Below are 56,477 nucleotides of genomic sequence, written 5' to 3' on the forward strand. Positions count from 1 at the left end.
CCACGTTGCACAACATGGATGAAGTGGCGCGCCTGGGTCTGATGATTGGCGACACGGTGATCATCCGCCGCGCCGGCGACGTGATCCCCCAGGTGGTCTCGGTGGTCACCGAGCGCCGCCCCGAGCATGCCCGTGCGGTGCAGATCCCCGAGCGTTGCCCGGTGTGCGGCTCCCACGTGGAGCGCACGCAGCTGGTCAAGCGCAGCAAGGGCAAGGAAACCGTCAGCGAGGGCGCGGTGTACCGTTGCGTCGGCCGCCTGGCCTGTGGTGCGCAGCTCAAGCAGGCGATTATCCATTTCGTCTCGCGCCGGGCCATGGACATCGACGGCCTGGGCGACAAAACCATCGAGCAACTGGTGGATGAAAAACTCATCGGCTCGCCTGCCGATCTCTACAAGCTCACGTACGAGCAGATCATCGACCTGGAAGGCTTCGCCGATATTTCCAGCAAGAAGCTGATCACCGCGATTGAAAACAGCCGCACGCCAACTCTGGCGCGCTTTATCTACGCCCTGGGCATTCCCGATGTGGGCGAGGAGACCGCCAAGGTGCTGGCGCGCTCCCTGGCCTCGCTGGAGCGGGTGCAGCAGGCCTTGCCGCAGGTGCTGACGTACTTGCCGGACGTGGGCCTGGAAGTGGCGCACGAGATCCATAGTTTCTTCGAGGACGGCCATAACCGGCAGGTCATCGGCGCGCTGCTGTCGCCGGATGAATGCGGCCTGCAGTTGCAGGATCAGGGCGACCTGAGCGCCGAGTTTGCCGCCAGCACCACCCTGGGCGGCTTGCTCGACAAGCTGCACGTGCCGTCCGTCGGTCCGGGCGCGGCGCAGAAGCTCGCCGACAAGTTCGGCAGCCTCGAAGGGGTGATCCAGGCCGACTGGCTCGACATGCGTCAGGCACTGCCCGAGAAGCAAGCCAAGGCGGTGCGCGAGTACTTCGATAACCCGGAAAATGCCCGCCATGCTCTGGCCATCGAGCAGCAGCTCAAGGACTTTGGCATGCACTGGGAGAGCGAGAAAAAGGTCGTCGAAGGCTTGCCCGAAGCCGGGCACACCTGGGTCCTCACCGGCTCTCTGGAACTGATGAGCCGTGAGGTGGCCAAGGAGAAGCTTGAAAGCCTGGGCGCCAAGGTGGCCGGTTCCGTGTCTGCGAAAACCCATTGCGTGGTGGCCGGGCCGGGGGCGGGGTCGAAGCTGGCCAAGGCCAGCGAGCTGCAGCTCAAAGTGATGGATGAGGCAGCCTTTATAGAGTTCCTGGGCAGTCACGGCAAAGCCTGACGCTGCGCGGGGGAACGATCCCGCGCGCAAGGTGATCTAGTCTCTGTCTTCCCGTGAGAGATCGCCATGTTCCGCTACTTCGAGCAACTCAGTTCGCGCATTGCCGCCCCGTTCATGGCCGGATCCTCGCGTAACAGCAAGGTCTGGCAATGCCGCTGCGGCCAGTCGCTGTTCTTTCGCAACAGCCAGTGCCTGGCCTGCTCGGCCCTGCTGGGCTACCACCCGCAGCAGAGCCGTTTGTCGTCGCTGCAACCAGGCCCGGTGGTCGACACCTGGCAGATGGATGACAACCTCGACGCCGGCACCTTTCGCCGTTGCGCCAACCTCGACACACCGGCGGCGTGCAACTGGTTGATCCCGGCCCACAGCACCGACGCGCTGTGCGTGGCTTGCAGCCTGAACCGCACCATTCCCGACCTGTCGATTGCAGAAAATCACCAACGCTGGGGCAAGGTTGAGACGGCCAAGCGTCGGCTCGTCGCGCAATTGATCAGCCTGGGCCTGCAAGTGGTGCCCAAAAGCGTGGATGAGGAAGCGGGCCTGGCGTTCGACTTCGTCGGTGTCGACCTTGAAGGCAATGCGCCCACCACCGGGCATGCCAACGGCCTGATCACCCTCGACATCAAGGAAGCCGACGACGCCCATCGCGAGAAGGTCCGCGTGCAGATGCATGAACCCTACCGCACCTTGCTCGGGCATTTTCGCCATGAGGTCGGCCATTACTATTGGGATCGCCTGATCGCCAGCAGCCACTGGTTGCAGCCGTATCGCGACCTGTTCGGCGACGAACGCGCCAGTTATGCCGATGCACTCGATCAGCACTACCAGCACGGCCCACGTGCCGACTGGCAGCAGACTTGCGTCAGTGCCTACGCCACCATGCACCCGTGGGAAGACTGGGCGGAAACCTGGGCCCACTACCTGCACATGATGGACGCCGTCGACACCGCGCTGGGTTTTGGCATGAGTGCCCGTGAAATGGACCTGGATTACCAGCCGTTTCCCCTCACGACCCTCTACGACCCCGAGCACCCGGGCGGTCCGGCGTTCCTGTCGTTCGTCAACGCCTGGATCGAACTGGCCGGCATGCTCAATGAACTGTCCCGCAGCATGGGCCAGCCGGATTTCTATCCCTTCGTGCTGCCGCCTGCGGTGATCGCCAAGCTGCACTTCATTCACCTGGTGATTCAGGAAGAGGGCGGCCGGGCTGATGAGGTCTTGCTGGCAAAATGAAAAGAGCGCCAGGGGTGAGGCGCAAGACTGTGGCAAGTGCTTGAACCACTGGATGTTTTTAATCCGGTACCAACGGTTGTAACTTCCGATGAGATCGGTACAATGGCCCCGCTTGCCGAGAGGCAGGCGTCGTTATGGTGACCCCATCGGTCCCCCCGCAACGATTACCCGTGAACCTGGTCAGAGCCGGAAGGCAGCAGCCACAGCGGGAACATTGTGTGCCGGGGTGTGGCTGGTGGGGTTGCCTCCATAACGTTCCCCCTCCTGATTCAACTCAAAAATCTTTTATTCAGCCCTCTGCCCATTTTTCATGGCGCGGACGACTCCGGCTGGACAACGTTCAGCGGCCTGCTAATTTCAATCATGCAAATGACCTCAGTGCTGGAGTAGTGAAGAAGTGAAGGCGCTCATTTCCTGAAGACTTAGGATGATTGCCATGACCACTTCTCCAGATTTATCCGGTTCTATCGGTGCTTCAGTCGGCACCCTCGGTAAAGCCAGTAATGTGCCTGCCGATGTTCGATACATCCAACAGCTGTTCAATATGATCGCCTCATCATCCGTTTCGCCCCTGGTAGTGGACGGCAAGTCGGGCCCGCTGTTGAATCAGCGCATCGTCGACTTTCAGAAAAATCGCCTCAATGTCGCCAGCCCCGACGGCGTCATCGACCCGGGCGGCAGGACGTTTAAAGGGTTGATCGAAGCTGCCCGCTCGGGCGGACAACCCGCTGCGGCGGTTCCGTCGCCAGTCCAGGCCGCGTCAGACAAGCAGCCGTTGGTTACCCAGGCCACCTGCGACGGTAACGTGACCCTCAGCGATGCCGACTTCAAGCAGGCTGCGCTCGCGTTGGGCAACGGTATCGAGGTGAATATCATCAAGGCGTTCGCCATTGTGGAGTCGGGCGGGCGTTCCGGGTTCGGGCCGGAAAAATTCCCGGTGCTCGCCTACGAGCGGCATATCTTCCACAAGTACACTCAGAAAAAGTACGACAGTACCCACCCCAATCTCTCGGCGCCCTATATGGCAAAGGCCGACACACAATGGCGAATCAATAACAAGGATCAGGCCACCGCCTGGCAAACCTTGCGCGCGGCCTACAGCCTGGACCAGAAAGCGGCATTGATGTCCGCGTCGTATGGCATGTTTCAGATCATGGGGTTCAATTTTGCCGCGTGTGGTTTCAAGGATGTGTTCGATTTTGTTGCTGCGATGAAGCTTAACGCCGGCCAGCAATTGAACGCGTTTGTCGGTTTCTGCAGCAAGAACGCGGCGTTGGTCAAAGCCATGAAGACCCGGGATTATGTGGGGATGGCCCGTAACTACAACGGTCCGCAATACGGCGATTACGACCAGCGAATCAAAAAGGCTTATGAAAAGCTGCAAGCCGGTCAGTAGCGTCCAGCGTAGGCTGTTTCTTGTCAGGAAACAGCCTATGGACAACCCCCAATCACCTTGTTAGCGTCCGCCAGCTTCTTGTTCATGGCATGGCAAATGTGCGCAATTGATAGTGAATTGGGGAAAAACAGGATGATCCGTTTTCTGGTGGTGGGTGTGTTGTCGTTATGCGCCATGGGCCCTGCCTTGGCGGGTCCGGTGCAGGTGCATTCGGGTAGATACGAAGGTTTGATGCTGGCCGTGACGCCGCAGCATGAGATTGAGGGCTATTACGCCGAGCAAATGGGCGAGGGCGTGACGCGCAGTTGCGCGTTCTACCTGCAAGGCAAGGCTGAAGCGCTGACTACCTGGCTCGATGCCGTCTACCCCGGGAGCGTGGCGCCGTCAGCCGAGGGTGTGACGCTGACTGTGGAGCAGGGCCGTCAGCATCCCGGTTGCATGAATGTGTTGATGCCCGAGATTGCCACCGGTCTGGACTTGAGTGAGACTGCCGATACGAAGTGGATCGGTCTGGTGACCGTGTCGGCCGACAAGGCCTACCTGCTTGAAGCGCCGGGCGCTGCGGCCGCCAAACGGCCTTATATCGTCAAGCATGATGTGGTGGGTGTGCTGGCCTTCAAGGATGGCTGGGCTCAGGTTGAGTTCACCAATGCCAGGGATCGCACGTACACCGGCTGGATCAGCCAGGATCAGTACGCCCGGTTAACCCTACCCAAAAGCTGATCCTGCTTGTGGTCGCGGGCCGTTGTAGCGAGCGGGGCAAGCCCGCTCGCCACAAGTGTGATCCCGCATTTGTGTCAACCAATGATCGTGCTGGTCAGCATCGCCGCCATCAGTCCGCAGGGGCATTGGCGGCGGGGCGTCCGGTGTACAGCTGAATAATGCTGTCTATTTCTCCGGATTTCTTCATGTGCTGCAACGTGCGCAGAATCTGTTGCACTGGCACGTCCGGGGCATTGCGCACCATGCACCTGAGGTCTTGCTCTTCAATCGTTGCTACCTTATGCAAGCGTTGCCCAACCGGGACTTTCTGATTGAAGCGATCCACGATCCATTCATTCATCACCGCATAGTGGAAGCGTCCGGCCACCAGCTTTTGCAACACTTGTTCCTCACTGCGGGCATCGTCGCGGCTGAGCTGGCCGCTGGCAAACAGCAGGTCGAGCAGGGGGTAGCGGTAGTTGAGCACCGTGCCGATCGGCTGCGCGGCCAGTTCGTCCACCTTGACCGGCAGGCTGCTGACGCTGACCAGCACATCTCGCTGCACCATCAGTGGCACGCTCCAGCTGTAGTTGCCTGACAGGTCGTTGACCCAGGCCTGGGCCACGTGACAGCGCACATCAATGTCGCCATGGGCCATGGCCGCGGCAATCCGCACCCGCGACAGCACATGAAAACTGACCGGGCGACCCACTTGGGTGGCCAAGCTCGACATGAGGTCATACAAAATTCCCTGGGTGGGCACGCCGCCGTCCACTTGTACCATCGGCATCGCCAAGCTGTCGGAAACCGAGAAACGCAGCGGCGCAGGGGCCGCCAGGGTGGCCGTGGCTATCATCCATAAAGCGCCCAGAACTACGCGCATATACCCTCCATGTTAAGGCCTTCGAGAGGCTGTTGAGCACAGCTTAGTCAGATTAGGCGAGCGTGCCGGATGCAATTTCCCCCTTGCTCCGCTAGCATTACCGGCTTCCGCTTCCCAGTTGCGACGGTTTTCGATGAGTTATCAGGTTCTTGCACGTAAATGGCGCCCGCGCTCGTTCCGCGAAATGGTCGGCCAGACCCATGTGCTCAAGGCTCTGATCAATGCCTTGGACAGCCAGCGGCTGCACCATGCCTACCTGTTCACCGGTACGCGGGGGGTGGGCAAGACCACTATCGCGCGCATCATCGCCAAATGCCTGAACTGTGAAACCGGTATCACTTCGACGCCCTGCGGCACCTGCTCGGTGTGCAAGGAAATCGACGAAGGGCGCTTCGTCGACCTGATCGAGATCGACGCCGCCAGCCGCACCAAGGTCGAAGACACCCGCGAACTGCTCGACAACGTGCAGTACGCCCCCAGCCGTGGCCGCTTCAAGGTCTACCTGATCGACGAAGTGCACATGCTGTCCAGCCATTCCTTCAACGCGCTGTTGAAAACCCTGGAAGAGCCGCCGCCCTACGTCAAATTCATCCTCGCCACCACCGACCCGCAGAAACTTCCTGCGACTATTTTGTCGCGCTGCCTGCAGTTCTCCCTGAAAAACATGACCCCGGAGCGCGTGGTCGAGCATCTGACCCATGTGCTGGGCGTGGAGAACGTGCCGTTCGAGGACGACGCACTGTGGCTGCTTGGCCGCGCCGCCGATGGCTCGATGCGCGACGCGATGAGCCTCACCGACCAGGCCATCGCCTTCGGTGAAGGCAAGGTCATGGCCGCCGATGTACGCGCCATGCTCGGCACCCTCGACCATGGCCAAGTGTTCGACGTGCTGCACGCGCTGATCGAGGGCGACGCCAAGGCGTTGCTCGAAGCCGTGCGCCACTTGTCGGAGCAGGGCCCGGACTGGAACGGCGTGCTCTCGGAAATACTCAATGTGCTGCACCGTGTCGCCATCGCCCAGGCGCTGCCTGAAGGCGTCGACAACGGCCATGGCGACCGCGACCGCGTGCTCGCCCTGGCCCAGGCGCTGCCGGCCGAAGATGTGCAGTTCTATTACCAGATGGGCCTGATCGGCCGTCGTGACCTGCCGCTGGCGCCGGATCCGCGCGGTGGCTTCGAGATGGTGCTGCTGCGCATGCTGGCCTTTCGGCCCGCCGATACGGCCGACGCGCCGAGGCAGCCGCTAAAGCCAGTGGGGATCAGCCAGGCCACAGTTGATTCCGCCAAACCCGTGGCGGTTGCAGCGCTAGTGACTGCACCTGTTGTGCCAGCACCGGAGCCGGCACCGGTCGTGGTCGAGCCTGAGCCTGAGCCCGCGGCGGTCGTCGATCTGCCCTGGAACGAGCCGGTTGCCGCCGAGCCCGAGCCCGAACAGCAGCCCGCCGTGGAGCCCGTGCTGGAAACCACCGGCGAGCAGCCCGAGCTGACGCCGATGCCCACGCCGACCCCCGACAGCGTGGTGCCGGATGCCCCCGAGTGGGTGTCTGCGCCAGTGCCCGAGCCGACCGTTGCGCAGGTTGAGGCCGCCGTTCCGGCTATCGACCTCGACGACGAACCGCCGCTCGACGAAGATTACATCGAGCCCGATATGGATTCGGCCTACAGCTACCTGGACGAACTGGCCAGCGAACACATTGCCGAACCGGCACCGGAGCCCGAAGCGGAACCCGCCGCAGCCCCGGCCACCGGGCTGGCGTTGCAATGGCTGGAGTTGTTCCCGAAACTGCCGATTTCCGGCATGACCGGCAGCATCGCCGCCAATTGCACCCTGATCGCCATCGACGGCGACCACTGGCTGCTGCACCTGGACCCGGCCCACAGCGCCCTGTTCAACGCGACCCAGCAGCGCCGGCTCAACGATGCGCTCAACCAGTACCACGGGCGCACGCTGACCATCGCCATCGAGCTGATCAAGCCCGAGCAGGAAACCCCGGCCCAGGCCGCGACCCGTCGGCGCATCAACCGCCAGCGCGATGCGGAACACTCGATCCAGGCCGATCCGCTCATCCAGCAGATGATGCAGCAGTTCGGTGCGGTGGTGCGTCACGATACTATTGAACCTGTCGAGGCTCCGGTGACCCAAGCGTCATGACACCGGGCTGTTAACTGAATGATCCACGTACTTTTGAGGTGATTCCCATGATGAAAGGTGGCATGGCCGGCCTGATGAAGCAGGCGCAGCAAATGCAGGAAAAGATGGCCAAGATGCAGGAAGAACTGGCCAATGCCGAAGTCACCGGCAAGGCGGGTGGCGATATGGTCAGCGTGGTGATGACCGGTCGTCACGACATCAAGCGCGTGAGCATCGACCCAAGCGTGCTGCCGGGCGTGGGCGAAGATGACCTGGAAATGCTCGAAGCGCTGTTTGCCTCGGCCGTCAACGACGCCGTGCGCAAGATCGAAGCCAACAGCCAGGACAAAATGTCCGGCATGACCGCCGGCATGCAGATGCCGCCGGGGATGAAGCTGCCGTTCTGATCGGTCAGCTTTGGCTGTACTTCAAATGCCAGGCCTTGCGCCTGGCATTTTTGTTTATGCCGATCCGATCGAACCCCGGCACCACGCGTGCGGTCTGCACCCTATACCGATGATTTCGATAAGGAGCACCCCGATGTCTCAAGAACCGACTCTCAACCAGCGCATCGTCCTGGTTTCGCGCCCCCAGGGCGCCCCGACGCCGGAAAACTTCCGCCTGGAGCGGGTGACCCTGCCGGAGCTGGCTGACGGCCAGGTGTTGCTCAAGACGCTGTACCTGTCCCTCGACCCCTACATGCGTGGTCGCATGAGTGACGCGCCGTCCTACGCGGCGCCGGTGGAAATCGACGAGGTGATGACCGGCGGCGCTGTCAGCCGTGTCGAGCAATCGCGCAATCCAAAATTCGAAGTGGGCGACCTGGTGGTCGGTTCCACGGGCTGGCAGAGCCACAGCATTTCCGATGGTCGTAACCTGATGCCGGTGCCCAACGGCCTGGCCAGTCCTTCGATGGCGCTGGGTGTGCTGGGCATGCCGGGCATGACCGCCTACATGGGCCTGATGGATATCGGCCAGCCCAAGGCCGGGGAAACCCTGGTGGTGGCGGCGGCCTCTGGCGCGGTGGGCTCGGTGGTGGGGCAGGTGGCCAAGCTCAAGGGGCTGCGCGTGGTCGGCATCGCCGGCGGTGCAGACAAGTGCCGTTACGTGGTGGACGAGCTGGGCTTTGACGCCTGCGTCGACCACAAGAGCGAGAACTTCGCCAGCGAATTGGCCGCAGCCTGCTCCAACGGCGTGGATATTTATTACGAAAACGTCGGCGGCAAGGTGTTCGATGCGGTGCTGCCGTTGCTCAATCCCAAGGCGCGCATTCCCCTGTGTGGTCTGATTGCCGGCTACAACGCCAACGAAACCCCTACTGGCCCTGATCGCATGCCGGCGCTGCAACGCACCCTGCTGACCAAGCGCGCGCGTATCCAGGGCTTTATCGTGTTCGACGACTATGGCGATCGCCAGCCGGAATTCCTCAGCGCCATGGCGCCGTGGGTGCGCGAGGGCAAGATCAAGTTCCGCGAGGACGTGGTCGACGGCCTGGAACAGGCACCCGAGGCGTTTATCGGTTTGCTCGAAGGGCGCAACTTCGGCAAGTTGGTGGTACGCGTCGCCCAGGATTGAGCATTTGACGCTAATCCGAGGCGCGGGTATAAACCGCGTCTCGTTGTTTTGTCGGACCCTTCGCCCATGAGCTTCAGCCCCCTGATTCGCCAACTGATCGATGGCCTGCGCACTTTGCCGGGCGTCGGCCAGAAAACCGCCCAGCGCATGGCGCTGCAACTGCTGGAGCGTGATCGCAGCGGTGGTATCCGTCTGGCCCAGGCCCTGAGTCAGGCCATGGAAGGCGTAGGCCATTGCCGTCAGTGCCGCACCCTTACCGAAGAAGAACTCTGCCCGCAATGCGCCGACCCGCGCCGCGACGACACTTTGTTGTGCGTGGTGGAAGGGCCCATGGACGTGTACGCGGTGGAGCAGACCGGCTATCGCGGTCGTTACTTCGTGCTCAAGGGCCATCTGTCGCCGCTGGACGGCCTGGGACCGGAGGCCATCGGCATTCCACAACTGGTGACGCGCATCCAGGAGCAGGGCACGTTTACCGAAGTGATCCTGGCCACCAACCCGACTGTGGAAGGCGAGGCCACTGCCCATTACATCGCGCAGCTGCTGACCAACAAAGGTCTGATCACCTCGCGCATCGCCCACGGCGTACCGCTGGGTGGCGAGTTGGAGCTGGTGGACGGCGGCACCCTGGCCCACTCGTTCGCCGGCCGCAAGCCCATCGCGCTCTAAAACACAACACACTGCAACGCTAGCGCTGTCGCGCAGCAAACCGGAGACTCTGTGGCGAGCGGGCTTGCCCCGCGTTGGGGTGCGAAGCGCCCCCACTCCAGAAAAACGCGGAGTACCTGATACGGCTCAGCGCCTGGTTTGGGGGCTGCTGCGCAGCCCAACGCAGGACAAGCCTGCTCGCCACAGGGAATCTGCGCTTGATTGAACGGCATTGGGGCAAGCCCGCTCCCACATGTTGTGTTGTGAAATGCCTACCTTTCAGTCAACGCAAACTGCGTCAGGCAGAACGTGGGAATCCCCATCGCTTCCAAACGCTGCGACCCACCCAGCTCCGGCAGATCAATGATCGCCGCCGCTTCAAAGATCTGCGCACCCATGCGTCGCACCAGGTTCGCCGCTGCAATCAGGGTGCCGCCAGTGGCGATCAGGTCATCGAACATCAGCACCGAGTCGCCTTCGCACAGGCTGTCGGCGTGCACTTCCAGAAAGGCCTCGCCGTATTCGGTCTGGTAACCCTCGGCCAGCACGTCGGCCGGCAGTTTGCCCTGCTTGCGGAACAGGATCAGCGGCTTGTTCAACTGGTAGGCGATGATCGAGCCGATCAGAAAACCGCGCGCGTCCATCGCGCCGATGTGCGTGAACTCGGCCTCGACGTAGCGCTGGGCAAAGGTATCGGCCACCAGGCGCAAGGCGCGGGGCGATTGGAACAGTGGCGTGATGTCACGGAAAATCACCCCAGGCTTGGGGAAGTCGATGACAGGGCGGATCAGGGATTTGATGTCGAACGAATCGAGGATCATCGTCGAGGGTCCTGGGAGGAAAACGGACGCGAAGTATACCTGCGGCGTCGCCGGTGCGCTTGGCCGCAGGTGTCTGGATCAGCCCTCCAGGGAGCCACCGGCCAGCGCGCACAGCTGGATCGGGTCGAGGATATGTACTTCCTTGCCCTCGGCTGCCAGCAATTGACTCTGTTGAAAACGCGTGAATACCCGTGACACGGTTTCCACCGCCAGGCCCAGGTAGTTGCCGATTTCATTGCGCGACATGCTCAGGCGGAACTGGTTGGCCGAGAACCCGCGGGCGCGAAAGCGCGCCGAGAGGTTGACCAGAAAGGTGGCGATGCGTTCGTCGGCGGTTTTCTTCGACAGCAGCAACATCATCTGTTGATCGTCACGAATCTCGCGGCTCATCACGCGCATCAACTGGCGGCGCAGTTGCGGCAGTTGCAGGGCCAGTTCATCCAGGCGCTCAAAGGGGATTTCGCACACTGAAGTCGTCTCCATCGCCTGGGCGGACACCGGGTGCATCTCGGTGTCCATGCCCGACAGCCCGACCAGTTCGCTGGGCAGGTGAAAGCCGGTGATCTGTTCTTCGCCGCTGCCGCTCAGGCTGAAGGTCTTCAACGCACCCGAGCGCACTGCATAGACGGAATCGAACCGGTCGCTCTGGCGAAACAGAAACTCGCCCTTCTTCAGCGGGCGCCCGCGTTTAACGATCTCGTCCAGCGCATCCATGTCTTCCAGATTCAACGAAAGTGGCAGGCAGAGGGGGGCCAGGCTGCAATCCTTGCAGTGAGCCTGGCTGTGAGCGCGCAGTTTGACTGGCTCAGGCATTTCTTAAGTCCTTGTGGGAAATCACACATAAGTCGTAAGGGTAACGCACCGAGGGTGGGTGAGGCCAGCGCGCACAAAACAGCGCCGGCGCTATAAAGGTTCATGTATCCATGCCGATACAAAGGCCTATCTCATTCAATCAGGACCCGGATCATGTCTTCCATCGGTGGCCTCAATCCTTCCAGTGTGAACATTCCGACGGTGCCGGACCTCAGAAAAAACGCTGCGGCAGAAGACGCCCGCAACGACGAAAAACCAGCGAGTGAAACCGAGGTGAAGGAGGGCGTCAGCGTATCGATCTCCAGTGCCGGCTTTCGTGCTGCCAAAACCGACTCGAACAAGGACATTGATAACAGCAGTCAGACCGACCCGGTCAAACAGCTGCTGAAAATGATCCGCGAGCTGAAAAAGCAGATCGCCGATAAGCAGGCCGAAATCGCTGCCGCCCAGTCCGACAATTCGCTGACCCCCGAGGCGCGTCAGGCGCGGGTCGCCAACCTGCAGGCGAGCATCGCCACGTTGCAGGCCAGCCTGACCATGGTGCAGATGCAGTTGGGCAAGGCCATGAAGGACCAGCCGGCTGATGCGCAGATGGAAGCCATGAGTCTGGCGTCCAAGTAACGCGTCAGATCACCCGCGAAAACCGTTGCCGGTTCTGCTGCCCAAGGTACGCATCGAACAGCATGCACAGCGAGCGCACCAGCAGGCGCCCGGCCGGCAATACCCGAATGCCCCTGGCGTCGAGCTCGATCAGACCGTCGCGGGTCATCGTCTGCAACTGCGGCCACAGCGCGGCGAAATAGTCGCGAAAGTCGAGGTTGAACGCCTGCTCGATGCGCTCGAAGTCCAGCTGAAAATGGCAGATCAGTTGCTGGATCACTGCCCGCCGCAGCCGGTCATCCGCGGTGCACAGCAGCCCACGGCTGGTCGCCAGTTGCGCACCCGCCAGCGCGTTCTGGTAGGCGCCGAGGTCGCTGGTGTTCTGGCAGTACAGGTCGCCGATCTGACTGATTGCCGACACCCCCAGCCCAATCAAATCGCAGTGCCCATGGGTGGTGTAGCCCTGGAAATTACGTTGCAGGGTGCCGTCTTCCTGGGCAATGGCCAGCTCGTCATCCGGCAGCGCGAAATGGTCCATGCCGATGTAGCGGTAGCCGGCCTGGGTCAACTGTTCGATGGTGGTCTGCAGCATCAGCAGTTTGGTGGCCGGGGTGGGCAGGTGGTCGCTGTTGATCCGCCGCTGGGGCATGAAGCGCTCCGGCAGGTGCGCGTAGTTGAACACCGACACGCGGTCCGGTTGCAGTCGGATGACTTCCTCCACCGTGTTGGCAAAGCCGAGCGGCGACTGGCTGGGTAAGCCGTAGATCAGGTCGATGTTGATCGAGTGAAACTGCAGGGTGCGCGCGGCGTCGATCACGGCGCGGGTTTCTTCCAGGCTTTGCAGGCGATTGACCGCGCGCTGCACGTGCGGGTCGAGGTCCTGCAGACCGATGCTCACCCGGTTGAGCCCCAGCTCGCGCAGCAGGCCCATGGTCGCCCAATCCGCTTCGCGCGGATCGATCTCGATGCCGTAGTCGCCCGAGTCGTCATCGCGCAGATTGAAGTGCTCGCGCAGGCTGCCCATCACCTGGCGCAGTTCGTTGTGGCTGAGAAAGGTCGGGGTGCCGCCGCCCAGATGCAGTTGCTCCACCACCTGCTTCGGACCGAGGTGGCAGGCCACCTTCTCGATCTCCTGCATCAGGCGTTGCAGATAGACCTGCGCGCGGCCTCGGTCTTTGGTGATTACCTTGTTGCAGGCGCAGTAGTAGCAGATGTTGGCGCAGAACGGCACGTGCACGTAAAGCGACAGCGGCCGCGCGGCCTGGCGGCTGTCGCGCAGCGCGTGCAGCAGCTCGAAGGCGCCGACCTGGCTGTCCATTTGCACGGCGGTGGGGTAGGACGTGTAGCGCGGCCCGGCGAGGTCGTAGCGGTGAATCAGATCGGTGTCCCAACGAATGGCGTCGAGCATGCGGGCGCTCCCCCGGATAGGCTGATGGGCCGAGTCTAGGGGCACGGCGGGACGGCCATGTTGATTTGCATCAACGGGGAGTGGCGCTGTGCCACAGGCAGATCAATGCCCCATCAGCCAGTGCTGGTGCGGGCCCGGCAGGGTCCAGACACCGAACAGTATCACCAGCACGCCACCGGCCACGCGCAGGCTACGCCGGCGCAATAATGCGGTGACCCGCTCCGCCGCCAGTCCTGTCGCCAGCAGCACCGGCCAGGTGCCCACGCCGAACGCCAGCATCAGCCATGCGCTGTGGGCCGCATTGCCCTGGCTCGCGGCCCACAGCAGGGTGCTGTAGACCAGCCCGCACGGTAACCAGCCCCACAGGGCGCCGAGCAGCAAGGCACGCGGCAGGCTCGACACCGGCAGCAAGCGGTTGGCCAGTGGCTGGATATATCGCCACAGGCCGCGCCCGAGGCTTTCGAGGCGGGTGAGGCCGCTCCACCAGCCGGCCAGGTACAGGCCCATACACACCAGCAACATGCCGGCCAGTACGCGCATGAACATCGCCGCCGGACTGTTGGCCACCGCCCAGCCAGCCAGGCCGATGAGCAGTCCCGCACAGGCATAGCTGAGGATGCGCCCCAGGTTGTATGCCAGCAGCAGGCGAAAACGGCGGTTGCGTTGCGCGCTGGGAATCGCCAGCGTCAGCGCGCCCATCAGCCCGCCGCACATGCCCAGGCAGTGGCCGCCACCGAGCAGGCCGAGGATCAGCGCGGAGATCAGCATCGGCGCCAGGTCAAGCACGGGGCGAGTCCGTGGGCGATTGCTGCGGTGCATCGGCCTCGTCGGTGGCGGCCAGGTGGTTCGGGTCGTGGTCGTCGAACAGCACGCTGTGGGCCGCACCGTCGAGGTCGTCGTACTGGCCGCTATCCACCGCCCAGAAGAAGATGTAGATCGCCACGCCCACTAACAGCAGCGCCGCCGGAATCATCACGTAAAGAGCTGGCATTGCTACTCCAGGCCCGCGCGGCTCAGGCCGGCAACGGGCGGTTTGGCTAAGGGGGCGAGCGCCGCGCGCGGCCGGCGCGTCAGGCGCAAGGCGTTGAGCACCACGGTCAACGAACTCACGGACATGCCGATTGCCGCCCAGATGGGTGTGATCCAACCCAGCGCGGCGAACGGCAGCATCAGGCCATTGTACAGACCGGCCCACAGCAGGTTTTCAATGATCACCCGGCGGGTCCGCCGCGCCAGGCTGAACGCCTGCACCAGAGCGTCCAGGCGATTGTTCAGCAGTACCGCGTCGGCGCTGGTTTTCGCCAGGTCCGTGGCCGAGCCCATGGCCACGCTGATATCGGCGGCGGCCAGCACGGGCACATCGTTGACGCCGTCGCCGAGCATCAGCACCTTGCGACCTTGTGCGTGCAGGCGTTGCAGCACCTGCAGTTTGTCATCCGGGTGCAGGCCGCCGTGGGCTTCGTCGATGCCCAATGCTGCGGCGACGCTGGCGACCATCGGCGAGCTGTCCCCCGACAGCAGCAGCGTGCGCCAGCCTCGTGCCTTGCACGCCGCGAGCAGGGCCGGCGCATCGCTGCGCAGGCGGTCATCGAGCCCGAACCAGGCGAGCGCGCCGCTGCGGTCACCCAACAGCAGCCATTGCCCGCTGTGTTCCGGCGCGGCGGGCGGCGGGCACCCGCTGAGTTCACAGACGTAGGCAGGCTGGCCGATGCGCAGCAGGCGTTCGCCGACGTGACCTTCCAGCCCCAGGCCCGCAGCGTTGCGCACGTCAGCGGCGGGTAGCGGCGCGCGGCCGAACGCGCGGGCAATCGGGTGTTCGGAGCGGTTTTCCAGGGCGGCGGCGAGGCCCAGGCACTGGTCGCTGTTCAGTTTGCCCAGAGGCCGGATGGCGTTGAGGGTCAGACGTCCTTCGGTAAGGGTGCCGGTCTTGTCGAAAATCACCGTGTCGATCTGATTCAGGCCTTCGAGCACATGGCCGCGTGTCAGCAGCAGGCCGAGGCTGTGCAGGGTGCCGGTGGCGGTGGTGAGCGCCGTCGGCGTGGCCAGCGACAAGGCGCACGGGCAGGTCGCCACCAACATCGCCAGCACGATCCAGAACGCCCGTGACGGGTCCAGTTGCCACCACAGCAGACCGATCACGGCGGCGGCTATCAATGAACCCAGCAGGAACCACTGCGCGGCGCGGTCGGCCAGCTGCGCCAGCCGCGGCTTTTCGGCCTGGGCGCGTTCCAGCAGACGCACGATGGCGGACAGTTGCGTGTCGTGGCCCAGGGCGCGCACGTGCACGGTCAGCGCGCCGTCGACGTTGAGCGTGCCGGCCGTCACGCTGTCGCCGACGTGCCGGGGTTGTGGCAGGTACTCGCCGGTGAGCAGGGACTCATCGATGCTCGACTGGCCCTCGAGGATCACGCCGTCAGCCGGCAGCACCGCACCGGGGTGCACCAGCACGCGGTCGCTCAGGGCCAGCTCGGTCAACAGGACACGCTCGCTCTGGCCGTCGCTCTTGAGGCGCAGGCACGAAGCGGGCAGCAGGTTGACCAGGTGCGCGGTGGCAGCGGCCGTGCGCTGCCGGGCGCGACGTTCCAGGTAGCGCCCGGTCAGCAGGAACAGCGCGAACATGCCTACTGCGTCGAAGTACAACTCGCCCGTGCCGGTGATGGCGGTCCAGATGCCGGCCAGGTACGCGCCGCCAATCGCCAGGGACACCGACACGTCCATGGTCAGGTGGCGCGTGCGCAGATCCCGCATCGCGCCCTTGAAGAACGGCGCGCAGCTGTAGAACACGATGGGCGTGGTGAGGAACATCGCGACCCAGCGCAGGATCACGTGCAACTCTGGGCTCAGGTCGACGTTGAACTGTGGCCAGGTCGCCATGGTGGCCATCATTGCCTGAAACCACAGCAGGCCGGCGACGCCGAGCCGGCGCAGGGTCAGGCGGTTTTCCCCGGCCAGTTGCTCGGCGGCGCGGTCGGCCTGGTAGGGGTGGGCGGCGTAGCCGATATGACGCAACTCGCTGAGCACGCGGCTCAGTGGCAGTTGCCCGTCGGCCCAACGCAGGTGCAGCCGGTGGTTGGACAGGTTCAGCCGCGCCTCGACCACGCCGGGCAGACGGCGCAGGTGTGTTTCGATCAGCCAGCCGCAGGCCGCGCAACTGATGCCTTCGATCAGCAGAGTGGTTTCGGCGAGGTCGCCGTCGCGGCGCAAGAAGGGTTTTTGTACGTCGGCGCGGTCGTACAGCGCCAGCTCGTCCAGCAATTGCACCGGCAGGGTGTCGGGGTTGGCCGAGGTTTCGCTGCGGTGCTGGTAATAATGTTGCAGTCCGCCGGCCACGATGGCTTCGGCCACGGCCTGGCAGCCCAGGCAGCAGAGCTCGCGGCGCTCGCCAAGGATCATCGCGGTGAAGCGGCTGCCGCTTGGAACGGGCAGCGCGCAGTGGTAGCAGGGGCTTGTCATGGTTGGCATCTGGGGTGGCTGGAAGGTGACTGCACATCAGTTATTTCAGGCAACCACATCCCTGTGGCGAGCGGGCAAGCCCTAATGGCGTTCAGTTAAGCGCAGATTCCCTGTGGCGAGCAGGCTTGTCCTGCGTTGGGCTGCGCAGCAGCCCCAAAACCAGGCGCGCCGTATCAGGTACACCGCGTTTTGCTGGATTGGGGGCGCTTCGCACCCTAACGCGGTGCAAGCCCGCTCGCCACGATAATTGCGCCCCCGTATTTTGATCGAGGCGTGCGTTTTTATTGCTTCAGCTCCTCGGCGCCCTGCAGCGGTTCGTCACCCAGCAGCAGGTCCTTGTCGTGGCTGATGTCTTCCTCTTCGAACAGGCGCCAGGTCTGGCTGCCTTCCACCCCCAGCAGTTCGACGAAGCGCCGGCCTTCGACCCTGTCGGTGACCTGGCCGATGTAGCGGCCCGGCTCGCTGTCGCTGCGGGTCAGGTCGATCCTGCGATCCTTTTGCGGCTGGGTCGGGGAAATCAGGTTGAGTTGCAGGGTGTCCGGGTTGCTGTGGCCGGAGAGGCGCAGCTCAACTTCCCCGGTGAGGTCGTCCAGGTGCAGCTTGCCGCGCAGTTGCAGGGTCTGGGCCAGGCGCTCACGGTCCAGGGCGCGGTTGATGCCCTTGCCGGCCTCGTAGTAATTGTCGTTGACCAGGTTGTCCGGGTTGTTCACCGCGATGGTCACCATGGACAGGGTCAGCGTCACCGAACAGGCCAGGATCGCGATGATGATCCAGGGCCAGAGGTGCGTGTACCAGGGGCTTGCGGCAGTGGCTGGGGGCATTGTTCGGATCTCTGGTTATCGAACGTGCGGGCCGATGAAGCGGCTGCCGGCTTCAATCCGGATGCTGGCATCATCGGCATCCGTGAGGATGAATGTCACTTCGTTGGCGCTCGACGGCAGTTGCTGCGGCGCGCTCGACAGTTCCACCGGCAGGCTGACGGTATCACCGGCAGCCACCCTGATTTCGCGCCGGCCTTGCAGCTTGAGGTCGGGCAGGCCGGTGGCGCTGAGCAGGTAGAGGTGGTCGCGCTGGTCCTTGTTCATGATCTTCAGGCTGTAGACGTTTGCGATGCGGCCTTCGGCGTCTTCGCGGAACAGCACACGGTCCTTGCTCACATCCAGGCTCACCAGCGGACGCAGGAAAAATGCGGCCACCAGCAGGCTGATCATCGTCAGCAATACCCCTGCGTAACCGATCAGGCGCGGGCGCAGCTTATGGGTTTTCTGCCCGGACAGGTTGTGTTCGGTGGTGTAGCTGATCAGGCCGCGCGGGTACTCCATTTTGTCCATGACGCTGTCGCACGCGTCGATACAGGCGGCGCAGCCGATGCACTCGATTTGCAGGCCGTCGCGGATGTCGATGCCGGTGGGGCACACCTGTACGCACAGCGTGCAGTCGATGCAGTCGCCCAGGCCCTGAGCCTTGTGGTCGCTGTCTTTTTTGCGCGGGCCACGCACTTCGCCACGGCGCGGGTCGTAGGAGACGATCAGGGTGTCCTTGTCGAACATCACGCTCTGAAAACGCGCATACGGGCACATGTAAATGCACACCTGCTCGCGCAACCAGCCGGCGTTGGCATAGGTGGCGAGGGTGAAGAAACCGATCCAGAAATACGCCCAGCCATCGGCCTGGCCAGTGAAGAACTCCACGATCAGTTCACGGATCGGCGAGAAGTAACCGACGAAGGTCAGGCCAGTGACCAGGCCGATCAACAGCCACAACGTGTGCTTGGTCAACTTGCGCAGACATTTGCCGGCGCTCATCGGCGCCTGGTCCAGTTTGATACGCTGGTTGCGGTCGCCCTCGGTGAGCTTTTCGCACCACATGAACACCCACGTCCACACGCTTTGCGGGCAGGTATAGCCGCACCACACTCGCCCGGCGTACACGGTAATGAAGAACAGGCCAAACGCCGCGACGATCAGGATGCCCGACAGCAGGATGAAGTCCTGGGGCCAGTAGGTGGCGCCAAAAATGAAGAACTTGCGCTCCGGCAGGTTCCACCACACCGCCTGATGGCCACCCCAGTCGAGCCAGACAGTGCCGAAATACAGCAGGAGCAATGCGCCGCCACCCAGCATGCGCACAGTGCGAAACAGGCCGGTGAACGCGCGCGTGTAGATCTTCTCTCGTGACGCGTAGAGATCAACGGTTTTCTCGGGCGGGGTGACATCATGTACCGGTATCTGGTTGCTCATCATGGCATCGGCCGGTCATTGGTCCCATGGATTGATCAGTGGAACGCCGCTGGATTGGAAGTCACTGATGTTACGGGTGACCACCGTGAGTCCATGTACCAGCGCAGTCGCGGCAATCAATGCATCACGTTCGTTGGCCTGGTCGGGCACATGCAGGTTGGCGCAACGCAATGCCACGGCTGCGTCAACGGGGAGGATTCTGGCATCGAATGCCGGCATCACGTGACGCTTTAGCCAGCTACGCAACACCTTGCCCTGCGCCGGGTCTCGTCGCTCCATGCGCAGTACGCCGGTTTCCAGCTCTTTTAATGTGATCGCCGAGATGAACATGCGCGTTGCGATAATGCTTTTGGCCCAGGCGACCACGTTCGCGTCTGCCCGGGGTTTACGAAGTTCGGAGATGACGTTGGTGTCGAGCAAATACATCAAGAGAGGTCCACAGGTCGATGAGTGATCACGGCGCGCCTGGTGTCGAGGTCGATATCGGCCGCTTCCGGCATCACCAACAGGTCAACGATATCGGCGTTGAGACCTGTCAGTTTCTGGTAGTCCTCAATGCTTAGCAGCACATGAGCAGGCTTGCCGCGATCGGTGATGAAAACCGGACCCTGGCGGGCTGCTTTTTTGGCACCACTTGTGTCCTGGTTGAATTCGCGGCTGGAAATCGTCGTGATAGTCATGGGGCGTTCCCCTTTCTTGAATTTGATGTAGGTACGTTACTACTTTGGCTTTGTGGTGAACAAGCCTGAGGCTATGAACGGTCTACATCCAGGGCAGAAAAAACGAAGTCTTCGTTCAGCGCTCACGGTGCGGGGGCTTCGACGGGTTTGACGTGCTCCTCAGTTTTCTCATCGCCATGGGACAAGCTGTACACATACGCCGCCAGCACATGCACCTTGTCATTGCCCTGCAGTTGTTCCTGCGCGGGCATCTGGCCCTGGCGGCCATGGCGGATGGTTTGCTGCAACTGGGCGAAGCTTGATCCGTAGATGAATGCACCCGGGTGCGTCAGGTCCGGCGCGCCCATGGCGGGATTGCCTTTGCCGGCCGGGCCGTGGCAGGCCGTGCAGGTGGCGGCGAACAGTTTTGCGCCATTGGCCACGTCGGCCTTGGCGTTTTCGGGCAGGGTGCGGCCGTCGAGGTTGCTCAACACAAAACCTGCCACGTCGGCCACGCCTTGCTCGCCGATGACGGCGGCCCAGCCCGGCATCACCGCTTGGCGGCCTTTCAGGATGGACGCCTTGATGGCGTCAGGCGTGCCGCCCCAGCGCCAGTCGGCGTCGGTCAGGTTGGGGAAGCCATAGGCGCCCTTGGCATCGGAGCCGTGGCACACCGAACAGTTGGAGGCGAACAGGCGAGCGCCCATCTTCAAGGCCTTCGGGTCACGGGCCACGTCCTCGATCGGCATCGCGGCGAAGGTGGCGAAGATCGGTCCGAACTTCGCCTGCGACTGGGCCATTTCCTTTTCCCATTCATGCACGGAGCTCCAGCCGGTCTTGCCGTTGGCGAAGGGCGTCTGCCGGTCGTTGTCGAGGTAGGCGTAGCCCGGCAGCAGGCCCTGCCAATTGCCCAGGCCCGGGTACAGCGCCAGGTAACCGAGGGCGAAGACAAGGGTGCCGATGAACAGCATGAACCACCATTTGGGCAGCGGGTTGTCATATTCCTCGATGCCGTCGAACGAGTGGCCGACGGTCTCGTCGGTCTGCTCGCTGCGCTGGCCCTTGCGGGTCGACAGCAGCAGCCAGGTGATAGCGAACAGGGTGCCCAGGCTGAGCACGCTGACGTACAGGCTCCAGAACGTACTCATTGCTTGTCATCCCTGATGGTTTGCTCGACGTGCCGGAGCGCCTGCGGGTCATCCGCGAAGGGCAGCAGGGTGGCCTCGTCAAACTCAGCCTTGCGCCGTGGGCTGAACACCCACAACGCCAGGCCGATGAAGGCCACCATCACCACCAGGGTGCCCAGGCCACGAATCATTCCGATATCCATGCGATCACCGCTTGCTCTTGATGAGGGTGCCCAGGCCCTGCAGGTAGGCCACCAGTGCGTCCATTTCGGTCTTGCCCTTCACGGCGGCGGCTGCGCCGGCGATGTCCTGGTCGGTGTAGGGCACGCCCAGGGTGCGCAGTACTTGCATCTTCTTCGCCGTGTCCTTGCCGTCGAGGGTGTTTTCGACGAGGAACGGGTACGCCGGCATTTTCGACTCCGGCACCAGATTGCGCGGGTTGTACAGGTGCGCGCGGTGCCAGTCATCAGAGTAACGCCCGCCGATCCGCGCCAGGTCCGGCCCGGTGCGCTTGGAACCCCACAGGAACGGGTGATCCCACACGCTTTCGCCGGCCACCGAGTAGTGGCCGTAGCGCTCGGTTTCGGCGCGCAACGGACGAATCATCTGTGAGTGACAGCCCACGCAACCGTTGGCGATGTACACGTCACGGCCTTCCAGTTCCAGTGCGCTGCGCGGTTTCATGCCTTCGATGGGCTTGGTGGTCACGTCCTGGAAAAACAGCGGGACGATCTGGGTCAGCCCGCCGATGCTCACTGCGATGACCATGAAGAAGGCCAGCAGGCCGATGTTCTTCTCGACGACTTCATGTTTCATCAGTGCGCTCCCGCAACGGCGATGGTGGCGGCGGCTTCGGCTTGTACCGGGTCGCAGGCGCGCACGGTGCGCCAGACGTTGTAGGCCATCAGCAGCATGCCGCTGGCAAAGATCGCCCCGCCCACGGCCCGCACGACATAGCCCGAATGGCTGGCCTGCAGCGTTTGCACGAAGGAGAAGGTGAGCGTGCCGTCATCGTTGATCGCCCGCCACATCAGGCCCTGGGTGATGCCGTTGACCCACATCGAGGCGATGTAGAGCACGGTGCCGATGGTGGCCAGCCAGAAGTGGCTGTTGATCAGCGCGATGCTGTGCATCTGCGTGCGGCCGTAGAGTCTGGGGATCATGTGGTACAGCGCGCCGATGGAAATCATCGCCACCCAGCCCAGGGCTCCGGCGTGGACATGGCCGATGGTCCAGTCGGTGTAGTGGGACAGCGCGTTGACGGTCTTGATCGCCATCATCGGCCCCTCGAACGTCGACATGCCGTAGAACGCCAGCGACACCACCAGAAAACGCAGGATCGGGTCGGTGCGCAGCTTATGCCAGGCGCCGGACAGGGTCATCATGCCGTTGATCATGCCGCCCCAGCTGGGGACCAGCAGAATGATCGACATCACCATGCCCAGGGACTGCGCCCAGTCGGGCAATGCGGTGTAGTGCAAGTGGTGGGGGCCGGCCCAGATGTACAGGGTGATCAGCGCCCAGAAATGCACGATGGACAGGCGATAGGAATAGATGGGGCGTTCGGCCTGCTTGGGCACGAAGTAGTACATCATCCCGAGGAAACCGGTGGTGAGGAAAAAGCCGACGGCGTTGTGCCCGTACCACCACTGGATCATCGCGTCCGTCGCGCCGGCATAGGCCGAGTAGGACTTGAACAGGCTGACCGGCAACGACGCGTGGTTGACGATGTGCAGCATCCCTGTCACCAGGATGAACGCGCCGTAGAACCAGTTGGCGACATAGATGTGCCGGGTCTTGCGCTTGACGATGGTGCCGAAGAATACCGCCGCGTAGGCCGCCCATACGATCGCCAGCAAAATGGCGATCGGCCATTCCAGTTCGGCGTATTCCTTGGTGGTGGTGTAGCCCAGCGGCAGGCTGACGATGGCGCCGATGATCACGGCTTGCCAGCCCCAGAAGGTGAACGCGGCGAGGCTGTCGCTGATCAGGCGCGCCTGGCAGGTTCGCTGTACCACGTAGTAGGAGGTGGAAAACAACGCACAGCCACCAAAAGCGAAGATCACCAGATTGGTGTGCAACGGGCGCAGGCGACCGAAGGTGGTCCAGGGCAGATCGAAGTTCAATTGCGGCCAGACCAGTTGCAAGGCGATGAACACGCCGAGCCCCATGCCGAGGATGCCCCAGACCACCGTCATGATGGCGAACTGACGGACGACCTTGTAGTTATAAGCAGTCGGGCGAGTGGCTGTGCTCATTCCGGGGTTCCACGATTTAGTATTTTTATGGACAAAACGGCCGCAGTATGGAGAAAGCGAGAGGCCATTGCAACGCATGTGATCACCGCCTTCAACCAGGTTGAACGCCAGATTCTGCGGCTTTTCCGTGCTGAGTGTAGGGGTAATATCCGAAATTGAAAGCTGATCAAGTGGACAGGAATATTTTCAGGCCTGTTCTGCACGCAAACCTGGCGTTGCAGGCGCTGTGTGGTGGGGCCTGCATGGGGTGATGGACGGTCTTGCTGTAAGGTTCACGAGCGACAGACTGACTCAATAGCGAGGCGAGCGTGGGCAAACGGCACAAGGCAAGTATTGACGGTAATCAGTGGGCACAACGTGTGCAGGAGCGCGGCTGGTTGTGGGATGCCGCCGCTCACGGCGCGTCAGGGGATGCGGTCACCTTGATCCTGGCCCATGGCGCCGGCGCGCCGATGGACTCCGGGTTTATGAACGACATGGCTGCACGCCTTGCCGGGCATGGCGTTAACGTAGTGCGCTTTGAGTTTCCCTACATGGCCCAGCGTCGACTGGACGGCGGCAAACGCCCGCCGAACCCCGCGCCGAAACTGCTTGAGGCCTGGCGTGAGGTGTATGCCGAGGTGCGATGCCATGTCGCTGGCAAACTGGCGATTGGCGGCAAGTCCATGGGCGGGCGCATGGCCAGTTTGCTGGCCGATGAGTTGGCGGCCGACGGGCTGGTGTGTCTGGGGTATCCGTTTTACGCGGTGGGCAAACCGGAAAAACCCCGGGTCGAGCATTTGGCGGCGTTGAAGACACCTGCCTTGATCGTGCAGGGCGAGCGCGATGCGCTGGGCAATCGCACGGCAGTGGAGGGGTATGCGTTGTCGCCGGCCATCGAGGTGATGTGGCTGGTGGCGGGGGACCATGACTTGAAGCCGCTGAAGGCGTCGGGGTTCAGTCATGAGCAGCATCTGGAGGCTGCGGCGGTGAGGATTGCTGAGTTTCTCGGAGGCTGTTAGGGCTCTCATCGGGAGCAAGCCCCTCTCACCTCTACGGTGTTCAACCATAAAAACGTGTGAACACCGTAAAGGTGGTCGGGGGATTGCTCCCGATAGCGATTACCGGTTGAAACGCTCCACCAGCGAATACTGGGAATTGGCCGTATGGGTCAGCTCTTCGCTCAACTGCGCCGAGTTCATCGCCTGCTCCGAGGTCTGGTCCGCCAGTAACGCAATGGTGCTGATATTGCGGCTGATCTCCTCGGCTACCGAGCTTTGCTCTTCGGTCGCGGCGGCGATCTGGGTGGTCATGTCGGTGATGTGCGCCACCGCTTCGCTGATGCCCACCAGTGCCTGGTCCGCTTCCGTCACCCGTGTCACGCCTTCTTCGGCCTGACGACGCCCGGCGTCCATGGTCTGCACGGCGGCGTTGGCGGTCTGTTGCAGCTTGGCGATCAAGGCATGGATCTGCCCGGTGGACTCGGTGGTGCGCTGCGCCAGTTGGCGTACTTCGTCCGCTACCACGGCAAAGCCTCGGCCCATCTCACCGGCACGCGCCGCTTCGATGGCGGCGTTCAGTGCCAGCAGGTTGGTCTGGTCGGCAATGCCCTTGATCACGTCGACCACGCCGCCGATTTCATCGCTGTCCTTGGCCAACTGGGTCACGGTCACGCCGGTTTCGCCCACCGCCACCGACAAGCGCTGAATCGCCTCGCGGGTTTCCCCGGCGATGTCGCGACCGCGACCGGTCAGGCGATTGGCTTCCTGGGTCGCGTCCGCCGTGCGCTGCACGTGGCTGGCGACTTCCTGGGTGGTCGCCGCCATCTGGTTGACCGCCGTGGCCACCTGCTCGGTTTCCACGCGCTGGCGTTCCAGGCCGCTGGAGCTGTTGTGCGCGTAGGTGTTGGATTGCAGCGCCTGGGCATTCAAATGTTCGGCCGTGTCCTGCAGGCGCGTGAGGCAGGTTTTAAGACGGGCTTCCTGGCTGAGAATCGACATTTCCAGACGCGCCTGGGCGCCACGGCTGTCGGTGTACATCTGCGCGATCAACGGGTCGGAGGTGGTCTGCTCGGCCAGGCGCAGCAAGCGCTTGAGGCCGCGCTGCTGCCAGCGCAGGCCCAGCAGGCCCAACGGCACCGACAACACTGCCGCCAAGGCAAAGCCCCAGTGGGAATTGAGCGATACACCGATCATGAAACTCAACTGGCTCACCAGGATGAACGGCAGCCAGTCCTGTAGCACTGGCAGCCATTTATCGCGCCGGGGAATCGCCGACTTGCCCTGGTTGATGCGTTGATAGAGCGCTTCGGCCCGGCGGATCTGCTCAGCGGTGGGCTTGACGCGCACCGACTCGTAGCCGATCACCTGGCTGCCATCGAAGACCGGCGTCACATAGGCGTTGACCCAATAGTGATCACCGCTCTTGCAGCGGTTCTTGACGATGCCCATCCATGGCAGGCCTTGTTTGAGCGTGGTCCACATGTGCGCGAAGACGGCCGCCGGAACGTCCGGGTGACGCACCAGGTTGTGCGGTGCGCGCATCAGTTCATCGTGGCTGAACCCACTGATCTCGACGAAAGCGTCGTTGCAGTAGGTGATAACCCCTTTGGCATCTGTGGTGGAGATCAACCGTTGCTGGGCAGGGAAGGTACGTTCGCGCTGGGTAACGGGCTGGTTATTACGCATGGCAGTTCAATCCGTGAGGCTTTCGCGTGTTATCGGCCGTATTCGAGGTTTATTTAGATTATTTTTGCAACAATCCGCTGTGGCCGCAGCACCAGCCACAACGCCCCGCCAATCAACACGCCGCCATACACATGGGCCATCGACAACGGCTCATCCAGCAGCAGCGCGCCCCACAGCACGCCGAATGGCGGGATTAAAAAGGTTGTGGTCATCGACTTCACCGGGCCGATGGCGGTCAGCAGGCGAAAATACAGGACGTAGGCAAACGCCGTGCACACCAGCCCCAATCCCAGCAGCGATGTCCACACTTGCCAGCCGCCCCAGCTCGCCGGGGGATGGCTGATGGTGCTGTAGGCGAACAGCGGCAACAGAAACAGGGTGGCGCCGAGCATGCTGCCCAATGCGGACAGACGGCTGTCCAGCCCGCCTTGCCGATCCAGCCAGCGCCGCGCCAGAAACCCGGCAAACCCGTAGCAGGTGGTCGCCAGCAGACACGCCAGCGCACCCGTCAGCAGTGGCAGGTCAAACACCACCGGCCCGGCACGGGTCAGCACACCGACGCCGAACAGGCCCAGGCACACCCCGGCGAATTTCGAGCGGGTCAGGCGTTCGCTGAAAAACACACCGCCGATCAACACGCCCATCAGCGGCGTGGTGGCGTTGAAGATCGCCGAGTAACCCGCCGGCAGTACCTGGGCGGCCACCGAGTACATCGTGGCGGGAATCCCGGAGTTGATCACGCCCAGCAGCAGTACGGTTTTGAATTTGCCCTGGAAATCCCAGCGCACGCGCATCAGCGTGAGCATCACCAGCAAGCCGGCGGCGGCGATCGACACACGGAAAAACGCGGTCGGCACACTGCCAATTTCTGGCGCGATGATGCGCATGAACAGAAAGCTCGCGCCCCAGATGGCAGCCAGGCCCAGCAAGTACAGGGTGTCGACAGGTCTCACGGGAAATTCCTACTTCACTAAGGCGGCGAGTGTTGCCCAGTGGGCGGCCTGACACAATCGCTTTAAACGAAGAACCGCACCACCGGCGTTTGAAGTCTTCTCCTGAACCTCGTTGAGTCGCTAAGCTCAGGGCTTCCCGATGCCCGTTCGAGGTTCTCCCATGTCTGCCCTCGCCATTGCCCGCACCCTGCTTGACGGCTTCGACGATTACCGTGAGCACTTTCGCCGGATCACCGATGGCGCCCGTGAGCGTTTCGAAAAGGCCCAGTGGCAGCAGGGGCAGGCGGCGTCGGCGGCGCGGATCAACCTGTATGAAGAGAAAGTTGCCGAAGTGACGGCGCGCCTTCGGGCAAGCGTCGACAGCAACCAGTTGCTGCAGAGCAGCAACTGGCCACAAGTGAAGAGCGCCTACATCGGCCTGATCGACCTGCGCGTTGACGATGAGCTGGCCGAGACCTGGTACAACTCGATCTTCTGCGGCTTGTTCAGCCATGACCTGATCAGCGACGCCTGCATGTTCATCCACACCACGCGGCCGCGTCAGCGCCAGGCGAGGGCGGCGCAAACCCGCCTCTATACGCCGGCCGGCAACCTGTCGGACCTGCTGACGCAGGTCTTCGCCGACTTCTGCTTCAGCGAGCCCTACGCCGACCTGCCCGGCGATATGCGCCGTCTCCAGGCGCAATTGCGTGAGAGCCTGCCGGACTGGGTCTGCAAAGACCCGGACCTGAACGTCGAGCTGTTTTCATCGGTGCTTTACCGCAACAAGGGTGCGTATCTGGTGGGGCGCCTCTACACGCACGACGAACAATGGCCGCTGGTGATCCCGCTGCTGCACCGCGAAGGGCGTGGTATCCAGATCGATGCGCTGATCACTGACGAAGCGCAGGTGTCGATCATCTTCTCGTTCACCCGCTCCTACTTCATGGTCGATGTGCCGGTGCCGGCCGACTTCATCGCCTTCCTGCGGCGCATCCTGCCGGGCAAGCACATCGCCGAGCTGTACACCTCCATCGGTTTCTACAAGCATGGCAAGTCGGAGTTCTACCGCGCGCTGATCAACCATCTGGCGAGTACCGATGATCGCTTCATCATGGCCCCCGGTGTGCGTGGCATGGTGATGAGCGTGTTCACGCTGCCGGGCTTCAATACCGTGTTCAAGATCATCAAGGATCGTTTCTCGCCGTCGAAGAACGTCAACCGCGCCACGGTGATCGAGAAGTACCGCCTGGTCAAAAGCGTCGACCGCGTCGGGCGCATGGCCGACACCCAGGAGTTCGCCGATTTCCGCTTCCCGCTGAGCAAGTTCGACCCCGACTGCCTGACCGAACTACTGGAGGTGGCCGCCGGTACCGTCGTGGTGCAAGGCGACACGGTACTGATTCGCCACTGCTGGACCGAGCGGCGCATGACCCCGCTCAACCTCTACCTGGAACGCGCCAACCCTGCCCAGGTGCGCGAAGCGCTGGACGACTACGGCCTGGCGATCAAGCAACTGGCGGCGGCGAATATCTTCCCCGGCGACATGCTGCTCAAGAATTTCGGCGTCACCCGCCACGGTCGCGTGGTGTTCTACGATTACGACGAAATCTGTTTTCTCAGCGAAGCCAACTTCCGCCACATTCCCGCGCCACGTACTCCGGAAGACGAAATGGCCTCCGAGCCCTGGTATTCCATCGGCGCGCTGGACGTGTTCCCGGAAGAATTCCCGCCGTTCCTGTTTGCCGATGCCGGCCAGCGCAAGCTGTTCGATGAGCTGCATGGCGAGTTGTACGATGCCGACTACTGGAAAGGGCTGCAGCAGGCTATTGGCGAGGGCAAGGTTATCGATGTGTTTCCCTATCGGCGCAGGGGAATTGACGCTGAATAGGGCTGTAACAGCCGAAATAGGGGATGATTGGCAATTATTTTTGTGGTCTGTGACAATGCCCGACTACTCATCACACGACAGCTCGGATGGTCGAGGTATCAATGAAAATCGAATCGATTCGGCTAAAAAATTTCAAAGTTTTCCGTGACGTACATTTAAAAGATATTCCGCCGTTCTTGATTGTTGTTGGCGCGAATGGTGCTGGCAAGACATCGCTTTTTGACGTTTTTGGATTTTTACACGATTGTCTGAAGGGGAATGTCAGGCAAGCATTGGACAGTCGTGGACGTTTTCGCGAAGTACTCAGTCGAGACAGTGACGGAGATACCATTCTGATAGAGATCCAGTATCGAATGCCTATTGCGGGTGTTAATCGTCTGGTTACTTACTCGCTTGAAATCGGCGATCGGAATAATATTCCTTACGTCAAGCGTGAGATTCTTCGTTATAAGCGTGGGCGTTATGGTAGTCCGTATCGCTTTCTTGATTTTGAAAATGGTCAGGGCTTTGCAATAACTAACGAAGAAGATTTTCAGCGCTCGGATGAAGAATTGGATCGCGAGTATCAATCGGTTGCATCAGATACTTTAGCCATCAAGGGACTGGGGCAGTTTGAGAAATTCAAAGCCGCTAATGCATTCAGGCAATTGATTGAGCAGTGGCACGTTTCCGACTTTCATATTAGCTCTGCTCGTGGCAGAAAAGAACCCTCTGGGGATTCCGAACATTTATCGGAATCTGGAGACAATCTTCCGTTGGTCGCGCGATATATGTACGAGCAGCATCCAGAGCAGTTCAAGAAAATACTTGAGACGATGTCCAGGCGAGTCCCTGGCGTAAAGACAATTGAACCGCTATTGACGGCCGATGGCTACTTGACGCTAAGGTTTCAGGACGGCGCGTTCAAGACCCCATTTTTGGACCGTTATGTCTCGGACGGTACCATCAAGATGTTCGCATACATGGTGCTGCTTCATGATCCAGTGCCTCACCCGCTGCTATGTGTCGAAGAACCGGAAAATCAGCTTTATCCAACCTTGATGCAGGAATTGGCTGAAGAGTTTCGAGGTTACGCCTTGCGCGGCGGTCAGGTTCTGGTTTCAACGCATTCTCCGGATTTTTTAAATGCGGCTGACCTGGACGAAGTATGTTGGCTCGTAAAAAAGGAGGGTGGGACACAAGTGCGCAGAGCGAAAGATGATCCTCAAATATGCGCTTATATGGCAGAGGGTGATCAGCTTGGTTATTTATGGAAGCAGGGATTTTTCGACGGAGCAGACCCTCAATGAGAAGAGAGTTGGTTGTTCTGCTGGAAGAACGCTCTGCCAAGGTTATGTTGGAAACATTTCTTCCCCGAGTGTTGGATGAAAAAATAGAATTTAGATTGATTGCCTTCGAAGGTAAACAAGACCTCGAGAAGCGCATGACCATGAGAATAAAAGGGTATGTGAATGAATACGCCCGTTTTCTTGTCATGCGAGATCAGGATAGCGATCCCAATTGTATTAATTTAAAAGCTCGATTGATCGAGAAATGCAATGCTTCGGGCCGTGGGGACGCAAGTTTGGTGCGTGTGGCATGTCGTGAGCTTGAAACTTTTTATCTGGCCTATCTTAGAGCGGTCGAAATGGCCTTGGGTCTTAAGGGACTCAGTAATAAACAGCATGTCGCAAAATTTAGAAGTCCAGATTATTTAACGTCGCCCAGCCATGAGCTGAAAGTTTTAAGCAAGCAAACGTACGAGAAAATAGGAAGTTCTCGTGAGATAGGACGCTACCTTGATATTGATAACGCACGCTCTGATAGCTTTCGGAATCTTGTGCAAGGTATCAAACGTTTAGAGGGTGAACTTCTTGCTCTTTGAGGATCAAAACATCCCCAGTATTGTAAGTTGCATTGCCCGACCCGCCACTTTCAAATGAAGACTTTTACGTACCTGATGACTGACCAAGCGCCCGCTATCGACCAACTGCTGAAAAACCTCGACCACGCCATGCTCGCCGACCGCCACCGCTTGCGGCGCCAGTTGCTTGAGCTGCGCAAGAAGCCCGATGAGGAAAAGCTGGCGCAATGGGTCACGCGGATGCAGGCGTCCTGCGCCCAGGTGACCGCGCGGCGCGCCAGCCTGCCGGTGATTCGCTACGACGACAGCCTGCCGATTGCCGCCAAGCGCGATGAAATCAAGGCCGCGCTGAACAAGCATCAAGTGCTGATCATTGCCGGCGAGACCGGTTCGGGCAAAACCACCCAGTTGCCGAAAATCTGCCTGGAAATCGGTCGCGGCCAGTACGGCCTGATCGGCCACACCCAGCCGCGCCGGATCGCCGCCCGCAGCGTGGCCAGTCGGGTCGCCGAAGAGCTTGCCACGCCATTGGGCGCGTTGGTCGGTTATCAGGTGCGCTTCGAGGACCAGAGCGATTCCAATACCCTGATCAAGCTGATGACCGACGGCATCCTGCTGGCGGAAACCCAGAACGACCGCTATCTGGAACGCTACGACACGATCATCGTCGACGAAGCCCACGAACGCAGCCTGAACATCGATTTTCTGCTCGGTTACCTGAAAACCCTGCTGCCGCGCCGTCCGGACCTGAAAGTCATCATCACCTCGGCGACCATCGACCTGGAGCGCTTTTCCAGGCACTTCGACGATGCGCCGATTGTTGAAGTTTCCGGCCGTACCTTCCCGGTGGACACCTGGTACCGGCCGCTCACCCTGGAGCAGGACGAGGAGGGCAACCGCGTCGAGGATGACCTGACCGTCGACCAGGCGATCCTCGCCGCCCTCGATGAAGTCGCCGCCTATGAGCGCAGCGAACGGCGCAGTCCCGGCGATGTGCTGGTGTTTTTGCCCGGCGAGCGCGAGATTCGCGACGCCGCCGAAATGCTGCGCAAGGCCCAGCTCAAGCACACCGAAATCCTGCCGCTGTACGCGCGCCTGTCGCCGGCCGAACAGCAGCGTATTTTCCAGTCCCACCCGGGGCGGCGCGTGGTGCTGGCGACCAACGTCGCGGAAACCTCGCTGACCGTGCCGGGCATTCGCTACGTGATCGACAGCGGCACCGCGCGCATCAGCCGCTACAGCTACCGCGCCAAGGTGCAGCGCCTGCCGATCGAGGCGATTTCCCAGGCCAGCGCCAATCAGCGTAAAGGCCGTTGTGGCCGGGTCGAGCCGGGTATCTGCATCCGCTTGTACAGCGAAGAGGACTTTATCGGCCGCCCGGAATTTACCGACCCGGAGATTCTGCGCACCAACCTTGCCGCCGTGATCCTGCAGATGCTGCACCTGCGCCTGGGCGAGATCACCGATTTCCCGTTTATCGAGCCGCCGGACGGCAAGGCCATCAGCGACGGTTTCAACCTGCTGCAAGAGCTGTCGGCGGTGGACCGCAACAGCCAGCTCACGCCGCTGGGCCGCCAGCTGGCGCGTCTGCCGGTGGACCCGCGCATGGGCCGCATGCTGCTGGAAGCGGCCAAGCTCGGCAGCTTGCAGGAAGTGCTGATCGTGGCCAGCGCCATGTCGATCCAGGACCCGCGCGAGCGCCCGCCGGAGCGCCAGCAGGCCGCCGACCAGGCCCACGCCCAGTGGAAAGACCCGGACTCTGACTTCGCCGGGCTGGTCAATCTGTGGCGCGGCTTTGAAGAGCAGCGCCAGGCGCTGACTGCCAGCCCGTTGCGCAACTGGTGCCGCAAGCACTTCCTCAACTACCTGCGCCTGCGCGAATGGCGCGATTCCCATCGCCAGTTGAGCCTGATCTGCCGCGACCTGCAATTGACCCTCAACAAAGAACCGGCCGATTACCCGAAACTGCACAAGGCGGTGCTGGTGGGCCTGCTCAGCCAGATCGGACAGAAGACCGAAGACGGCGATTACCTCGGTGCGCGCCAGCGGCGCTTCTGGATTCATCCGTCATCGGGCATCGGCAAAAAACGCCCGCAATGGCTGATGACCGCCGAGCTGGTGGAGACCACCAAGCTGTATGCGCGCATGGTGGCCAAGATCGACGCCGATTGGATCGAGCCGCTGGCCGGGCACCTGATCAAGAAAAACCACTTCGAGCCGCACTGGGAGAAGAAGCGCGGCCAAGTGGTGGCGTTTGAGCAGATCACCCTGTTCGGGCTGATCGTGGTCGGGCGCCGGCCGGTGCATTACGGGCCGATTGATCCGGTGGTGTCGCGCGAGCTGTTTATCCGCGAAGGTTTGGTGCGCGGCGAGATTCAGTCCCGCGCCAAGTGCCTCACGGCCAACCAGCAACTGCTCGAGCAACTCGACGAACTGGAAGCCAAGGCGCGCCGGCGTGACATTCTGGCCGATGAAGAAACCCTGTACGCGTTCTACGATGCGCGGCTGCCGGCGGAGATCCATCAGACCGCCACTTTCGACAGCTGGTACAAAATCAACAGCCAGAAAGACCCGCAATTGCTGATCATGCGCGAAGAGGACGTGCTGGCCCGCGAGGCCAGTGAAGTCACCGCTGCGCATTACCCGGACACCCTGCACCTGGGCGACCTGGCCCTGGCGTTGAGTTATCACTTCGAACCCAACCACCCACGCGATGGTGTGACCCTGCGCGTGCCGGCGCCGCTGTTGCCGGCCTTGCCGCCGGAGCGCCTGGAGTGGCTGGTGCCGGGGGTGATCGAGGCCAAGTGCATTGCCCTGGTGCGCAACCTGCCCAAGGCGCTGCGCAAGAACTTTGTGCCGGTGCCGGATTTCGTCAAGGCCGCGTTGCAACGCATCGAATTCGGCCAGGGCTCGCTGCCCCAGGCGCTGGGGCGCGAACTGCTGCGCATGACCGGTGCGCGGGTCAGCGATGAAGCCTGGGCCGAGGCGGCGCAGCAGGTGGACAGCCACCTGAGGATGAACCTGGAAGTGGTCGACGGCCAGGGCAAGTTCCTCGGCGAAGGCCGCGACCTGGCCGAGCTGACCGCGCGTTTCGCCGAAGCCAGCCAGGCCGCATTGGCCGTGCCGCAAACCGCAAAAAGTCAGGAGCCGGTGCAGGCCAAGGCCTTTGCGGCGGTGGCCGAGAAGACCCAGCAGCAGATCGCCGGCCTGTCGATGACGGTATATCCGGCGCTGGTGGAGGAAAACGGCACGGTCAAGGAGGGGCGTTTCTCGACGGCCGCCGAAGCCGAGTTCCAGCATCGCCGCGCGTTGCAGCGTCTGTTGCTGCAACAACTGGCCGAACCGGCGAAGTTCCTGCGCGGCAAGCTGCCCGGCCTGACCGAGCTTGGCCTGATGTATCGCGACCTGGGGCGCATCGATGCGCTGGTGGAAGACATTCTGCTGACCAGCCTCGACAGCTGCGTGCTCGAAGGCCAAGCCAGCCTGCCGCGCGACGGTGCCGGGCTGGCAGCCTTGGCCGAGCGCACGCGTGGCGGTTGGACCGAACACGCCGAACGCCTGGCGCGCCTGACCCTGGAGGTGCTCAAGCTCTGGCATGGTCTGCAGAAGCGCTTCAAAGGCAAGATCGACCTGACCCAGGCCGTGGCGCTGAACGATATCAAGCAGCAGTTGAGCCACCTGGTCTACCCAGGGTTCGTGCGGGAAACCCCGGCGCAATGGCTCAAGGAACTGCCGCGCTACCTCAAGGCCATCGAGCAACGCCTGGAGAAACTGCCGGGCCAGGTACAAAAGGATCGGGTGTGGAGCACCGAGCTGGGAGGTGTCTGGACCCAGTATGAGAATCGTCTGAAAAAGCACGCCCAGGAAGGCAAGCGCGACCCGCAGCTGGCACTCTACCGCTGGTGGCTGGAGGAATACCGGGTGTCGTTGTTTGCCCAGCAGTTGGGGACCAAAGTACCGATCTCCGACAAGCGCCTGAGCAAGCAGTGGAGCCAGGTAGAGCCCTGATCCGCCGAGTGCACATGACCCTCCGTGGCGAGCGGGCTTGCCCTGATGCCGTTCAGTTAAGCGCAGATTCCCTGTGGCGAGCAGGCTTGTCCTGCGTTGGGCTGCGCAGCAGCCCCAAAGCCAGGCGCTGAGCCGTATCAGGTACACCGCGTGTTGCTGGATTGGGGCGCTTCGCACCCCAACGCGGGGCAAGCCCGCTCGCCACAACAAGCCAGCTCCCTCAGCAAGCCCGCTCGCCAGTTTGTTGCGCGACAGCGCCAAGGCGGAGCTTCCCGCATTTAAAACGGCGCTTGTCTGAGATGTGGCGCCAAATTCCCGGGTTTGTGGCAAACTTCGCGCCCATAAATACCGGGATCGTTGCAAGGGCTGCGACGCGATGGAATAAAGCGATGCCAGTTTGATGCCACTGGATGGAATCAAACGACTTACCGTTTGGTACTAAGGTACCAATACCTTCTGCCTGACCTATCCAGAGGAACGACCGTGCATAACGTCGTCATCAGCGGCACTGGCCTGTATACCCCGGCCAACAGCATCTCCAATGAAGAGCTGGTGCAGTCTTTCAATGCTTACGTGCATCAGTTCAACACCGACAACGCCGCCGCCATCGAGCGCGGTGACGTGCAGGCCCTGACCGAGTCCAGCGCGGCCTTTATCGAGAAGGCGTCGGGTATCAAGAGTCGCTTCGTAATGGACAAGGATGGCATCCTTGACCCGCAACGCATGGCCCCGCGGCTGCCCGAGCGCAGCAATGACGAGTGGTCGGTGCTCTGCCAGATGGCCGTTGCCGCCGCCGAACAGGCTCTGCAGCGTGCCGGCAAGACCGCCGCCGATATCGACGGCGTGATCGTCGCCTGCTCCAACCTGCAACGCGCCTACCCGGCCATTGCCATTGAAGTGCAGGAAGCCCTGGGTATCGAAGGCTTCGGCTTTGACATGAACGTGGCGTGTTCCTCGGCCACCTTCGGCATCCAGAACGCCGCCAACAGCATCCGGCTGGGCCAGGCTCGGGCGATCCTGATGGTCAACCCGGAAGTCTGCACCGGTCACTTGAATTTCCGCGACCGCGACAGCCACTTCATCTTCGGCGACGCGGCCACCGCCGTGCTGCTCGAGCGCGCCGACCTTGCGACCTCCGAGCATCAGTTCGAGGTGGTCAGCACCAAGCTGCTGACCACGTTCTCCAACACCATCCGCAACAACTTCGGCTTCCTCAACCGCGCCGCCGAGGAGGGCATCGGCGCGCCGGACAAGCTGTTTGTACAGGAAGGCCGCAAAGTGTTCCGCGATGTGTGCCCGATGGTGGCCGAACTGATCGGCGTGCACCTGGAAGAAAACCAGTTGAACGTGAGTGACGTGAAACGCTTCTGGCTGCACCAGGCCAACCTGAGCATGAACCATCTGATCGTGAAGAAACTGCTTGGCCGTGAAGCCACGGTAGAAGAAGCGCCGGTGATTCTCGATACCTATGCCAACACCAGTTCCGCAGGGTCGGTGATTGCGTTTCACAAAAATCAGGACGACCTGGCCAAAGGCTCTGTTGCCGTGCTCAGCTCCTTCGGTGCCGGCTATTCGATCGGCAGCGTGATCCTGCGCAAGCGCTGATGCGTCAGCCTGCCGCGTGATTGGCGCGATTTATCGGAAATGTCGAGGTCTTCAATGGCTGCAGCGGACGATGCGGATCTGCTTGAACGCCTGCTCAAGGGAGAGCAGCAGGCCTATAAGGAATTGGTCACCGCCTACCAGAGCGCCATGCGCGCCGTGGCGTATGCCATCGTTGGTCAGCGCCACGCCGATGAGGTGGTGCAGGACGCCTGGCTGTCGGTGGTGCGCAATCTCGGCAAGTTCGAAGGCCGGTCCAGCCTCAAGACGTGGCTGTTGACCATCACGGCCAACGCCGCCAAGGGCCGCTACAAGCAGAACCGTCGCGAAGTGCTGCTCGACGATTTGCCTTCGCCCCATGGCACGATTGGCGCAGAGCGTTTTTCCCCCGACGATGGTCATTGGGCCGTCGCCCCGTATGCCTGGCATCAGGACACCCCGGAAGCCTTGTTGAGCGAAGATGAATTGCGCAATTGCCTGGAGCATACGTTACTGAGTTTGTCGGACTTGCAGAGCAGCGTGCTGGTGCTGCGCGAACGCCAGGGCCTGGAGCTGGAAGACATCTGTAATCTTCTGACACTTTCGCTCTCGAATGTCCGTGTGCTGCTGCACCGAGCGCGGCTGAAGGTCTTCGCCGCGGTGGAGCACTTTGAGGAAACGGGAGAATGTTGACCTGTAAAGAACAAGTGGCGCGTTCCAGCGACTACCTCGATGGGCAGCTGACCTTTCGCGAGCGCCTGCTGGTACGTCATCACTTGATGTTCTGCCCGAACTGCCGCCGCTTTATCCGTCAGATGCGCCTGATGCAGGCGACACTGAGGAAGATGCCGCAGGCACCGGTGCCAGAGGTGGATGCCCTGGCCGAACGGCTGGCTGCCGAGCGGCGCAAGGGCGGGTAGCGGGGTTATCAGAACTTGGCTTCAGCATCCAGCTGCAGGGTGTTGGTGTTGGCATCACGCTGCGTACGGCTGGCGAAGTCGGCCTTGGTCAGGAAGTAGGTGGCACCGAGGGCGAAGTTCTTGTCGATGTCGTAGCTGACCTTCATCTTGTGACCGCGCGAGCCGGTGGTGCCATTGGCGAAGTCCGAATCGGTAAAGGCGCCGACCACCGCGTTACGTTGAACATCGCGATAGTTGTAGTCCAGGTTGAAACCGAACACTTTGGACTTGGCCCCCACCAGCCACGCGGTGTCCTGATCGGTCACGGCATCGTTGTTTTTCACGTACTGACCGTAGAACGCCAGGGGCACGGCCAGGCCGCCGATGTCCGCCTGGGCGAAGCCTTCGTACAGGCGGAATTCGTTGTCGGCCGAGTTACCGTTGACCGCCAGCGCGCAAGGCGTGGTGGTGGTCGTGCAGCGGCTGTCGCGGTCATTCTGGTAGGCGTAGACGCTGCCGCCCAGGGTCATTTTCAGGTTGTCGGTGATCGAGAAACGCGTACCCAACTGGCCGGACGTCAGGCGCAGGTCGTGGCGAAACTGCACGCCGTCGCCGTCAACGTTGTCCTTGAGGTTGTAGTTGCCCAGGCTGCCGAACAGTTCGGCGCTGCTGCCCAATGGGTATTTATAGGTGACTGCCAGGCCTTCGGGGTTGATGTCGCTGTCCCAGATCACGTCGCCCATGCTTACCCAGGGTTGCAGCATCTTGCCGCCGATCACGTGCAGGTTCTTGATCTGGTCCGGGTGGTAGTCGATATAACCGAGGTCCAGCCAGATCGATTTCTTGTTGAAGTAACCGTCCTGGTCCTGGTTGGTGGAACGCGCATCGTCGCCACCGCCGGTGGCAATGCGGATGCCGGTGTCCACTTGCGGGTTGATCTCGGTGTAGGCGCCCAGGCGCGCACGGATACGTTGACGGTCCTTGTCACGCCCGCCGTTGTTGGGTTCGCCGTCGATCTTGATGGTTTCCTGACGGAACCGCACATCTCCCTTGAACTGGGTCTTGGCGGCCCAGGCCAGCTTCTGGTCGAACGTGCTCAGGTCGTTGGTCTTTTTCGCGGTGGCGGCGATTTGCTCATTGCTCTCTTGCTGAGCCTGCCGGGCGATCTGCTGTTCTTTCTGGTCTTTGGCGAGTTCGGTTTGCAGTTCGGTGTACTGCGCCGCAGTGATCTGGCCGTTGGCCTTGAGCATATCGAGCAACTTAGCGTCGACTGCAGCGCTGGCCGGCACGCTCAGGGCCAGTAACAGGCCGCCGCACAGGACCGCCGCAGTTTTGGTGGAAGCAAGACGCATATCAATCTCCGAAAGTGAGGAGGAGGGAACAGACCCTCCAGGACACGAACGCCCGATGACGGACGGGTAAAATGGCTATTTGGTTAGAATCAGATGCTCTAAAAAACCCGGCCAGTATCACTTCCGTTTATGACGGAGTGGTGGCTAGGTGATTTCATCTTGATGACAAATGCTGAGCGCGTGGAACTATTGGTCTAGAGCCCTGTCCGCGTGTTTTCGAGGTGTGAACGGTTGCCGTGATGAGCGATACTCGCCAGGCTTCTACGCCAACAGCCAGTGAGGATGCCGATGCCGTTGCAACGTCTGGACAACCTGTCCGAAATCGCCCCGTCGGTGTGGGATGCCTTGGTGCCCGAGGGCCAGCCGTTCGTTCGGCATGCTTTTTTAAGCGCGCTTGAAGACAGTGCCAGCCTGGGCACGCAATCGGGCTGGCAGCCTGAGCACCTGCTGCACTGGGAGGGCGATCGGTTGGTGGCGGCCTTGCCCGGTTATCGCAAGTGGCATTCCTATGGCGAGTATGTGTTCGACCATGGCTGGGCCGATGCCTGCGCGCGTGCCGGCATCGACTACTACCCCAAGCTGCTCATGGCGGTGCCATTCAGCCCGGTCAGCGGGCCGCGCCTGTTGGCGGCAAGCGCCGAGGACGGTTTCGAGCTGCTCAACAGCCTGCCGGGCTACCTGGAAATCGAAGGGCTCTCCAGTGCGCATATCAACTTCACCGACGGGTTGGCCGATGACGCCTTGGCCCGGCAGCCGGGCTGGTTGCAGCGCCTGGGTTGCCAATTTCACTGGCAGAACCGTGGCTACCGCGACTTCCAGGACTTCCTCGACGCCTTGAGTTCACGCAAGCGCAAACAGATGCGCAAGGAACGCGAACAGGTGGCAGGGCAGGGCATCGAGTTTGAGTGGTTGCACGGTCATCAACTGAGCGAAGCGCAATGGGATTTCGTCTACGCCTGCTACGCCAACACCTACGCGGTACGCCGCCAGGCACCTTACCTGACGCGCGCGTTTTTTAGCCTGCTGGCCGAGCGCATGCCTCAGATGATCCGCGTGGTGCTGGCCAAGCAGGGTTCACGTCCGGTGGCAATGGCGTTCAGCCTGATTGGTGGGGACAGTTTCTACGGGCGTTACTGGGGCTGTCTGGCCGAATTCGACCGTTTGCATTTCGAGACCTGTTTCTACCAGGGCATGGACTACGCCATCGCCGAAGGCCTGCAACGCTTCGATGCTGGCGCCCAAGGCGAGCACAAACTGATTCGCGGGTTCGAGCCGGTGATCACCCGCTCGTGGCATTACCTGCGCCATCCGGGGTTGAAGAATGCGGTGGAGGATTTCCTGGAGCGGGAGCGTGCGGGGATTCTGGCGTATGCCGAAGAGGCCCGGACAGCCCTGCCGTATCGGCAGGGCTGAAACCACACGCTTGCTCAGCCTGGCTTCCCCTTGCCAAGCCATCGATACACCACGCCACCGATCACCGCACCCAGGATTGGCGCGAGCCAGAACAACCACAACTGCTGGATCGCCCAGCCGCCCACCAGCAGGGCTGGCCCGGTACTGCGCGCCGGGTTGACCGAAGTGTTGGTGACGGGGATGGAGATCAGGTGGATCAGCGTCAGGGCCAGACCGATGGCAATCGGCGCCAGGCCCTTGGGTGCACGGCTGTCGGTGGCGCCGAGGATGATCACAACGAACATCGTGGTCATCACCAGCTCACAGACAAACCCCGCCACCAGTGAATAACCACCCGGTGAATGCTCGCCATAGCCATTGGAAGCCAGACCACCGGCCAGTTCAAATCCTGGCTTGCCGCTGGCAATGAAGTACAACAATACGGCGGCGACTGCTGCGCCGATGACCTGGGCGACAACATAGGCTGGCAACTCCCGCGCCGGAAACCTTCCGCCCACCACCAGCCCCACCGATACCGCCGGGTTGAGGTGACAGCCACTGATAGGGCCGATCGCAACCGCCATGGTCAGTACCGTCAGCCCGAACGCCAGGGCAACGCCCAACAGGCCAATCCCGACTGCAGGAAACGCTGCGGCCAACACCGCACTCCCGCAACCGCCCAACACCAGCCAAAACGTACCCAACCCCTCTGTGACTGAACGTTTGAACAAAGACATGCAACCCGTCCTTGATAGATCTCTATCTAATCAGTAAATCAATGATGCTCCCTGCAGATTTACTTCAGCGCCCATCTGGGCACTGCACTGATTACAGCACGGTTTTGCTACAAATCCAGGCCGCGGAAAAATACCGCAGGCCTGTGGTTGCGGGTGTGTGAGGCAAATGCCGCTGAATGAGGCGATCAATTGTGGGAGATTCAGTCGATGCCGACGAACCCTCCGGTCTGGTGCTGCCACAACCGCGCGTACAACCCTCCGTGTGCCAGCAGCTGCGCATGGTTGCCGCTTTCGGCAATCCGGCCCTTCTCCAGCACCACCAGGCGGTCCATGCGGGCGATGGTCGACAAGCGGTGCGCAATCGCGATCACGGTCTTGCCCTGCATCAGGGTCTCGAGGCTTTCCTGGATCGCCGCTTCCACTTCCGAGTCCAGTGCCGAGGTGGCTTCGTCCATGATCAGAATCGGCGCGTCCTTGAGCAGCACGCGGGCGATGGCGATGCGTTGACGCTGCCCGCCGGACAGTTTGACGCCGCGCTCACCCACATGCGCGTCGAGCCCGGTGCGGCCTTCGGCGTCCGACAGCAGCGGGATGAACTCATCGGCGCGCGCCTTGTGGATCGCGGCCCAGAGTTCTTCGTCGGTAGCGTCGGGCTTGCCGTACAGCAGGTTGTCGCGGATCGAACGGTGCAGCAGCGAGGTGTCCTGAGTGATCATGCCGATCTGCTCGCGCAGAGTTTCCTGGGCGACTTCGGCGATGTCCTGGCCGTCGATCAGGATGCGTCCGCCTTGCAGGTCGTAGAGGCGCAGCAGCAGGTTGACCAACGTTGACTTGCCCGCGCCCGATGGGCCGATCAGTCCGATCTTTTCCCCGGACTTGATCTCAAGGCTCAGGCCACCAATGATCCCGCTCTGCTTGCCATAGTGGAAATCCACCTGCTCGAAGCGCACCTCGCCATGGGGTACATGCAGGCGCGGGGCGTTGTCGCGGTCGATCACGGCCAGAGGTTGTGCGATGGTTTTCAGGCCGTCCTGCACCATGCCGATGTTTTCGAAAATGCCATTGACCACCCACATGATCCAGCCGGACATGTTGACGATGCGGATCACCAGGCCGGTTGCCAAGGCGATCGCGCCCACCGAGATGAGCGAGTGCGTCCACAGCCACAACGCAAGGCCGGTGGTGGTGACAATCAGCAAGCCGTTCATGAGGGTGATTGTCACGTCCATGCTGGTCACCACGCGGCTGGCCAGTTGGGTTTTTTCGGTCTGCTCGATGATCGCTTCCTTGGCGTATTCCTGCTCGGACTGGGTATGGGCGAACAGTTTCAAGGTGGTGATGTTGGTATAGCCGTCGACGATGCGGCCCATCAGCTTGGAACGCGCCTCGGAGGAAATCACCGAGCGCTCCTTCACCCGTGGCACGAAGTAGCGCAGCGCCAGGCTGTAGCAGACAATCCAGGTCACCAGCGGCACCATCAGGCGCCAGTCGGCTTCGGCAAACAGCACCAGAGCGCTGATGGCGTAGATCGCTACGTGCCAGATCGCGTCCACGGCCGCCACGGCGGAGTCGCGCAGTGAGTTGCCCGTTTGCATGATGCGCTGGGCGATACGCCCGGCGAAATCGTTCTGGAAGAAATTGAGGCTCTGTTTGAGCACATAGCTGTGGTTTTGCCAGCGGATCAGGCTGGTCATGCCGGGGCTGATGGTCTGGTGCACGAGCAGGTCGTGCAACGCGCCGAAAATCGGGCGCAGCAGCAGGGCGACCACGGCCATCCAGATCAGCTCAGTGCTGTGCACCTGGAAAAAGTCGGCGGGCGGCGTGCCCTGGGCCAGGTCGATGATGCGGCTCAGGTAGCTGAACAGTGCGACTTCGATCAATGCGCCGATCAGGCCCACCACCAACAAGGCGGCGAAATGCGGCCACACCTGACGCAGGTAGTAGAGGTAAAAAGGCAGGACTTTATCGGGCGGGGCGACGCTGGGCGCGTCGCGGAAGATGTCGATCAGTTGTTCAAAACGACGATAGAGCATTGGGGTTGACGCCCGCCGGGCGGGCTCTCCTTTCAAATGCGCGCGCGGCCTTGTGGGCCGCGCACGGAACTCCCTGCAAACCTTAGTCGATGCGCTTGGCCGACTTGATCAGGACAGGGTCGATTGGCACGTTCTGCATGCCTTGCTTGGTGGTGGTCTGGGAGTTGACGATGATGTCGACCACGTCCATGCCCTTGACCACTTTGGCGAATACCGCGTAACCGGCGTCGCGGCCAGGATCCAGGAAGGCATTGTCGGCGACGTTGATGAAGAACTGGCTGGTGGCCGAGTTCGGGTCATTGGTGCGCGCCATCGACAGGGTGCCGCGGACGTTATGCAGTCCGTTGCTGGCTTCGTTCTTGATCGGTGCTTCGGTCGGCTTTTGCGACATCTGCTGGGTGAACCCGCCGCCCTGGACCATGAAGCCCGGAATCACACGGTGGAAAATCGTGTTGGTGTAGAAGCCCTTGTCCACGTAGGCCAGGAAGTTCTTGGTACTGATCGGCGCCTTGACCGGGTCCAGTTCGATTTCAATGTCGCCGTTGGTGGTGGAGATCAAAACATGGGGGGCCTTGGCCGGCTGGGCCGCCATCAGGTTGGCGGCAAACAGTACGGAACCGGCAAAGAAGGCAATTTTTTTCAGCATGGGGTCAGTGATCCTGAGTGGTGATGTCGAGTGGTCGTGTTCGGCGCTGGGACAGGGTTAGGACAGGTCATCCTGGCGCGTTGTTCCTGTGCATCCCGGCCCGTCGTTTCTGTCGAGCGGGCGAGATAATCACGTTTGTGGTTGTTTGCCCAGCCTTGGGCCCCGGGTGAGCGCTGTTTCAGCTTTGCCGGGGGGCGGCAAAAGGCGCGTCCAGCGGCGCCGTGTCAAAGCTGCGCAGCAATTCAACCAGGATTTGCGTGGCCGGTCCCAGAGGTTTGTCCTTATTGGAGTACAGATAAAACGTGGGGTGACGGCTGGCTCCCTGTTCCAAGGGTAGCTGCTTGAGCACGCCCTCGGCGATTTCGCGTTCGATCAAATGCCGGGGCAGCCACGCAAAGCCCAGACCGCTGCCCACGAAGGAGGCGGCGGTGGCCAGGCTGCCGACGGTCCAGCGCTGCTCGGCGCCGAGCCAGCCCACGTCGCGCGGCTGCTGGCGCCCGGAGTCACGAATCACCACCTGCATCTGGCTTTCCAGATCCTGGAAGCTCAACTCGCGATTCATGCGGTGCAGGGGATGGTCGGGGTGGGCGACGGCAATGAACTCCACGTCGCTCAGTTCGGTGCCCAGGTAACCGGCAATGCTGAAGCTGCAGATCGCGAGGTCGGCCACGCCTTCAATCAACAGTTCCTCGACGCCCGACAGCACTTCTTCGCGCAGGCGCACGCGGCAGCCGCGGCTTTGCGGCATGAACGCGGTCAGCGCGCGCACCAGCCGCGTATTGGGGTAAGCGGCATCCACCACCAGGCGCACTTCGGCTTCCCAGCCTTGTTCCATGTGGTGGGCGAGGTCCTCGAGCTGGCTTGCGTTCTTGACCAGTTGGCGTGAGCGGCGCAGCAGCACTTCACCGGCGTCGGTGAGTACGGCCTTGCGCCCGTCGATGCGCAATAGCGGCACGCCGAGCTGGTCCTGCATGCGCGCCACGGTGTAACTCACCGAGGACTGCGATCGGTGCAGGGCTTCGGCGGCCTGGGCGAAGCCACCGTGGTCGACCACGGCCTGCAGCGTGCGCCATTGATCAAGGGTAACGCGGGGCGCTTTCAAGATGGGTTCCTCTTGTCCTAAGCTGACAGTCCTTATTGGAGACTGCCGAATGAGAAAATTGTGTTGTGCGCTGCTGTCGCTGCTGCCGATCAGTGTGTTTGCCTACCCCATCGATGTGAGCAAGAAAATCGAAGGCGTAAGCATCGATTACACGGCGTCTGATGTCGACGCCGACATCAGTTCGATCCAGTTGAGCAACTACGGTCACAACGACGCGGTGTGTTCGGTCATCTTCACCAACGGTCCCGAGTCGCCGCGTCGCCGTACGGTCACGGTGCCGGCCGGCAAAAACACCAACACCACCGTCAAGTTCAACCGCGCGATCATCAAGATGCGCATTGCCCTGGCCTGCAGTCCGAAATAAAGCAGCGCATGCCTGTGCTTATAAACAAATTTATAGATGGTTTATAGCAGTTTTTTGCGCTTTTTTATCGAGTTAGCCATGGTTAGCATGCGCTCCAGGGACTTACATAATTTGCAGACGAGGCCTACAAGCGCTTCTGCAACGTTCTGATCATCGAATGCAGCGGTCAGCAGGGCACTGTCAGCTCCGGCCGCCTGATCCTTTAATCGTCAGATAATCGCGCGCTGTTTATATGGCCCCACGCAAACCCTTCAAGTACGCGTACGAACCTCCCTTTGCACTTGTTGCTCCTGAGTGCTCCTGCCCGACTGCCGCTTTAGCGAGGTCGGGTTTTTTTTGCCCCGAGTTTCTTCAAACGCCGAAAACCTTTAATGTCCCGCCCATTCGAAATGAGGCGCGCATGGGCTATCTACTGGTTGTCACCCTGATTCAGGCATTTTCCTTCAGCTTGATCGGCGAATACCTCGCCGGTCACGTCGACAGCTACTTCGCGGTGCTGGTGCGCGTGGTGTTGGCCGGTTTGGTCTTTCTCCCGCTGACCCGCTGGCGCTCGGTAGAGCCGGCCTTCATGCGCAGCATGCTGGTGATCGGCGCGCTGCAGTTTGGCGTGACCTACGTCTGCCTGTACCTGAGCTTTCGCGTATTGACGGTCCCGGAAGTGCTGCTGTTCACCATCCTCACGCCGTTGCATGTGACGCTGATCGAAGATGCTCTCAATCGGCGCTTCAACCCTTGGGCGCTGGTGGCGGCACTGGTGGCGGTGGCGGGCGCGGCGGTGATTAGCTTCGACCAGATCACGCCGAATTTCCTGATGGGTTTTCTGCTGCTGCAACTGGCCAACTTCACCTACGCCGCCGGGCAGGTCATGTACAAACATTTGGTGGCGCGTTATCCGAGCGATCAGCCGCACTACCGGCGTTTCGGTTATTTCTACCTGGGCGCATTGCTGGTGGTGTTGCCGGCGTTCCTGCTGTTCGGCAAGTCCGACTTTCTGCCGCAGGCACCGTTGCAGTGGGGCGTGTTGCTGTTCCTGGGCCTGGTCAGCACCGCGCTGGGCATGTACTGGTGGAACAAGGGCGCGTGTCTGGTCAATGGCGGCACGCTGGCGGTGGTCAACAATCTGCATGTGCCGGTGGGGCTGTTGCTGAACCTGCTGATCTGGAACCAGCATGAGCCGCTGGGGCGCCTGGCGCTGGGTGGACTGGTGATTCTGGGCGCGGTGTGGATCAGCCGACTTGGCATTCGCACTGCGCCGGCGCATGCCTGATTCAATGGGTGGGAGCGGCTGGCTCCCACCTTGAGATAAAAGCCTAGATAGCGCTGTTTTCCGGGGCAGGCAGTGGGCTGAACACGCCGGCTCGCAGGTCGTTGCCGCTTGGCTGCTGATACAAACTCAAGCCGAATTCCGGCAATACCGCCAACAGGTAATCAAAAATGTCACCCTGGATCCGCTCGTAATCCGCCCACGCGGTGGTGCGGGTGAAGCAGTAGATTTCCAGTGGCACGCCCTGGGCGGTGGTCTGCATCTGGCGCACCATGCAGGTCATGTTCGGCTGAATGTCCGGATGGCTTTTCAGATAAGCCAGGGCATAGGCGCGGAAGGTGCCGAGGTTGGTCATGCGGCGACGGTTGGCCGACAGCTGTGCGCTGTTACCCTGGGCTTCGTTCCAGGCCTTGAGTTCGGCCTGCTTGCGGCTGATGTAGTCGGTGAGCAAGTGCACCTGGGTCATGCGCACTTCTTCGTCATCGCGCAGAAAACGCACGCCGCTGGCATCGATATACAGGCTGCGTTTGATACGGCGTCCGCCCGAGGCCTGCATGCCGCGCCAGTTCTTGAACGACTCGGACATCAGGCGCCAGGTGGGGATGGAGACGATGGTCTTGTCGAAGTTCTGCACCTTGACCGTGTGCAGGGTGATGTCCACCACATCGCCGTCGGCACCGACCTGCGGCATTTCGATCCAGTCGCCCACGCGCAGCATGTCATTGCTGGTGAGCTGCACGCTGGCGACAAATGACAGCAGGGTGTCCTTGTACACCAACAGGATCACCGCCGACATGGCACCCAGGCCGGACAGCAGCAACAGCGGCGAGCGGTCGATCAGGGTGGCAACGATGATGATCGCGGCAAACACGAACAACACCATTTTCGTCAACTGCACATAGCCCTTGATCGAGCGGGTGCGCGCGTGTTCGGTGCGCGCGTAGATGTCCAGCAGCGCGTTGAGCAGGGCGCTCACGGCCAGCGTCAGAAACAGGATGGTGATCGCCAGGGCGACGTTGCCGATAAACAGGATGGCGGTCTTGCCCAGGTTCGGCACGAGGTACAGGCCGAACTGGATCACCAGGGATGGCGTCATCTGTGCCAGGCGATGGAAGACCTTGTTGTGCCGCAGGTCGTTGAGCCAGTGCAGAGCCGGTTGCCGGCCAAGCAGCTTGACCGCGTGCAGGATGAGGTAACGCGCCACGCGCCCAAGCAGCAGGGCCACCATCAGCAATACCAGCAGGCCGAGGCTGGAATGCAGCAGCGGATGCTCGTCGAGGGTGCCCCAAAGGTCTTGCACGTTGCGCCACAGCTGTTTGATATCCATGGGTAAAGCCGATTCCTCTGTAAGACAAGACGGGGGCGATTAGAGCATTTAAGTGGGCTGAAGTTGACGCCATGGACAAATACACTCACAAAAAAGCGTCTGATTCGCACTGTCCGCGTAAAGAAACTCGGTTTGGACGCCCGAAACCGTTACCCTATGCAGCTGATATTTTGTATTTCTTCGAGGTAGCACCCGTGTTTTCCCAATTCGCCCTGCACGAACGCCTGCTCAAAGCCGTGGCCGAGCTTAAATTTGTCGAGCCAACGCCTGTGCAGGCAGCGGCCATTCCGCTCGCGCTCGAAGGGCGTGACCTGCGGGTGACGGCGCAGACCGGCAGTGGCAAGACCGCTGCGTTCGTCCTGCCGATTCTCAATCGCCTGATCGGCCCGGCCAAAGTGCGGGTCAGCATCAAGACCCTGATCCTGCTGCCCACCCGCGAACTGGCCCAGCAAACCTTGAAGGAAGTGGAGCGCTTCTCGCAGTTCACCTTCATCAAGTCCGGCCTGATCACTGGCGGTGAAGACTTCAAGGTCCAGGCCGCCATGCTGCGCAAGGTGCCGGACATCCTGATCGGCACGCCGGGCCGCATGATCGAGCAACTCAACGCCGGTAATCTGGACCTCAAGGAAGTCGAAGTGCTGGTACTCGACGAAGCTGACCGCATGCTGGACATGGGCTTTGCCGACGACGTGCAGCGTTTGGTCAGTGAGTGCGTCAACCGTCAGCAGACCATGCTGTTCTCCGCCACCACCGGCGGCTCGACACTGCGCGACATGGTCGCCAAGGTCCTGAACAACCCCGAGCACCTGCAGGTCAACAACGTCAGCGACCTGAACGCGACGACGCGTCAGCAGATCGTCATGGCTGACCACAACGTGCACAAGGAACAGATCCTCAACTGGTTGCTGGCCAACGAGACCTATCAGAAGGCCATCGTGTTCACCAACACCCGTGCCGCTGCCGACCGCATCTACGGTCGCCTGGTGGCTCAGGAATACAAGGCGTTCGTGCTACACGGCGAGAAAGACCAGAAAGACCGCAAACTGGCCATCGACCGCCTCAAGGCGGGCGGCGTGAAAATTCTTGTGGCTACTGACGTTGCCGCGCGCGGTCTGGACGTGGATGGTCTGGACATGGTCATCAACTTTGACATGCCCCGCAGCGGCGACGAATACGTGCACCGTATCGGCCGCACCGGGCGTGCCGGCAACGATGGCCTGGCGATCTCGCTGATCTGCCACGGCGATTGGAACCTGATGTCGAGCATCGAGCGCTACCTCAAGCAGTCGTTCGAGCGCCGCACCATCAAGGAAGTCAAAGGCACCTACACCGGGCCGAAGAAGGTCAAGGCGTCGGGCAAGGCCGTTGGCGTGAAGAAGAAAAAAACCGACGCCAAGGGCGACAAGAAGAAAGCCGGCGCCAAGTCGCCGACCAAGCGCAAGATCGCTAATCGCCCAAAGACCGACAACCTGTCGCTCGTCAGCAAAGACGGCATGGCACCACTCAAGCGTCGCAAGCCGGAAGCACCGGCTGCGGAATAACGCTGTAGCAACAAAAAAACCGGACACTGTCCGGTTTTTTTATGCGCGATGTTGGGGGTTGCCGCGTGGAACGTCTGGGAATTTCAGGAAAGTTGCGTCCGTCCATTGAGCTGAACGCAGCGTCACGCTGCGGGTCACACGCTTACGGGCTACCTTTCAACGGCTCGCAGGAGGAATCAGGATGACGACTTACAACTGGGATTTGATCGAACGTTTGCTGCACGAAGTGCAGAACGGCGAGGGCAGCTTCGCTCCGCGTAAATACGCCGCGCAGGAAGCCGCCGGCAAGGCCATGGCAGGCGAGTCGGTTGGCAACCTTGATGCACTGAAAGACACCGCTGCAGGTTATGAAGCGCTGTTACTCGAGCGCGGGTTTATTGAATCGCGTCCGGAGGCAGAGGGCGGCAATGGCGAGAATTTTATCCTGACGCCACGGGGCTCGAGCCTGCTGTCGCTGATCGACAGCTCCATTCCTGGCGAGCATCACCCGCGTCATGTGCTGGACCAGCAGGAAGACGCGCTGCATGAAGCTACATTCGATGAGGTGGCTTCCAAAGCTGCCATTGCTGGCGGCGCGATCTGATTTATGCGGGAGGGGGCTTGCTCCCTCCCGCACTCAGTTAACAGCCTTCAGACACTTCAATGCTTTGAAGTCACTACGAACGCCGTCGATTTTTTGCGTGAGTTTGATGCGTTGCTGCTCGGAGCTCTGCGCCATCAAATCCATGATCAGGCTGCGCGCAGCCGCCTCGGTTTGTGCATAGGCGGCGCGATATTGCGGCGTCCACAAGCTTTCACGCTCCACCAGCAATTGCTGCACTTTCTGCGGGAAGTCGGCGCTTTGGCGCTGCTTGAGGGCGTCAATGAACTGGGCCTGCCAATGGGCACGGTTGCCGATCCAGGCGGTGTTCTGATCACCCAGTTCGGTTGACCAGGCCATCACGCGACTTTGCTGGCTGGCGCTGAGCGGTCCCATCCAGGCGTCCAGGCGTTTGTTCATGCGCTCGGCGCGCTCCTTGATCTGCTGGGGCAGCGGCGGTTTGAGGTATTCGTCCTGGCGTTTGCGCAGGTCCTTGGCCAGCGCGTCGTTCATTTCCTTGACCTGTTGGTCATCCAGCCCCTGCAGCAGTTGAATCGCCGACGGCGTGATCTCCCGCGCGATGTCGGCAATCGCCTGCTTGGCTTCGACGGTGCGCGCTTGCAGCGCTGCGTCGGTGACCTGATTGTCGTCAACCATCTGCTGCAAGCGATCTAGCCAATCCAGGTAACCCGGCAACTGCGTGGTGCAATGCCAGGCCAGGTGCTGCTTGAGGGTGTCGTTGAACCAGCTCTTCTGCCCGGCATTCATGTCCAGGTAATCGTTGAGGGTCCAGGGGATGATCACATCGAGATTGCGGTAGGCCAGGCCCACACGATTGCAGCCGGCGAGCACCAGGCTGAGCGTCAGCAGTACCACCAGAAGTTTGAGCCGGCTTAGCATGGGCGAGTCCTTGCGCAGAGGGGTTCACGTATCTGAACCTGCGCGGGGCGCGACAGTTCAGCCGATCAATAAAACGAGCGCGCGGCCTTCAAGGTCAACAGGCCATCGCATTGCGAGTTGTGCCCGGAGTAGGCCGAGCAGTCGCCGCCGCTCAGGCTGGAATCGCTGTAGATGAGGTCCAGATCGATGCCTTTCCACGCTCTGGAAAACTGTACTGACCAGTCGCTGAAGCTGCGAATCGAGCCGCTGTCTACCGAGACCGGGGTGCCCAGTTGATGGGTGGTGTACTTCATGCTCACCCCGATCCCGAAGGGCTGGGTGCCGCTGAGGTCGGCAAACAGCGTGCTGTCCTGACGGTCGGGGTCATTGCTGAAGGAGGCGCCGAAACGGTTGCCGAGCAGGTTGAGACCGCCGTAGAACTCCTGGCTGTCCAGTGGGCTGAGGGTGGGGTAGCTGTAGTGGATCAGGCCGACTTCGTAGCCCAGGGTCTGGTCGAAAGGATGTTTGAAGCCCATATACGAGTCGACTTCGAGGTCGCGGGAAGACGAAAGCCCCATGTTCGGCGAAAACTGGCCAAAATACAGGCCACTGTTGTGGCTCAAATCCAGGCCGCCATGGAAAGAGTCGCTGCCCGGCGAGGTCGGCTTGACCAGGCCCTGGGCCATGGAACGGCTCGGCGTGGTGCCCAACTTGAGGTCGAAGTCACCCCATTCGCGCTGGAAGATATGCGCTTCGGCGAGGGGGCTGGCGGCCAGGGCGCTGACCAGAAAAATGCATGGTTTGAACATGCTTCACTCCATGAAAAGCGAGGAGCAGTGGCAGAAAAAGTCGGGCAGATGCCCGCGCTAGACGTGTGCAAGCATAACGGCGAATGACCAGCGGGGAGACCCGTTCGTCGATTAGCGCAGTTTGAGGTGAAGCTGGAGGGTGTCTCGGATTCCAGTCCTAGCGCCTTGAGAGCAAGACGCATAGGGACCAGATGTGCTGCGCGGGTGTTACTTCTTGCCCAGGCTGATCTGCTTGGACGGGCCGAAAGTCTGGCCGCTCACGCCCTTGGCAATTTGCTGGATTTCGCCGCCGGACTTGAGGAAAGCAGCAATCTGGCTGTTGATCGATTCGCTGGTTTCAACCGCGGGAGCTGGCTTTGCTTTGCTGTTGGATGCTTTTACACGCATGGCGGCCACTAACCTGTAGAGAATTAACTTGGCCAGGCATCGTACAGGAAATACTTGACAATTGCTTGGCAAATATCCCCCGGAGACTGGGATTAACGCCGGCAATGAACGGCCGTTAATCGCCGAATTAAACGGCTAACTTACTGTTTTAAATCAGTTCATCAGGTCGTAGGGGGGGGCAGGCAGCTCGCCAGGATTCAGCTGAGTGATCAGACGAGCGGCCAGCGCCAGTATGACGCCATGCCCACCCGCGATTTTCGCCGGTCACGCGCGTGCCGGTCTCAACTCGGGTAGAATGCCGCCCACGTAATGAGGGTATTTGGAAATGGCTTTAGTCGGGCGCTACAACAGCTTGCAAGTGGTTAAACACACCAACTTCGGTTTGTACCTGGACGGTGCGCAGGATGGCGAAATCCTCTTGCCCAATCGGTATATCCCCAAGGATATTCCCAGTGAAGATGAAGACTGGCTTAACGTTTTCATCTATCTGGACAGCGATGACAAACTTATCGCCACGACGGAAAAACCCAAAGTTCAGGTGGGCGAATTCGCCAGTTTGAAAGTCGTTGAAGTCAACAGTATTGGTGTGTTCCTTGATTGGGGACTGCCCAAGGATCTGTTGCTGCCGTATTCGGAAGAAAAGCGCCAGTTGACCGCCGGCGAGTACTGCGTGGTGCACGTTTACCTCGACAAACACACCCGGCGCATTACTGCCACTGCGCGGCTTGACCGCTACCTCGACAAGACGCCGGCCAATTACCAGGTAGGCCAGGAAGTCGACCTGTTGGTGGCCGAGGCGACCGACATGGGCTTCAAGGCGATCATCAACAATAAACACTGGGGCCTGATTCACAAGAACGAAGTGTTCAAATTCCTGCGCCCGGGCAAGGAAGAGAAAGGCTTCATCAAGGAAATTCGCGCCGATGGCAACATCAGCCTGAGCCTGCAGCCGGTCGGCCAGGAAGCGGCGTCGAGCCTCAACTCCAAGATTCTCGCCAAGTTGCGTGACAACAACGGCACGTTGCCGGTCAGCGATAAAAGTGATCCTGCGGTTATCAGCAACTTGTTCGGCGTCAGCAAGGGCAACTTCAAGAAAGCGATTGGTGCGCTCTACAAGCAGGGTCAGATCGTGATTCACGCGGATCGCATTGAACTTAGCTGAGTAGGGTTTGCTCTTTGTAGGAGCGAGCTTGCTCGCGAAAAAGGAACATCCGCCCGTGCGATGTACCTGAAAACTTTTCGCGAGCAAGCTCGCTCCTACCGGGTCCTTCGTTATGTCCAAGAAAACGCTGTTTGCCTGCCTCGGCACCCTCGTTGCCTTCCTGATTCTCGACGGCCTGTGGCTTGGCGTGCTCATGGGCCCTACCTACAAATCCCTGCTAGGCCCGCTGATGCTTGATCAGCCGCGCGTGCTGCCTGCCGTGTTGTTCTATGTGCTCTATGTCATGGGTTGCGTGCTGTTCGTGGTATTGCCCAGCACCAGCTGGCAGCGCGCCGCGCGCATGGGCGCCTTGCTCGGACTGGTGGCCTACGGTACTTACGACCTGAGCAACTGGGCCACCTTACAAGGCTGGTCTGCCGGCCTTGCGGTGATGGACATGGCCTGGGGCACTTTCCTGACGGCAACCTGTTGCACGATCGGCTACCTGTGTGCACAACGAGTGCGCCGCTGATTGTGTACACAATTAATGTGCACCGTTGTTGAGCGCGGCGCCCGCAGTTAAGGTTCCGTGTATTGCTCTGGAGCGCTGTTGCAGAGGGATTGTGTGCTATTGGCACGCAATCTGCTGACTACCTCGTATACAAACCGTGCCGCCTCCCGTATGCACCCGTTATGGATGCGCAGGCCGGTATTTCGAGGAGCCCAGCGATGACCGAACAATTGCCCAACGGCTACAGCCCACGCCTGTATAACCAGGACCTGGGCCCGCTGCCGCAGAAATGGACCTGGTACAACATCTTCGCCTTCTGGATGAGCGACGTGCACAGCGTCGGCGGCTACGTGTTCGCCGCCAGCCTGTTTGCACTGGGCCTGGCCAGTTGGCAGGTGCTGATCGCGTTGCTGGCCGGCATTTGTATCGTGCAGTTGATTGCCAATCTGGTGGCAAAGCCGAGCCAGCAAGCCGCAGTGCCCTATCCGGTGATCTGCCGGCTGGCGTTCGGCGTGTTTGGGGCCAATATTCCCGCAGTGATTCGCGGACTGATTGCGGTGGCGTGGTATGGCATTCAGACGTATCTGGCGTCCAGTGCCCTGATCATCGTGGTGCTACGCTTTTTCCCGCAAATGGCGGTGTATGCAGAGCCGCACTTCGCAGGCCTGTCTTACCTGGGCTGGTTTGGTTTCCTGACGTTGTGGGTGTTGCAGGCGGCGGTATTCTGGGCCGGGATGGAGTCGATCCGTCGCTTTATCGACTGGGCGGGGCCGGTGGTGTACGCGGTGATGTTCGCCCTGGCCGGCTGGATCGTGTGGAAAGCGGGCTGGAGCAACATCAGCTTTACCCTGGCCGAAAAGTCACTGTCGGGCTGGCAGGCATTCGGTCAGGTGATCGTGGCGACTGCGCTGGTGGTGTCTTACTTCTCCGGGCCAACACTAAACTTCGGCGACTTCAGCCGTTACTGCCGCAGCATGCAGGATGTAAGGCGCGGCAACTTCTGGGGCCTGCCGATCAACTTCCTGGCGTTTTCTCTGGTGACCGTAGTGATCGTCTCGGGCACCTTGCCGGTGTTTGGTGAAATGCTGCATGACCCGATTGCCACCGTTTCGCGCATCGACAACGACATGGCGGTGCTGCTGGGCGCCTTTGCATTCGTCACCGCGACCATCGGCATCAACATCGTCGCCAATTTCGTGTCCCCGGCGTTTGATTTTGCCAATGTCGCGCCCAGCAAAATCAGCTGGCGCGCCGGTGGAATGATCGCGGCGGTAGCGTCGATCTTCATCACGCCCTGGAACCTGTTCAACAACCCGCTGATGATCCACTACACCCTGGATATCCTCGCGGCATTCATCGGGCCGTTGTTCGGGATTCTGCTGGTGGACTTCTACCTCATCAAAAAACAGAAAATCGATGTGGACGCACTGTTCGATGACAGCCCGAGCGGGCGCTACTACTTCGACGGCGGCGTGAACTGGACGGCGGTAAAAGCGCTGGTGCCGGCGACGCTGGTGGGGGTCGCGATCACGTTCACGCCGGCATTGCAGGGGATGGCCAACTTCGCCTGGTTTACCGGGTGCTTCCTGGGCGGCCTGTTTTTTCTGGTCCTGGCGCGCCGTGAGCAGGTGCGCGTTGGCGCCCCGATGGTTGCGGGCTGACCGGCCGCGCGTGATGGTTTGAACGAACGGTCAGGATCCAGATCCATTCAGTAATAGATTAGTTGTGGTTTCGTTCAAGCATTACGTAGGACTTAGGGCTACTATCAGTGTAGGAAACGGCGACATACATCCGCCGACTCGCACACCCTCAAGGGGGGCAACCATGAAAGAGAAAATCCATAACTGGCTCCATGACCTCGGCGTTGCACTTGGCTTGATCGAGCCGCCCTTGCAACCGGTGCCCATCCGCACCGATGACGATCAGCGTCGTCCGCGTCGCCGGTAAGCATTCTGTGTGGGAGCAGGGCTGCTCCCACATTCATTTTGTGGCGGGCATTAAACCGTGCGAGCCACAACCGACTCCGGTTTACGCGACAGCAGGCTCACCGCCAAAAACGTCACCAGCCCCACCGCCAGGCTGTAGTAGATCGGCGTGTTCGCATCCAGCCCATCCTTGAACATGAACACCAGCGCGGTCATAAAGCCCAACGCCATCGAGGCAATGGCCCCTGATGTGGTCGCACGTTTCCAGAAAATCGCCCCCATCAGCGGGATCAGCATGCCGCCCACCAGCAGGTTATAGGCCAGGGTCAGAGCGCTGATCACGTCACTTACCACCAACGCGATTCCCAGCACGACCGCCCCGGTCAGCAAGGTAAACAGGCGGTTGATGCCCAGGCTCGACTGTTTGCCACCGCGCAGCCGTGGCAGCAGGTCTTCTGTGAGGACGGTGGAGGCTGCCAGCAGGCTGGCGCTGGCGGTCGACATCATCGCCGCGAGGGCCGCAGCGATCACCAGGCCGCGGATGCCGTCCGGCAGCGAAAGTTTGACGATGGCGGCAAACGCGTTATTGACGTTATCCAGGTCCGGGATCAGCACATGCGCCGCCATGCCGATCAGAGCGCAGGCCAAGCCATAGACGATGCAGTAGAAACCGGCGAACGTGCCGGCGTACCGGGCGACCTTTTCGTCACGGGCAGTGAACACCCGCTGCCAGATATCCTGGCCGATCAGGATGCCGAAGAAGTAAATCATGAAGTAGGTGATGATCGTGTCCCAGCCGATTGCCGTGAAGCTGAAGCTCGACGCAGGCAACCGGTTTACCAGTTCATCCCAGCCACCGACGCGGTACAGGCAGATCGGCAGCAGGATGAACATCAGGCCGACGGTCTTGATCACGAACTGCACGATGTCGGTCAGCGTCAGTGACCACATGCCGCCGATAGCCGAATACACGACCACCACGCCACCGCCCAGCAGCAATGAGCTCCAGAAGGGCAGGTCGAACAGCACCTGCAGCACGGTGCAGATTCCCAGCACCGACGTCACACCCAGCATCACCGCATAAGCCAGCATGATCACCGCGCTGGCCTGGCGCGCCACGGGGTTGTAGCGCTTTTCCAGGACCTGGGTAACGGTGAAGATCTTCAGCTTGAGCAGCGGCTTGGCCAGGAACAGGTTCAGCGCAATGATCCCCATGCCCAGCGCCGCGCACAGCCAGAAGCCGGAAATGCCGTGCACGTAACCCAGACGCACGGTGCCGACGGTGGACGCGCCGCCCAGCACCGTGGCGGCCATGGTGCCCATGTACAGCGACGGGCCCAGGTTGCGCCCGGCCACCAGGTAGTCTTCGTGGGTTCTGGCGCGGCGCATGCCGTAATAGCCGAGCACGAGCATGCCGGCGGCGTAGATAAGTACGACGAATAA

At 61.2% G+C, this 56,477-nt stretch carries 53 protein-coding genes and 1 other RNA gene (2 of these 54 cut by a window edge); 27 read left to right on the forward strand and 27 right to left on the reverse strand.

Features of this window, described 5'->3' with window-relative positions:
- From ligA to TU75_RS09445, 5 genes are all read left to right on the forward strand, one after another.
- A protein-coding gene (gene ligA, locus TU75_RS09425) for an NAD-dependent DNA ligase LigA (RefSeq protein WP_060548772.1) crosses the window boundary here: on the forward strand, positions 1-1,277 show its 3' portion. Its footprint begins 1,078 nt before the window's first position; 1,277 of the gene's 2,355 nt are visible here — the last part of the coding sequence; the start codon falls outside the window, past its left edge; its stop codon occupies positions 1,275-1,277.
- 66 nt (positions 1,278-1,343) lie between these two features.
- Entirely contained in the window at positions 1,344-2,510 is a 1,167-nt protein-coding gene (locus TU75_RS09430) for a zinc-binding metallopeptidase family protein (RefSeq protein WP_003230408.1), read from the forward strand.
- Positions 2,511-2,654: 144 nt separating this feature from the next.
- Positions 2,655-2,751: signal recognition particle sRNA small type (ffs, locus tag TU75_RS09435), an RNA gene on the forward strand.
- Positions 2,752-2,946: 195 nt separating this feature from the next.
- A complete protein-coding gene (locus TU75_RS09440) occupies positions 2,947-3,906 on the forward strand; it encodes an N-acetylmuramidase family protein (protein ID WP_060548773.1) in 960 nt (319 codons plus the stop codon).
- A 132-nt stretch (positions 3,907-4,038) separates the two neighbouring features.
- Complete coding sequence (locus tag TU75_RS09445) at positions 4,039-4,629, forward strand: hypothetical protein (RefSeq protein WP_060548774.1); 591 nt, start codon at positions 4,039-4,041, stop codon at positions 4,627-4,629.
- Positions 4,630-4,738: 109 nt separating this feature from the next.
- Here the strand turns inward: TU75_RS09445 and TU75_RS09450 are convergent, their stop codons facing one another.
- Positions 4,739-5,491 (reverse strand): substrate-binding periplasmic protein, encoded by a 753-nt coding sequence (locus TU75_RS09450; protein WP_060548775.1) that lies wholly within the window; start codon positions 5,489-5,491, stop codon positions 4,739-4,741.
- Positions 5,492-5,624: 133 nt separating this feature from the next.
- Between TU75_RS09450 and dnaX the strand changes: the two genes are divergently transcribed.
- The 4 genes from dnaX to recR all read left to right on the forward strand — a co-directional run bounded on the left by dnaX (position 5,625) and on the right by recR (position 9,866).
- The gene (gene dnaX, locus TU75_RS09455; protein WP_060548776.1) at positions 5,625-7,643 is read left to right on the forward strand and encodes a DNA polymerase III subunit gamma/tau; all 2,019 of its coding nucleotides are present in this window, start codon (positions 5,625-5,627) and stop codon (positions 7,641-7,643) included.
- Positions 7,644-7,690: 47 nt separating this feature from the next.
- Complete coding sequence (locus tag TU75_RS09460; RefSeq protein WP_003230417.1) at positions 7,691-8,029, forward strand: YbaB/EbfC family nucleoid-associated protein; 339 nt, start codon at positions 7,691-7,693, stop codon at positions 8,027-8,029.
- A gap of 133 nt (positions 8,030-8,162) precedes the next feature.
- Positions 8,163-9,197, forward strand: a complete 1,035-nt coding sequence (locus TU75_RS09465; protein WP_060548777.1) for an NADP-dependent oxidoreductase — start codon at positions 8,163-8,165, stop codon at positions 9,195-9,197.
- 66 nt (positions 9,198-9,263) lie between these two features.
- Positions 9,264-9,866, forward strand: a complete 603-nt coding sequence (gene recR, locus TU75_RS09470; RefSeq protein WP_003230421.1) for a recombination mediator RecR — start codon at positions 9,264-9,266, stop codon at positions 9,864-9,866.
- A gap of 251 nt (positions 9,867-10,117) precedes the next feature.
- On the opposite strand, the gene TU75_RS09475 is transcribed toward recR, so the two are convergent.
- Positions 10,118-10,666 (reverse strand): adenine phosphoribosyltransferase, encoded by a 549-nt coding sequence (locus tag TU75_RS09475; protein WP_003230422.1) that lies wholly within the window; start codon positions 10,664-10,666, stop codon positions 10,118-10,120.
- A 78-nt stretch (positions 10,667-10,744) separates the two neighbouring features.
- On the reverse strand, positions 10,745-11,479 hold the full coding sequence (gene fnr, locus TU75_RS09480; RefSeq protein WP_003230424.1) for a fumarate/nitrate reduction transcriptional regulator Fnr: 735 nt from the start codon (positions 11,477-11,479) through the stop codon (positions 10,745-10,747).
- A gap of 153 nt (positions 11,480-11,632) precedes the next feature.
- On the opposite strand from fnr, the gene TU75_RS09485 reads away from it, so the two are divergent.
- Positions 11,633-12,100, forward strand: coding sequence for a hypothetical protein (locus TU75_RS09485; RefSeq protein WP_003230426.1), 468 nt, complete (start codon positions 11,633-11,635; stop codon positions 12,098-12,100).
- A 4-nt stretch (positions 12,101-12,104) separates the two neighbouring features.
- Here the strand turns inward: TU75_RS09485 and hemN are convergent, their stop codons facing one another.
- The 12 genes from hemN to ccoN form a co-directional block, all read right to left on the reverse strand.
- Positions 12,105-13,487 carry an oxygen-independent coproporphyrinogen III oxidase gene (gene hemN, locus TU75_RS09490; protein ID WP_015372649.1) on the reverse strand — a complete coding sequence of 461 codons (1,383 nt, stop codon included), beginning with the start codon at positions 13,485-13,487 and terminating at the stop codon, positions 12,105-12,107.
- Positions 13,488-13,589: 102 nt separating this feature from the next.
- Complete coding sequence (locus tag TU75_RS09495; protein ID WP_060548778.1) at positions 13,590-14,273, reverse strand: sulfite exporter TauE/SafE family protein; 684 nt, start codon at positions 14,271-14,273, stop codon at positions 13,590-13,592.
- On the reverse strand, positions 14,266-14,478 hold the full coding sequence (gene ccoS / locus TU75_RS09500) for a cbb3-type cytochrome oxidase assembly protein CcoS (protein WP_015372647.1): 213 nt from the start codon (positions 14,476-14,478) through the stop codon (positions 14,266-14,268). Before ccoS ends, TU75_RS09495 begins: the two co-directional genes overlap by 8 nt.
- 2 nt (positions 14,479-14,480) lie before the next feature.
- Positions 14,481-16,940: a heavy metal translocating P-type ATPase gene (locus tag TU75_RS09505; RefSeq protein WP_060548779.1), complete on the reverse strand. Its 2,460-nt coding sequence runs from the start codon at positions 16,938-16,940 to the stop codon at positions 14,481-14,483.
- 281 nt (positions 16,941-17,221) lie between these two features.
- Positions 17,222-17,761 (reverse strand): FixH family protein, encoded by a 540-nt coding sequence (locus TU75_RS09510; RefSeq protein ID WP_003230439.1) that lies wholly within the window; start codon positions 17,759-17,761, stop codon positions 17,222-17,224.
- A 15-nt stretch (positions 17,762-17,776) separates the two neighbouring features.
- Complete coding sequence (ccoG, locus tag TU75_RS09515; protein WP_032869721.1) at positions 17,777-19,180, reverse strand: cytochrome c oxidase accessory protein CcoG; 1,404 nt, start codon at positions 19,178-19,180, stop codon at positions 17,777-17,779.
- A gap of 15 nt (positions 19,181-19,195) precedes the next feature.
- Positions 19,196-19,606 (reverse strand): type II toxin-antitoxin system VapC family toxin, encoded by a 411-nt coding sequence (locus tag TU75_RS09520; RefSeq protein WP_060548780.1) that lies wholly within the window; start codon positions 19,604-19,606, stop codon positions 19,196-19,198.
- Complete coding sequence (locus TU75_RS09525; protein WP_015372642.1) at positions 19,606-19,860, reverse strand: type II toxin-antitoxin system Phd/YefM family antitoxin; 255 nt, start codon at positions 19,858-19,860, stop codon at positions 19,606-19,608. The genes TU75_RS09520 and TU75_RS09525 overlap by 1 nt, the downstream gene beginning before the upstream one ends.
- A 122-nt stretch (positions 19,861-19,982) precedes the next feature.
- A complete protein-coding gene (gene ccoP, locus TU75_RS09530) occupies positions 19,983-20,987 on the reverse strand; it encodes a cytochrome-c oxidase, cbb3-type subunit III (protein WP_060548781.1) in 1,005 nt (334 codons plus the stop codon).
- On the reverse strand, positions 20,984-21,169 hold the full coding sequence (locus tag TU75_RS09535; RefSeq protein WP_003230448.1) for a CcoQ/FixQ family Cbb3-type cytochrome c oxidase assembly chaperone: 186 nt from the start codon (positions 21,167-21,169) through the stop codon (positions 20,984-20,986). The genes ccoP and TU75_RS09535 overlap by 4 nt, the downstream gene beginning before the upstream one ends.
- A 4-nt stretch (positions 21,170-21,173) precedes the next feature.
- Positions 21,174-21,782 (reverse strand): cytochrome-c oxidase, cbb3-type subunit II, encoded by a 609-nt coding sequence (gene ccoO / locus TU75_RS09540; protein WP_003230451.1) that lies wholly within the window; start codon positions 21,780-21,782, stop codon positions 21,174-21,176.
- Positions 21,782-23,224 (reverse strand): cytochrome-c oxidase, cbb3-type subunit I, encoded by a 1,443-nt coding sequence (gene ccoN / locus TU75_RS09545; protein WP_060548782.1) that lies wholly within the window; start codon positions 23,222-23,224, stop codon positions 21,782-21,784. Before ccoN ends, ccoO begins: the two co-directional genes overlap by 1 nt.
- Positions 23,225-23,532: 308 nt before the next feature.
- On the opposite strand from ccoN, the gene TU75_RS09550 reads away from it, so the two are divergent.
- The gene (locus tag TU75_RS09550; protein WP_060548783.1) at positions 23,533-24,225 is read left to right on the forward strand and encodes an alpha/beta family hydrolase; all 693 of its coding nucleotides are present in this window, start codon (positions 23,533-23,535) and stop codon (positions 24,223-24,225) included.
- Between the two features lie 99 nt (positions 24,226-24,324).
- Here TU75_RS09550 and TU75_RS09555 read toward each other — a convergent pair whose 3' ends face one another.
- A complete protein-coding gene (locus TU75_RS09555; protein ID WP_060548784.1) occupies positions 24,325-25,890 on the reverse strand; it encodes a methyl-accepting chemotaxis protein in 1,566 nt (521 codons plus the stop codon).
- A gap of 53 nt (positions 25,891-25,943) precedes the next feature.
- Positions 25,944-26,843, reverse strand: a complete 900-nt coding sequence (locus TU75_RS09560) for a DMT family transporter (protein WP_060548785.1) — start codon at positions 26,841-26,843, stop codon at positions 25,944-25,946.
- A 160-nt stretch (positions 26,844-27,003) separates the two neighbouring features.
- On the opposite strand from TU75_RS09560, the gene aceK reads away from it, so the two are divergent.
- From aceK to TU75_RS09595, 7 genes are all read left to right on the forward strand, one after another.
- The gene (gene aceK, locus TU75_RS09565) at positions 27,004-28,713 is read left to right on the forward strand and encodes a bifunctional isocitrate dehydrogenase kinase/phosphatase (protein WP_141719217.1); all 1,710 of its coding nucleotides are present in this window, start codon (positions 27,004-27,006) and stop codon (positions 28,711-28,713) included.
- Positions 28,714-28,814: 101 nt separating this feature from the next.
- Entirely contained in the window at positions 28,815-30,002 is a 1,188-nt protein-coding gene (locus TU75_RS09570; RefSeq protein ID WP_041931630.1) for an AAA family ATPase, read from the forward strand.
- On the forward strand, positions 29,999-30,577 hold the full coding sequence (locus TU75_RS09575) for a DUF4276 family protein (RefSeq protein ID WP_060548787.1): 579 nt from the start codon (positions 29,999-30,001) through the stop codon (positions 30,575-30,577). Before TU75_RS09570 ends, TU75_RS09575 begins: the two co-directional genes overlap by 4 nt.
- Before the next feature lie 75 nt (positions 30,578-30,652).
- Entirely contained in the window at positions 30,653-34,564 is a 3,912-nt protein-coding gene (gene hrpA / locus TU75_RS09580) for an ATP-dependent RNA helicase HrpA (RefSeq protein ID WP_060548788.1), read from the forward strand.
- A gap of 483 nt (positions 34,565-35,047) precedes the next feature.
- The gene (locus TU75_RS09585; RefSeq protein ID WP_015372633.1) at positions 35,048-36,169 is read left to right on the forward strand and encodes a beta-ketoacyl-ACP synthase III; all 1,122 of its coding nucleotides are present in this window, start codon (positions 35,048-35,050) and stop codon (positions 36,167-36,169) included.
- Between the two features lie 54 nt (positions 36,170-36,223).
- A complete protein-coding gene (locus tag TU75_RS09590) occupies positions 36,224-36,838 on the forward strand; it encodes an RNA polymerase sigma factor (protein ID WP_003230462.1) in 615 nt (204 codons plus the stop codon).
- A complete protein-coding gene (locus tag TU75_RS09595; RefSeq protein ID WP_003230464.1) occupies positions 36,832-37,065 on the forward strand; it encodes an anti-sigma factor family protein in 234 nt (77 codons plus the stop codon). The genes TU75_RS09590 and TU75_RS09595 overlap by 7 nt, the downstream gene beginning before the upstream one ends.
- Positions 37,066-37,073: 8 nt before the next feature.
- On the opposite strand, the gene TU75_RS09600 is transcribed toward TU75_RS09595, so the two are convergent.
- The gene (locus tag TU75_RS09600; protein WP_060548789.1) at positions 37,074-38,396 is read right to left on the reverse strand and encodes a putative porin; all 1,323 of its coding nucleotides are present in this window, start codon (positions 38,394-38,396) and stop codon (positions 37,074-37,076) included.
- A gap of 288 nt (positions 38,397-38,684) precedes the next feature.
- Here TU75_RS09600 and TU75_RS09605 point away from each other — a divergent pair, with 288 nt between their 5' ends.
- A complete protein-coding gene (locus TU75_RS09605) occupies positions 38,685-39,809 on the forward strand; it encodes a GNAT family N-acetyltransferase (RefSeq protein WP_060548790.1) in 1,125 nt (374 codons plus the stop codon).
- Between the two features lie 14 nt (positions 39,810-39,823).
- Here TU75_RS09605 and aqpZ read toward each other — a convergent pair whose 3' ends face one another.
- The 4 genes from aqpZ to TU75_RS09625 all read right to left on the reverse strand — a co-directional run bounded on the left by aqpZ (position 39,824) and on the right by TU75_RS09625 (position 44,306).
- Positions 39,824-40,525 carry an aquaporin Z gene (aqpZ, locus tag TU75_RS09610; protein ID WP_060548791.1) on the reverse strand — a complete coding sequence of 234 codons (702 nt, stop codon included), beginning with the start codon at positions 40,523-40,525 and terminating at the stop codon, positions 39,824-39,826.
- A gap of 200 nt (positions 40,526-40,725) precedes the next feature.
- Positions 40,726-42,558, reverse strand: a complete 1,833-nt coding sequence (locus tag TU75_RS09615; protein WP_060548792.1) for an ABC transporter ATP-binding protein — start codon at positions 42,556-42,558, stop codon at positions 40,726-40,728.
- An 82-nt stretch (positions 42,559-42,640) separates the two neighbouring features.
- Positions 42,641-43,204, reverse strand: coding sequence for a peptidylprolyl isomerase A (locus tag TU75_RS09620; RefSeq protein WP_015372628.1), 564 nt, complete (start codon positions 43,202-43,204; stop codon positions 42,641-42,643).
- Between the two features lie 178 nt (positions 43,205-43,382).
- Entirely contained in the window at positions 43,383-44,306 is a 924-nt protein-coding gene (locus TU75_RS09625) for a PA3225 family LysR-type transcriptional regulator (RefSeq protein WP_003230476.1), read from the reverse strand.
- 49 nt (positions 44,307-44,355) lie between these two features.
- Between TU75_RS09625 and TU75_RS09630 the strand changes: the two genes are divergently transcribed.
- Positions 44,356-44,670 (forward strand): hypothetical protein, encoded by a 315-nt coding sequence (locus TU75_RS09630; protein ID WP_060548793.1) that lies wholly within the window; start codon positions 44,356-44,358, stop codon positions 44,668-44,670.
- 400 nt (positions 44,671-45,070) lie between these two features.
- Positions 45,071-45,937, forward strand: coding sequence for a carboxylate/amino acid/amine transporter (locus tag TU75_RS09635; RefSeq protein ID WP_060548794.1), 867 nt, complete (start codon positions 45,071-45,073; stop codon positions 45,935-45,937).
- 43 nt (positions 45,938-45,980) lie between these two features.
- On the opposite strand, the gene TU75_RS09640 is transcribed toward TU75_RS09635, so the two are convergent.
- Positions 45,981-47,261 (reverse strand): mechanosensitive ion channel family protein, encoded by a 1,281-nt coding sequence (locus TU75_RS09640; RefSeq protein ID WP_060548795.1) that lies wholly within the window; start codon positions 47,259-47,261, stop codon positions 45,981-45,983.
- A gap of 194 nt (positions 47,262-47,455) precedes the next feature.
- On the opposite strand from TU75_RS09640, the gene TU75_RS09645 reads away from it, so the two are divergent.
- Together TU75_RS09645 and TU75_RS09650 are read left to right on the forward strand one after the other, a co-directional pair.
- Positions 47,456-48,802, forward strand: coding sequence for a DEAD/DEAH box helicase (locus TU75_RS09645; RefSeq protein ID WP_003230485.1), 1,347 nt, complete (start codon positions 47,456-47,458; stop codon positions 48,800-48,802).
- A gap of 181 nt (positions 48,803-48,983) precedes the next feature.
- Positions 48,984-49,385, forward strand: a complete 402-nt coding sequence (locus TU75_RS09650; protein ID WP_003230487.1) for a hypothetical protein — start codon at positions 48,984-48,986, stop codon at positions 49,383-49,385.
- 33 nt (positions 49,386-49,418) lie between these two features.
- Here the strand turns inward: TU75_RS09650 and TU75_RS09655 are convergent, their stop codons facing one another.
- From TU75_RS09655 to TU75_RS09665, 3 genes are all read right to left on the reverse strand, one after another.
- Positions 49,419-50,282 carry a DUF6279 family lipoprotein gene (locus tag TU75_RS09655; RefSeq protein WP_060548796.1) on the reverse strand — a complete coding sequence of 288 codons (864 nt, stop codon included), beginning with the start codon at positions 50,280-50,282 and terminating at the stop codon, positions 49,419-49,421.
- Positions 50,283-50,347: 65 nt separating this feature from the next.
- Positions 50,348-51,070, reverse strand: a complete 723-nt coding sequence (locus TU75_RS09660; RefSeq protein ID WP_003230490.1) for a TorF family putative porin — start codon at positions 51,068-51,070, stop codon at positions 50,348-50,350.
- Between the two features lie 207 nt (positions 51,071-51,277).
- A complete protein-coding gene (locus tag TU75_RS09665; RefSeq protein WP_003193095.1) occupies positions 51,278-51,457 on the reverse strand; it encodes a hypothetical protein in 180 nt (59 codons plus the stop codon).
- Positions 51,458-51,782: 325 nt separating this feature from the next.
- On the opposite strand from TU75_RS09665, the gene TU75_RS09670 reads away from it, so the two are divergent.
- From TU75_RS09670 to TU75_RS28305, 4 genes are all read left to right on the forward strand, one after another.
- Positions 51,783-52,619 carry a CvfB family protein gene (locus TU75_RS09670; protein WP_003230492.1) on the forward strand — a complete coding sequence of 279 codons (837 nt, stop codon included), beginning with the start codon at positions 51,783-51,785 and terminating at the stop codon, positions 52,617-52,619.
- A 112-nt stretch (positions 52,620-52,731) separates the two neighbouring features.
- The gene (locus TU75_RS09675) at positions 52,732-53,130 is read left to right on the forward strand and encodes a DUF2177 family protein (protein ID WP_060548797.1); all 399 of its coding nucleotides are present in this window, start codon (positions 52,732-52,734) and stop codon (positions 53,128-53,130) included.
- A 197-nt stretch (positions 53,131-53,327) separates the two neighbouring features.
- Positions 53,328-54,770 carry an NCS1 family nucleobase:cation symporter-1 gene (locus tag TU75_RS09680; RefSeq protein WP_003230495.1) on the forward strand — a complete coding sequence of 481 codons (1,443 nt, stop codon included), beginning with the start codon at positions 53,328-53,330 and terminating at the stop codon, positions 54,768-54,770.
- A gap of 163 nt (positions 54,771-54,933) precedes the next feature.
- Positions 54,934-55,056, forward strand: coding sequence for a PA1414 family protein (locus TU75_RS28305; RefSeq protein ID WP_003230497.1), 123 nt, complete (start codon positions 54,934-54,936; stop codon positions 55,054-55,056).
- Positions 55,057-55,106: 50 nt separating this feature from the next.
- On the opposite strand, the gene TU75_RS09685 is transcribed toward TU75_RS28305, so the two are convergent.
- Positions 55,107-56,477 carry the 3' portion of a sodium:solute symporter family protein gene (locus tag TU75_RS09685; RefSeq protein WP_060548798.1) on the reverse strand. Its footprint extends 12 nt past the window's final position, so the window shows 1,371 of its 1,383 coding nt (coding positions 13-1,383); its start codon lies beyond the right edge, outside the window; the stop codon is at positions 55,107-55,109.

The sequence above is a fragment of the Pseudomonas poae genome, from assembly GCF_001439785.1.
Classification (GTDB): Bacteria; Pseudomonadota; Gammaproteobacteria; order Pseudomonadales; family Pseudomonadaceae; genus Aquipseudomonas; species Aquipseudomonas poae.

What these genes read in the sequence shown, in the direction of transcription:
- TU75_RS09440 (WP_060548773.1), top strand. Translation starts at nt 2,947, where the DNA reads ATGACCACTTCTCCAGATTTATCCGGTTCTATCGGTGCTTCAGTCGGC.
- TU75_RS09445 (WP_060548774.1), top strand. Translation starts at nt 4,039, where the DNA reads ATGATCCGTTTTCTGGTGGTGGGTGTGTTGTCGTTATGCGCCATGGGC.
- TU75_RS09630 (WP_060548793.1), top strand. Translation starts at nt 44,356, where the DNA reads ATGAGAAAATTGTGTTGTGCGCTGCTGTCGCTGCTGCCGATCAGTGTG.
- TU75_RS09660 (WP_003230490.1), bottom strand. Translation starts at nt 51,070, where the DNA reads ATGTTCAAACCATGCATTTTTCTGGTCAGCGCCCTGGCCGCCAGCCCC.
- TU75_RS09510 (WP_003230439.1), bottom strand. Translation starts at nt 17,761, where the DNA reads ATGCCCCCAGCCACTGCCGCAAGCCCCTGGTACACGCACCTCTGGCCC.
- hemN (WP_015372649.1), bottom strand. Translation starts at nt 13,487, where the DNA reads ATGCTCGACGCCATTCGTTGGGACACCGATCTGATTCACCGCTACGAC.
- TU75_RS09655 (WP_060548796.1), bottom strand. Translation starts at nt 50,282, where the DNA reads ATGCTAAGCCGGCTCAAACTTCTGGTGGTACTGCTGACGCTCAGCCTG.
- TU75_RS09575 (WP_060548787.1), top strand. Translation starts at nt 29,999, where the DNA reads ATGAGAAGAGAGTTGGTTGTTCTGCTGGAAGAACGCTCTGCCAAGGTT.
- TU75_RS09595 (WP_003230464.1), top strand. Translation starts at nt 36,832, where the DNA reads ATGTTGACCTGTAAAGAACAAGTGGCGCGTTCCAGCGACTACCTCGAT.
- aceK (WP_141719217.1), top strand. Translation starts at nt 27,004, where the DNA reads ATGTCTGCCCTCGCCATTGCCCGCACCCTGCTTGACGGCTTCGACGAT.
- TU75_RS09555 (WP_060548784.1), bottom strand. Translation starts at nt 25,890, where the DNA reads ATGCGTAATAACCAGCCCGTTACCCAGCGCGAACGTACCTTCCCTGCC.
- TU75_RS09675 (WP_060548797.1), top strand. Translation starts at nt 52,732, where the DNA reads ATGTCCAAGAAAACGCTGTTTGCCTGCCTCGGCACCCTCGTTGCCTTC.
- TU75_RS09590 (WP_003230462.1), top strand. Translation starts at nt 36,224, where the DNA reads ATGGCTGCAGCGGACGATGCGGATCTGCTTGAACGCCTGCTCAAGGGA.
- ccoP (WP_060548781.1), bottom strand. Translation starts at nt 20,987, where the DNA reads ATGAGTACGTTCTGGAGCCTGTACGTCAGCGTGCTCAGCCTGGGCACC.
- TU75_RS09665 (WP_003193095.1), bottom strand. Translation starts at nt 51,457, where the DNA reads ATGCGTGTAAAAGCATCCAACAGCAAAGCAAAGCCAGCTCCCGCGGTT.
- TU75_RS09640 (WP_060548795.1), bottom strand. Translation starts at nt 47,261, where the DNA reads ATGGATATCAAACAGCTGTGGCGCAACGTGCAAGACCTTTGGGGCACC.
- hrpA (WP_060548788.1), top strand. Translation starts at nt 30,653, where the DNA reads ATGACTGACCAAGCGCCCGCTATCGACCAACTGCTGAAAAACCTCGAC.
- TU75_RS09670 (WP_003230492.1), top strand. Translation starts at nt 51,783, where the DNA reads ATGGCTTTAGTCGGGCGCTACAACAGCTTGCAAGTGGTTAAACACACC.
- TU75_RS09450 (WP_060548775.1), bottom strand. Translation starts at nt 5,491, where the DNA reads ATGCGCGTAGTTCTGGGCGCTTTATGGATGATAGCCACGGCCACCCTG.
- TU75_RS09525 (WP_015372642.1), bottom strand. Translation starts at nt 19,860, where the DNA reads ATGACTATCACGACGATTTCCAGCCGCGAATTCAACCAGGACACAAGT.
- recR (WP_003230421.1), top strand. Translation starts at nt 9,264, where the DNA reads ATGAGCTTCAGCCCCCTGATTCGCCAACTGATCGATGGCCTGCGCACT.
- TU75_RS09485 (WP_003230426.1), top strand. Translation starts at nt 11,633, where the DNA reads ATGTCTTCCATCGGTGGCCTCAATCCTTCCAGTGTGAACATTCCGACG.
- fnr (WP_003230424.1), bottom strand. Translation starts at nt 11,479, where the DNA reads ATGCCTGAGCCAGTCAAACTGCGCGCTCACAGCCAGGCTCACTGCAAG.
- TU75_RS09570 (WP_041931630.1), top strand. Translation starts at nt 28,815, where the DNA reads ATGAAAATCGAATCGATTCGGCTAAAAAATTTCAAAGTTTTCCGTGAC.
- TU75_RS09635 (WP_060548794.1), top strand. Translation starts at nt 45,071, where the DNA reads ATGGGCTATCTACTGGTTGTCACCCTGATTCAGGCATTTTCCTTCAGC.
- TU75_RS09520 (WP_060548780.1), bottom strand. Translation starts at nt 19,606, where the DNA reads ATGTATTTGCTCGACACCAACGTCATCTCCGAACTTCGTAAACCCCGG.
- TU75_RS09605 (WP_060548790.1), top strand. Translation starts at nt 38,685, where the DNA reads ATGCCGTTGCAACGTCTGGACAACCTGTCCGAAATCGCCCCGTCGGTG.
- TU75_RS09535 (WP_003230448.1), bottom strand. Translation starts at nt 21,169, where the DNA reads ATGGATATCGGAATGATTCGTGGCCTGGGCACCCTGGTGGTGATGGTG.
- TU75_RS09505 (WP_060548779.1), bottom strand. Translation starts at nt 16,940, where the DNA reads ATGACAAGCCCCTGCTACCACTGCGCGCTGCCCGTTCCAAGCGGCAGC.
- ccoN (WP_060548782.1), bottom strand. Translation starts at nt 23,224, where the DNA reads ATGAGCACAGCCACTCGCCCGACTGCTTATAACTACAAGGTCGTCCGT.
- TU75_RS09620 (WP_015372628.1), bottom strand. Translation starts at nt 43,204, where the DNA reads ATGCTGAAAAAAATTGCCTTCTTTGCCGGTTCCGTACTGTTTGCCGCC.
- aqpZ (WP_060548791.1), bottom strand. Translation starts at nt 40,525, where the DNA reads ATGTCTTTGTTCAAACGTTCAGTCACAGAGGGGTTGGGTACGTTTTGG.
- ccoS (WP_015372647.1), bottom strand. Translation starts at nt 14,478, where the DNA reads ATGCCAGCTCTTTACGTGATGATTCCGGCGGCGCTGCTGTTAGTGGGC.
- ccoO (WP_003230451.1), bottom strand. Translation starts at nt 21,782, where the DNA reads ATGAAACATGAAGTCGTCGAGAAGAACATCGGCCTGCTGGCCTTCTTC.
- TU75_RS09600 (WP_060548789.1), bottom strand. Translation starts at nt 38,396, where the DNA reads ATGCGTCTTGCTTCCACCAAAACTGCGGCGGTCCTGTGCGGCGGCCTG.
- TU75_RS09615 (WP_060548792.1), bottom strand. Translation starts at nt 42,558, where the DNA reads ATGCTCTATCGTCGTTTTGAACAACTGATCGACATCTTCCGCGACGCG.
- TU75_RS09680 (WP_003230495.1), top strand. Translation starts at nt 53,328, where the DNA reads ATGACCGAACAATTGCCCAACGGCTACAGCCCACGCCTGTATAACCAG.
- dnaX (WP_060548776.1), top strand. Translation starts at nt 5,625, where the DNA reads ATGAGTTATCAGGTTCTTGCACGTAAATGGCGCCCGCGCTCGTTCCGC.
- TU75_RS09460 (WP_003230417.1), top strand. Translation starts at nt 7,691, where the DNA reads ATGATGAAAGGTGGCATGGCCGGCCTGATGAAGCAGGCGCAGCAAATG.
- ccoG (WP_032869721.1), bottom strand. Translation starts at nt 19,180, where the DNA reads ATGAGCAACCAGATACCGGTACATGATGTCACCCCGCCCGAGAAAACC.
- TU75_RS09650 (WP_003230487.1), top strand. Translation starts at nt 48,984, where the DNA reads ATGACGACTTACAACTGGGATTTGATCGAACGTTTGCTGCACGAAGTG.
- TU75_RS28305 (WP_003230497.1), top strand. Translation starts at nt 54,934, where the DNA reads ATGAAAGAGAAAATCCATAACTGGCTCCATGACCTCGGCGTTGCACTT.
- TU75_RS09430 (WP_003230408.1), top strand. Translation starts at nt 1,344, where the DNA reads ATGTTCCGCTACTTCGAGCAACTCAGTTCGCGCATTGCCGCCCCGTTC.
- TU75_RS09475 (WP_003230422.1), bottom strand. Translation starts at nt 10,666, where the DNA reads ATGATCCTCGATTCGTTCGACATCAAATCCCTGATCCGCCCTGTCATC.
- TU75_RS09465 (WP_060548777.1), top strand. Translation starts at nt 8,163, where the DNA reads ATGTCTCAAGAACCGACTCTCAACCAGCGCATCGTCCTGGTTTCGCGC.